This window comes from Schnuerera sp. xch1 (assembly GCF_019931165.1).
GTDB lineage: Bacteria > Bacillota > Clostridia > Tissierellales > Tepidimicrobiaceae > JAIOUP01.
The window spans coordinates 1-44137 of sequence record NZ_JAIOUP010000018.1; the positions used below are offsets into that span (position 1 = coordinate 1).

Sequence of the window (44137 nt, forward strand, 5' to 3'; positions counted from 1 at the left end):
GCCTCCCTATATAATTGTGAAGCATTGGATTAATTATACTTCATATCTATTGACATTTCAATAAAAAGCGATATAATTATGAAGTGTAAATGTATTTACACTTCATAATTATATTATTAAGGAGATACTAAAATGATTATCACTGCCTATATCTTGTCTGTACTATGTGTCGGTTTATTTGCCGGCTTAATGATGACGCTTGTGGTCATTATGCAAAAGCACTGGTCCAAACTGGAATGTAAAGAATATGTATTTTATTTCAAAGGTTTTTTGATGATTGCAAAAGGCAATCCGATCATAAGCTTTCTAACATTTGCTTCCTTTCTTATCCCATTTACTTTAGGCGTGGTTTGTATAATGCTCAACAATACTCTTCCCGGGATTCTTTTCTTATCCGCTGGATCTATATTTTTCTTAAGTTGTTTTCTCGTGACGATGAAGCTCAATTTTCCTATCTATAATAAAGTAATTGGATGGACTGGAACCGACGATGCAACAGATTGGAAAAATGTACGATATAAATTTTTCATACTAAATATAATCAGAATGTCCGGAGCTATTTTGAGTTTTGCTCTCCTATCGATAATCGGTATTATTTTATGAATAATTGTACTTATTTTAAAGTCATATGAATCAGGGTGCCAGCACAAGTAAAATTTTTTGATGTCATTAAAACAGTCTCACCTTTTAGAATACTGATTTTGGTATTAGTTTTTTTACACGACATAATCGTGCATAAATATATTCTACAGGAAAAATCCTCAGATGACTCTCAATTTCAGGAATCATGGCTCCCGAAATCCGGATGGGAGGCTCTCTCATTCCGGAACCGTGGCTCATTTTACCCCAGAATATTCAGTTGGCGGAACTTAACACGCTTTAACATTTGTGATGATTGCAAACTATTATTGATCCCAGCTCTGTAATTCAAGAATGTTTCCCTCAATGTCTGTGGCATACACAAAGGTTGCTTTGCGACCATCCCCATATTCTGCATGGACCAGTTCGCCAACTATTCCGCCACCTTTCGCAAGAACCTTTTCAAGAGTTTCAGCAACGTTATCCACTTCAAAAGCAAGGTGCCCAATGCCATATGTGTTAATTCGATGAGTAAAATCACCTTCCATTTGATCATAGGAGAAGATTTCAATTGTCGGGTGATTAGTATCATATCCAGGCATAACCAAGTGTTCGCCAACAATATGGGCATTGAGAATCCCGGTCATCTTATCAAGCCACGCACCGTGCAGGTCCCGTTTTTCACCAATGCTTCGGCATCCGAATACCTCCTTATAAAATTCAATCAGCTTTTCACAGTCTTTGGCAATAATATTTGTATGTACGTAACGAATCACGTTGTTTCCTCCTTTCTACACTGTTTCTTCTGATATTTTTGCAGGCGAAAAATTTAAATCTAAACCATGGATATCCAGAATACATGTGTATGCTATACACCATTTCAGCATAATTGCGTAATATCATCAATTTGACCCGGGGATGTATTTCAATCTGACCCACCCGCGTATTCCAAATTGAGCCAAATAATAACTGTCTTATTTATATTTCGACAAAAAGCTTTTCATCCTGTCGCAGTATTCCGGATTATAATCTGTCCATATCTCACAATGTAGGCTGTCATCAACAGTCCAGATTTCTTTATTCTCTCCCTGGATAGCATCATATATATCATTTCCCATAAAACAAGGTGTCAGTGAGTCCAGTTTACTATTGATAATCAGAACAGGGGTTTTCACATTTTTCATTGCATTGGCTACATCGGCATCCTGATAGTTAAAGTCTAGTTTCAGCTTGTTTATGATGTTCCCGCACCATTTCATATAGGATACCGGAATACCAACATCCATGTTCCTCATTTCCTGCTCTACCATCCATTCCATACTACTCACCGGACAGTCCAGGATTAGAAAATCAACCTTTTCATCCACACCTTCATATCCTGATGCCAGCCCTGTGGTTGCTCCGCCAAAAGAAGCACCCCATATTCCTATTTTTTGTCCCGGGGCCTGCTCCTCCACATAATTCACCCAATCGATAAGATCATATTTCTCCCAATATCCGAAGGTTGTATACCTGGCAGTATTTTCATTTGAACTTCGCTGATCATAAGTGATAACATTATACCCTTCTTTCAGAAAAAATTCTGCCAGCGGATAATTTGAATACCGATTACCCCCTAAGCCATGAACCAATACAACTGTCTGATAATCTTTACTATTTTGTGATTCTATCGCATAGATATAATCCGCAGGTATTATATGGTCATCAAAAGAGGAGGCAATTTGCAGCTCTTCCACCTTGTAAGCACTGCAAAAGCTTTCGTAATTCATATTATTTTCTATCCAAAAAACATCTGAGACCTCTTTTGTTTCTTTGTTAGTTACAAGCTGAGTGGAACCCACAAATACCTGTAAACCTATAAAGGCAGATGCTCCCATAAATAAAACTACCAATACTACAAAAATTGTCATTATTACTTTTAGCCATTTTCTCATGGTTTCACCTTCTTTTCTTATTTTTTTCTTTTTACAGTTCAATATTACGGGCCTTTAGGGTTAACAGCGAAAATTATGGCAATTTCTGCGTTTCTTTATAACAAAAACCGATATTGCCATTATAACAATATATACTGCTGCTAAAACAAAGCCGGAAGTTATATCTGTTGGATACGGAGCAGCACCTCGCTTAAATATAAATGAAATTATCAGGGAAATTGGCATAAACAACGCAATTATTATATTAAGCAAATTAATAATATAAGATGCCTTTGATTGAGAGATGAGTTTACCTGTAAAGTAGGCTGCGGCACCAACTACCTGAATTATCATTGATCCCCAGATACCTTCTGCCGATTGTTCCGCATACCAGCTGCTAAAAGCACATAACAGCCCGATAATTAAAAATGCAGTTGATGCAATATACAATATTTGACTGGTAATAAAGTTTTTGTTCTCCAATTGCTGCGGAGCTTCCATCCCCTTTAGAATATAATCCGTTGTAACATCAAAGTATTCACTCATAATAATAATTTTATCTATATCGGGTGTACTTTGTTCGCTTTCCCATTTGGATACCGCCTGGCGTGAAACGCCTATCCTATCGGCAAGTTCCTCTTGCGAAATACCCTTTATTTTTCTTAAGCCCTGTATTCTGTCTGATATATTCATAGCGAAACCTCTTTTCTTTTTGATAATTTCATAATAACATTTTGCTGGTTACATAGCTACAATGTACGCTTGGCTTCTTGTCAACCGGCAGTTGCAGGTCTTATTTTACAGTCGATATTTAGTTTTTTCAGTTATCTGTCATAAGGGAAGCCGCTGAGGATATCCCAATATTCGGCAGGCCGGGCGCTGAATATACTGTTTCATTTCTTTGAGAGAGCATTAGAAGTTTGCACGGACATAAAAAACAAGGCTTTTCTGACACCCGCTTCCCCTGTATAAAGAAAGCCCAAACTGAAAACCCCTTATTTCGTTACCCTTCCACTGCCTTAACCCTGAACCCGTGACATCAAGACAACTGTCTTCACACGTCTTGAGTGGGCAAAAAAGATGCCTCTTGAAGATTGTGGGGCCTTGGCGGCAGGGTTCTATAGCTTATACAAAGATTTATTAGGTTAAAACTGGTTTATTTTATAAGATTTTACTGCTTTCAAAAAGTTTATAGGTGCTTCTGCAAATTGTAGCTTTTCAAAATCTTCTTGCGGCATACGTGCTTTTAGAATGGGTAAACATTCCTCCAAATCATTTTTTCTATATCCGATTATTTGGTATGACAAAAAAGCAAATCCAAAATCGGAATACAATTTTATTGTCCGAAAGCTTGAAGGTTGTGTATGGAGAAAAACCGGATAGTCATTCTCTTTGATACTGCTCATAACAATGGAAAGTAATGCTCTATCAATGCCTAATTCTTCATAGTTTTCCGGACTTTAAACCAATGTATTCTAGTGATTTTTTCATATGTCTTCTACGCAAAGCACATCCCTATAGGAGTATCATTTTTATAGCAAACAAATAAACACTTCTGAAAAAATAAATCCTCTTTACTTCCGTAAACATCATTAAAGTATTTTGTCATAAACCCATTATATTCTTTGGCAGATTTCACATCATCAAATGGCATCTGTTTTATTTACCATGCAATCCCTCCGTTCAAATTTCTGTTTGTCGGATTGTTTATAAATAATCCTAACATCGTAAAAGAATTACGTGTCTTTATTTTGAATACAGATTATGCTTACTTTGTACGCTATATCTTTCCCATATATCTTAAAGTGTAGGCATAGGCAATAAATCGAGGGGTCTCATTCGCTATATCTTCTTCACTAACCCCCCCTGCCATATAGATAAAACATCAGCTACCTCTTTAGGCGTATTTGAAATACGCATATATTCACTCGTCATTTCCAATTCAACGATTGCTTCCCGCCGACCATCTATCGCAAGAGGCAGTTTATAGGCTTTCATAATCAATCCTAGTTTTTCAGTCGGATAGTTTCTTGCTTGCTCAAAGGAGGTATCATTTTGCGCATATTCAAGGAGCTGCTTTTTTGTAGGATTTTCTCCAAGGAATTCTGGTAAAATCAATACTTCTCTAAACCTGTTCATAATAACATTTGCTTTTAGCATCTCTAATTTTCTTTCTGAAAGCTGATATGGAACGGCATTATAGTCATTTATAAGATGATTTTCTAATTCATAAATGGAACGATAGTTTGCCTCAATTTTTGTCTTTGCATATTTAAGAAATGTTTGACGGTCAAAGTTATCTGATATTTTTTTGCCTGCAATAAAAACACCAGTCGGACCGTCAGCCCCGCCAATAATACCAATAGCGCTTGCGCCATTTTCGTTTTTAAAAGATTCCTTTAATAATGTTCATTTTAACCACCCTTAACAAGAAGACTCGAATTAGCTCAACTTCGCATTTAGGACATTTCATGTTTAGGCCTCCCCCATAATATAATTTATCTTCTCTGTATATATAAGTAATCTACAATACGGATCATTCTACTGTTCAGCACCAGGGATCCTCTGCTTCAGGATATAAGAAAGATACGAATTAATTTAACTCTTTATTACGCTTTTATAAGTTAAATAAGTTTGAATTTTCAAACCCCTTTATTGATTGCTACTGGAACCAACTCTCCTCTTTACTTGTGGAAAACAAATCAAGTACTGGGAATACAATTATACCGTCAGAATCAAACCGCAAAACGAAGATACTGTCGTTATATCCCCTGATAATATCGTCACTTTTAAACGAACCCTCATATATCGATTTAACTTTCCCTTGCTCGTCAATAGTTACTAATGTCTCCTGTGGTGTATTTCCATCCGCCAGAAATTCATATATTCTTGCAAAATATCCGCCACTTTGTGTTACTCCATATATCCTCAAACCAGCAATAAAATTGTTTGTCGTATGGACTTCAAATTTGTTCTTTTCTATACCATTTTTATAAATCGTTACAGAGATGCCATCAGTTAATCCTCCGTCCTCATTTCTAATTAATTCATTCTTGTATGATAGTCCGTTCCCTAGCGGTATTCCCACCTGAGGTCCCGTGGTGGAAATAGCATTGTCCTCCGAAACATCTAATTCATAAGTGTAAGTGAGATAATCATCTGGTGATATAGCTTCAATAATAAGTATGTTTTCCTCTGAAGCCGAAATGCTTTTTATTAGCCCTGGTTCGGTAATGATAGACTTTTCTCCAAAAGAGGCTGTATTTAATATTCCATTTTTATCTGCTTTGGTAATCAGACAATTATGCCCATCAACAAAATAGAAATTTCCCTGATTATCACAAGTCAACATATACGCTGTGAGCCCCTTCTCGTCAAAACCAAAATCGTAACTTTCTAACAGTTCACCCATTGGAGAACACTCATATACTTTACCGGATAGTTCAAGCAGTAGCAAATTTTCATCTTCCATTATTGCAAAATCTCTGATTGTCTTTTGACCATCATGTTGAGATATTCCAAAATCAAGTTCAGGATGTTCTGTCTTCAATAAACTAAGCGACTCAAAGGAAACCTTGGATGGTTCATTGGGATTAGTATCCTGAGTTTGGTTACAGCCACTAAATAATAGTAATAATATTATTGACAGTGATATAAGCATTCTTTTTTCAAAATTCATCTCCTTCTCGTAATAACTAATTCACTCTCCAACATAGCAACATAGTATGTGACGGGGATTATTTTAATAATATTAACAACTCTGCGTCGTAATCTTCTACTGTTTCGACGTAATATAAGGATATCATAATATTTCATGTCACATAGAGTTTTTGGGTATTTTCTTTGAAAAATCCAAATGTCATCTATAAAAACCCCTAAAAAAGCGGGCCGAAAAATGCACTTCTTGAGCCCGTTTTTTGACCTTTTTTTGCTCCGAAACCACTATTTGTCATCAGAATTATACTCTCAACATGGGTTTTGATAGAATGATGATACTAATACGCAGAAATATTTATTTTGAGTAAAGATATACCCCCTAATATAGGGGGTGTGTGATTTTATTGATTTATCTATTGTGCAATACAATATGCACTTTATAATTTTTTATTTTTTCTTTGCGATATAAAATACATAACTGTAATAATCCTTAAAACGATTATACAAATCAGCCTCAACCTTACCTGCTTCAACGAATTCTTTAACCTCATCAGCATAATTATACTTTTTAAGGAACGCTTCGGAGTTATCTATAAGCGGTTGATAATAATTATCGATCCAGCACTTATCATCCAGTGCAAAATGGGAAACAATCTCATATCCGCATTTCTCAATTACTGCAAGCTTGTTTTCAATTGTATCAATCTCCTGATATGCATTCACCCAATACTGCTCGATTTCGTCCGGTCTTGTACCGGTCAGCCATGAAATTTCAGAAACAGCGATATATCCGTTATCTTTTAAATATTTTCTCCACAGGGACAGTCCTTTTTCAAAACCTATGTTGTAGATAGCTCCCTCCGACCATATTACATCAAAAGAGTGTTCCTTAAAGGTTAAGCTTTCCATCAGCATTTCTTCAGCTACAATACGGTCAATAAGGTTATACTCTTTAGATTTTTTCATAAGCATTTCTAAAAACTGCGGAAACATATCGACCGCTGTGATTTGTGCAGCTGTGTTTTTTGCAAGGGTTATTGTCTGACCTCCTGATCCACAGCCAATATCCAATATTTTAGTTTCTTCATTCAAATAAGGAATATAGCTCAGTGCTTTTAATGTCGCTTCTTCGCTCCCCGGTCCCTGCCGTTCGTTACCCTTGTGGTACTCTAAAATTAATTCTAATAGATCCATTTTAATTCTCCTTTTAAAATATATGTTTCATATATGATACACTACTCTAACTTTCCCAAACGCTTTGCAAGGGCAAGCCTTTTTCCTTCCTTGCCGCATCGATTACCTTTTGAATAAATTCTGTCTTTTCCCGTGTATATGCCTCCATGGTACTGCCATTTTCCATAGCGGCTCTCTCTTTTACTTCTCCATACTCATCAACCAATTTGGGATGCTCTCTTAAATAATCCCTCAACAAAAATTCATTGCGCAGATAAAATTCTTTGTTGTACGGTAAAATATGAAGATTATAGGTCCAAACTTCATTTGTATATTTTGCAAACAAATATCTGCCTATCATATCTGTTAGTGTGTAGCGATACTCTTTAGCGTTAAAAATATGCTGATAATAGGATAATTCCTCAAAAGGCGAAACGCCGATAAATATATCTATAACCGGTTTCGCCCGTTGATTGGGTATTGCCGTGCTTCCAATATGTTCAATGGCTACGGCATGAGAACCGAGAAAATGAAGTAAGTTTATTTTCTCTTCTTCAAAGTCCTTTGTCCAATTTGGATTATAATCCACAATCTCAATTTTCATGATAGATGCATCCTTTCCTTCCATTCTATCAAAAACTATTGTATACCTATACGTCTTTCCTTACAAATTGAAAAGTACCGATTAATGAAGTTATACCTATCCACATAAATATTAAAAGAATACTTGCACCAATACCTAATATTTCGTATGATCCTTTCGATGCTATACCCGATAAACTATGCAAGGATGCCTGCGGTAACAGGGGTAATATTATTTTTTGAATACTTTGGGAGAACATTTTTACTAAAGCTGGAACAAACATAATACCTAATGAAAAAGTGATTGCCCCTCCACCACTTCTAAAAACAAATATTGCTGCTACAGTTAATAGACAGTAAAACACTGGCATAAAGAGAGTGCCTAATATAAACTGTCTAAAGAAAGGATCTGCTAAAGAAACCATTGGTCTTCCGTTGGCCAAAAGAATCAGCTGTCCGGCAAGAAAAGTTAAAGCCGTTACAATTAAGCTTATGACTGTACCTAGCAAAAAGTAGGTGATTAATTTACTTAAAAATAATCTTTTTCGATTTGGAGTTACAGCCAATGTAACATGAATCAATTTTGTGGAAAACTCCTTAGCATTTGAAATAGCTGCAAATATAATTAACATGATTGCTGTTACGTCAACTCCTAGCATGCATGCAGAAATCACATCAATAGGTGGTATTTCACTAATAGCCTTCCCTTGTGTTACGTTGGTTGTTAAAGCAAAAATCAACCCCAGCATTAAACTTGCTACAATTAGAGCTATCAAAAATATTTTTGAAGACTTAAGAAACGCAATTTTTTGGTACTCTGCTTTAATCAAATTTCTTAATGAACTTTTTCTATTATTAATTGTCATTATCTAACTTCCTTTCTCTCAATTGATTCCTACTTAGATTTATAATCAACTTTACCCTCTGTAAGCTCTAAAAATAACTGCTCTAAGGAAGGTTGAACCTTTGTAAGCTCGAAGATTGCAATATAATTTTCTTTAGCTAAAATGCCTATTTTTTCACTCTGTACATTTCTAACTTGCAATGAAGCTTCTTCGCCTTTGCTTATATAGGCTCCATTTTTCTTCAATAAATCTTCTAGCTTAGAATTATTTTCGCTCTTTATTCTTAAATATCCACTGTAGCTTTTTTGAGATATTTCTTCCACTGACATATCAGCTAGCAGCTTTCCTTGTGCTAAAACTATAATTCTTTCCGCTATAGCTTGCATCTCACTCATTAGATGGCTAGATACTAAAACAGCTTCTCCCTCTTTTGCCAAATCTTTAGCCAAGTCTCTCAGCCACTTAATACCATCCACATCTAAACCATTAAACGGTTCATCCAATATAATAGTCTCGGGATTCCCAAGCAATGCTGCAGCGATACCTAAACGCTGCTTCATTCCCAAGGAATATTCTCCAATTTGCTTATTTCTTACTTTCTCCAGCCCAGTTTTTTCAAGCATTTCAATTACTCGGCTACTTGTTATTCCACTTGCTGTAGCTATCAATTGCAAATGTTGAAGGGCAGTCAACTTTGGATTAAGGGCATCAGCATCAATTAATGCACCTATTTTTGAAATTGGCTGATCCAAATCTATATAGTGCTTTCCATCAATAATTACTTCTCCTTTAGATGGTTTAACTAGATTTAGAATCATTCGCATGGTAGTTGATTTTCCTGCACCATTTGGCCCTAAAAAGCCTGTAACTATACCAGGCTTAATATCTAAAGACAAATGATCCACTACAACTTTGTCTTTATAAACTTTTGTTAAATTTTTCAATTCAATCATATTATATCTCCTTTTCGACATTTAAATAGCTTTCCACAGACTTATCGATAAACTCATCAGAAAAATCCATTAGTCTTCTATCTTCTTCAGGCCATTGATTACGATTTTCATAGGCTGCTTTATGGGCTTCAATTAATTCATGCCTTCCTTCTGTCACCTGTGACACCATTTCCAACCACCTTTTAGCAAAATCCTGTCCTTGACTACTTTTTGGATCAACACTATTAATAATGTGTGTAACAGCTTCTACTACAAGAGCCTTCCACTTCCAATAAGTTTCTATTACTTCCTCTGTTTTTTCATAATGATGTATAAATACATCTTCAGTTTTACCATCATAATGAACATCTTTATATTCAAAGATTAAATCCTTATTTAAGGTACTCATTAACTGAACTAATTCTCCTGATATGAGTCCTTGGTTTATTTCTAAGTTTTTTAGACTTGTATCAATTATAGATATACTCATTTTCATATCATTTAACTTTTGATAAAAAATCTGCTTCTGCTTTTGAAGTACATCAGTAACTTGCTCCACAGTAACAGCTTCAACCACAAGTTCTTTGATCTCCTTTATAGGAAACCCTAATGATTTGTAAAATAGAACTTGCTGTAGCTTTGTAATATCTCTTTCTTCGTAGTATCTACGGCCATTAGTCAATTCCTTATTTAATGGAACTAATCCAATATTATCGTAATATTGCAAAGTTCTTATAGTAACCCCTGTTAAATTTGCAATCTCACCTATAGAAAAACGCCTCCTTTTATTCATCACAGCTCCTCCACAGTATTAATTAAATCATATTACGTAACGTAACATGCAATAGTTATTTTTCATATATTTTTTGAAATTGTGACTAAAATAAATGAATCCAGCATAGCTGCCCCTCCTAAAAAAAATTCCCCAAAACTATCAGCCTGAGGGAACTTATTTAAAACCCTATTTCTTCTCTATAAATAATACTGTCTCAGCCGTAGCTTGCAACCAATCAGTCTCGCTACACTTGGATTCTTAGGCAACTCTGACATAAGGCGTACATCTACTACAACTCCCTTCACTCTTTGAGTGTTACGACTTCAACGTGGCTCGAGTTGCCATTATTGATGCCGGCGTCCATGGGAACATGTCAACCGTTTTTTATCGTTTTCGAGGGTTGAGGAAACATATCAACGGTTTTTATGTTCTAGGGAACATATCAATGACTACATCACACCACTTATGAACCATACACTTCCAATGCTTTCTTCGCCATCTGAACATACTCCTCGACACCAGATACTATTGCAAACTCCGCAATAGAAACTGGATACGCAGCAACTAGTTCAATAATATGCTCTTTCATCTTAGGCCAATAATATCCACCAGCTTCTTTATAAGCAAGTATTAAATCTTCTAATCCTTCTTTTCCAAAGGCCTTATATTGAAAAACAAAGTCATTTGAAATATCTGAAATTTTAGCTTCAGTCCAGTCGATTAATCCCGTCACATTAGCCTCTTTATCAATCATAGTGTGCCCCGCATGAACATCTCCATGAATCAGTCCGGTTTTCTTGGGCCACATTTCATCATCATTAATCCACGACTGCCATCTGTTCCATAGTTTCTCACCTACACCGAATTTTGTTTTTACATCATCCATACGCTGCTTCATTGACATTCTTGCCTCATCTGCAGATTGCACTATTAAACCAAACTCAGTAGCTTTATCTATAGGTATGCTATGAAGCTCTGCTAACACTCTTCCAAGAGACCTGTGAAAAGATTGCGGAATATTGTTAATATCTATTTCCCAAACATAGTTTCCTATATTATGATTTATAGTTCCTGCCGGTACACCGTCTAACCTTTTATAAGCTATTAGCTCATCTGTGTAAATGATCCAGTTAGGCACCTGAAAACATTTTGCATACTGATTAACCAAATCTAATGCTTGTTTTTCCATCCCTGTTCTAGGCATAACATCTTCACGCCTAGGCAATCTAAGAACCCATTCCGTTTCACTTTCATCTTGTGCAAAAACAACTTGAAAATCAAGCCCAGATTCATTAATCTGCATTGTTTCTTCCTTTAGAATAAGATTATGTTTTTTACCTGTTTCCATAACTTGTTTTATATCTATACTCATTCAAATCGCTCCCATCATTCAATTTTAATCTATAAACTTACTGCATGCTTTGATAAAGCATCAATAATATTATCCCAATCATTATTGTGAAGCTCATGTCCAGCACCATCTAAGGTAACTAATACAGCATTTGATATAATTTTAGTAAGATGTACTCCATGTTCATACGGTATAATAGGGTCATCGGTTCCATGAATCACCAAAGTAGGTACATTGATTTCACAAGTTCTTGACAAATACAAACCCCAACCTCTTATAAATCCGTGATTTTCTCTACTCTGTAAATTACTAGCTCTATCAAATTCTTCTTCATTTAGTCTTCTTATTTTTTCTTCAGCGAATACACGTTTCGAACCTGTAAGAACTTTACTTTTTTTCATAAAGGACTCTATCACTTCATCTCTATTTTGCCAATTTGTGATTTTAAGCTCACCCAAGGCTTCTGTTACTTTACTATCTTTTCTAGGAAGGCTAGAATCAAAATTTGATGTCATAATTAATGAAATAGTGAGAGCCCTGCTTGGATGTTTAAGTGCTATTATCTGAGTAATTATTCCACCCATAGACATACCGACTATGTGGGCCTTATCAACCTTATAGGCATCTAGTACTTGGATGGCATCATCAGCCAAATCCTCAAAGGTATACTCTGGATGGCCATATTTATAAGTAATTGACTTGCCTACATCTCTATTGTCATAACGTATAACATGAAACCCTTGGTCACTTAATCTCTTACAGAACTCTTCTTCCCAATAAATCATTGATGCAGTAGCACCCATAATCAACAGGATAGTTGGATTATTAATATCTCCAAAACTCTCAGTACAGATATGAATATCATTAAAACTAATTATTTTTTCTGTCATAATATATCACCACTTTTCTACTTTCATCTGATAATACTTAGGATAAATTAAGTTCTAGTGATTCGATCAGCAACAGCTTCGAATAATAACTCTCTAATCCTTTCATAGTTGTATTGCTGTAAATCTCCCTTTTGAGAACCTATTAACCAAGCTGCTCTTAAAACTCCAGCTATAATGCCTGGCTCTTCATCGATAATCTCCTTAGAGTCTTGACGTGACTTTATAAACTCCATAAGAGGGACTATGCTTCTTAGATGCTCTGAGCCAACATAATCTGTGCTTAGCTTTCTAGATACAATCTTGTACTCCTCAAGGTCGTAAACCAACCTTTGAGTTAAAATCCTATCTTCTAGTTCCAAAGCCATCTCATTTAAGTATATCTTTATAGCTGAACGTATATCCTCAGCAGCTATAACCTTTGGCCAAACCTGCTTTTCAATTTGCTCTCCCTCATATGCTAACAATTCCATATATAGTATTTCTTTTGATTCGAAAAATATATAAAAAGAACTCTTTGCAATGCCAACTGATGAAGTAATATCCTCAAGAGAAGTGCTTTTAAAGCCTTTATCTATAAAAAAACGATAGGCAACATCAAGTAATTCTTCTCTAATTTTTTCTTTTTCTAACTCTGTAAATTTAGCCACAACATAAAACACCTCCACAAAAACATAAAAACAAATTAAATATTTGTTTTTATGTTAGCATAAAATATCTTAAAAGTCAAATACATTTATTTGTCATCCACCCTATCTCCCCAACCCTACAATTTTATCTATTCTGTCCACTCAACCCCACCGAATTTTTTATCCCAAAAATTAACCCTCGATATGTTCCTATGAAACATATTGAGGGTATAGGTCGAGCTAACAGATTTACTTTCATTTTATGAAACTCAGTATTTTCAAGGCTTTTCGCAATTTACTTTCTAGACATCAGACAAACTGTTTCCACATGGCTGGAGAGGATAAAACAAATGTCTTTTTAATCTGCTGGTTCTCGGAAACATATCTACGACATTTTAAGTACTGTCGGTAGATGGGAACATATCAATATATGTTTAGCTTTTTGGAAGCCGACTTGCTTTCCTTAGAACTTTTCCATATGGATGTGAAGGGTCCTTATCTTTGACAACAATTAGCTTGTTTTCTTCAATCATTTTCTCAATACGTAAAGCATACCAGCAATCGCTAATACCCAGCCTATATTCTCCTAAGAGCTTTCCGATGAATCTCGCCATAATAAAATCATTATCAGGCAGATTCTTCATAATAATGAAATCATAAATGTTTTCCGGTACAGAAGTTAACTTTCCATTTAAAACTGCACGCAATGGCGCATTTTCTTCCATTAAGCCGTTCCAATGGTTACTAATAGTTTTCTTTTCTATCTTAGTTAATTGTTTTTCAAGAGATAAAAATTGATAAAACTTACCTGCATGAACTTCTCCCCAGTGACTATACTCGGCTATTTCATTCTCAGATATTGGTTTATATTCAGGTAAAGAAACAACTCTTATATCGCAGTCAATATTTTCTAATAAGTGGCATACGAAGTGAAATCCACAAGCAGAATAAGGGGCGTTACTTTTCCATATTCGTATTGGTATACCATCTTTTGCGGCAGACAACAGCTTCTCTATATCCTTGCGTTGATTTTGGAAAAATTGTTCTTGCTCCTTCTTATCAAAAACAAATCTTCCCCATAACTTTCGGAAAATATCTTGCCGCTCATTTCCATCAATTTCACCGGAAATACCTCCAATGTCAAGAAAAAAGCCTATATTAACAACATCTTGAGAATTCCCTCCAACTGATTGCCCTTCAAAATGTTTCTCTAATTCTGCTTTGGTTGGCTTTTTTCCAATATAACCGTTCGCTCCACCAAGCATAGTTTTTGCATTATAATTTTTTGCCACTTTCATAGAACCTTTTTCACTATCACTAAATACAACTTCGAGCATTGTTTCACCTCATATTGAAAATACCTGCATATATTCTATCTCCGCAATACTACTGCTTTTATCTTATCTATCCACCCAACCCTAAATTATTAAAAATATGATTTGCCGTCTGCTCATATTTGAACATCCTGTTTCTGACATGAATGATATCTATGTTTGGTCCAACTTGATAAAATCTATTTCATATCTCCTATACTTCCGATTTGTTGCTCTAATCACGATATATATTTACCCTTGACATCAAAACCACACTTTCACAGTGGCACGAGCCGCTTGGATTGATGTCTTGGGCTGATTTTTTGAACCTTTCGTTTATGGGAACATATCAATGGATTTTTAGCATTTTTTCTGAAAACCGACGTTCAAGGGAACACATCAACCTATACTAAAAATATTATACACTTTATGCTGGAATTTTACGCAGGCCACATCAGACTCCGTATTACTTAACTTAATTAACCTATCAAACTGCTCTAATAATTGCTTGACGATAAAAAGCCCCAAGCTGGAATGTCCGTCTTTGCTTCTACGAACTTCATCCCCTCGATAGAATTTATCAAAAGCCTTTTCCAAATCTTTTTTGCTGAAACAACTACCGGAGTCGCATATTTCGTAAAATATGTTTTTCTTTTCAGTTTTTACAGATATGTCAACCCTTCCACCTGTTGGAGTATTTGGAGACTATTGGATACGATATTGCCAAGAATACGTTCCTGCTTATCTTTACCAGAGGTTTTAAATTTGGATGATGACATTTACAATTTGAAACATCGCAAAAACATTTTTAGCAATAAATTAGATGTAATTTGTTATTGACCGAAAATTGCAAAAAGATAATTGACATTCACACGTAGTAAACTCAACCTTCAGGTTAATGTCTTTTATGGGCTTTGGATATGCCAAAAATCAGAAGACCAATAGCCACTGTCAGAAGAATAATATTAGTTACAATACTTATTGGCTGGCGCCATATTCTTTCTCCATATCTAATCAGTTGGAATATAATAAAGGCAATAGGAATTCCCCACAACATATTATATCGTTGAGCCAAAAATCCAACTATGCTTCCTATAGCCCCTCCGACAGCAGAAACTACGATCCAAATCAAAAAAACAACCCAATTGAAAACTGGTTGAACATCCATAGTCATTAAATAACTGAAAACGAAATACAGAATAATAGCATACACTGCAAAGTACCCACCATTAATAACCGAACACTTAAGGGAGTTACAAAATTTATAACCTAAAATCATAGATAACAAAAACCAAATTGCTAAATTGTTCATTAATCCACCTAAAATGAATAGAATCATCTCGAATATACTTTCATCCTTTAGTTGATATGGAATAATATCTGAAAAAATCGACATAACTCCTAAAATTGTACCAACTGTAAAAATATATATTATTATACTTTTTTTCTTGATTATTTCGTACCTCATATTAACACTTTCCTTCTAACAACAATCTTTTGTCAAATCTAAACACAAAATATGACACTCACCATAAAGCCCTTATATCCAACATGAACACGCAACCTCAGAAATTTCCGAAAAAAGCATCTAACTCTACAAATCACGAGTCTATAACATCTAACCTGATTCAAAGGGTTTCATATCTATATGTGCTAAAAACCTTGGTATATAAGGGTTTTCAGCATGTTCACTCTTTTACCCTTGACATCAAAACCACACTTTCACAGTGCGGTGTTCTTGGGAACATATCTATAAGTTTGACCTTTTCTATATCGTATCCTCTCTCTCTAAATACTTTCAAATCCCTTACTAATGTGATAGGGTTACATGATACATATACAAAAGTCTGAGGGCGAAAATCTATTATTTTATTTATAGCTTTAGGATGAATACCATCTCTTGGAGGGTCTATTACTATTAAATCTGGTCTTTCTTTTAGATTTTCAACTTCCTTTAATACATCTCCTACAATGAACTCTATATTATTTAGCCCATTTAGTTTAGCATTTTCACGAGCCTTCTCTACAGCTTCTTCTACTATTTCAATACCTATGACCTTCTTAGCTACAGGTGCCATAATCTGTGCAATTGTTCCTGTTCCTGAATACAGGTCAAATACTATTTTATCGTCAATATCTCCAGCAAATTCTCTTGCTATAGAATATAGCTTTTTGGCACCAAATGTATTGGTTTGGAAAAAGGAAAATGGAGATATTTTAAACTTTAATCCTAGTATTTCTTCTACAATATAATCCCTTCCATATATTAAATTGAGTTCATCTACTTTAACAGCATCAGCCAGGTTATCGTCTATGGTATTTAAGATCCCTACTATTTTACCTTCAATACCCTTACTATTTAATAATCTATCCTTAAATTCATTCAAATCTATCTCTCCTTGAGAGCTAGTCACCAAATTCACCAATATCTCTCCAGTGGATAATGCTTTCCTTACTATTAGAAATCTCAATACACCTTCATGGCTTCTTTTATGATAATATGGTATTTTCTTTTCTCTAAAATAATTTAGCACTTCTTTCAGTATGTTTACGAAGTCCTTTTCTACAATATTACAGCCGGTAACCTCAACTACTTCATAAAATCTACCTCTTTTGTGAAGTCCTAAGGATAGAGGCCCACCTTTTTCTTCATCCCCAAAGGTATATTCCATCTTATTTCTATATGCTTCAACACGTGGGCTTTTTTCTATGCCTAAAAAGTGAAAATCTCTTATATCTTCAGCTTCAAATAAAGCTAATACCTTATCTTTCTTTAGCTTCAATTCTTCTTCGTATGTTAGTCTCTGATAAGTACATCCTCCACAATTTCCATAATGAATACAACCCTCCATTGTCTCTAAAGGTGAGCTTTCTAATACTTCCAGAAGCTTTCCCTCTGTATAATCCTTCTTTTTCTTTCCAAGAAGAACTCTAACCTTCTGTCCTTTAATCCCACCTTTAAAGATTATAGTCCTATCTTCATGTTTTGCTACCGATTTATTTGGAAAAATGCTATCTACAATTTTTGCTTCAATTATTTTTCTTTTTCTTGCCACACTCTTCAACTCCTTTCAAACTATTATACCAGTATTGTGAAAAAAAAATAAGAGAATAAAAATTTTCTATATATTAGAATCTGATAAAAATTTCTTTTTAAACAAACTTGATAATAAAGGAAATGATATTCGAACTTATACTCAAGATAAAATAGAAAAAACAGGTAAAATTTACTCTCTTGATGAATGATTTAATCGGAAAATAAATTAAAAATATATTCAAAAAAAGCTTTACAATTTTATTTGTTTAATGTATAATAATTTTTAATTTAAAAAATATAAACAATACTTTGATGAGGAGAGTAACTTTAAGAAATCTTCTAAAGCGAGTTCTGGTTGGTGAAAGGGAACGAAGAACTGTTAAAGTGAAGAGGGCCTCTGAGTAGTGCACCGAGATATTTATCGAGGCTGCATCGGGTTCACCCGTTATAATAGTGATAGGGTATATTATTTAATGTACCTGATGAGGCATATATTGTGAAATATATGCAAATTAGGATGGCAACGCGAAGTATAACTCTCGTTCCTAAGAAGTGATTCTTAGGAATGGGAGTTTTTTATTCTAGAAAAGGGAGGTGTATTATGTCAAATGTAAATGTTCAAGACAAAAGATAGTTCCCTTTGGGAACAAATTTTACTGAAGAAATTAAAGAATACTCGGAAGATTAGTATTTTGATTCAATGGAGTATTCGATTGTGTATGTACCATGTGAGTCGATAGACATAATTCATGTGGGGATACCATATGCTCATGCACATGTAGATGTACTAATGAATTTTGTTGATAAAAAGAAGGTAAACATATTTCCATGGTAAGTACCATATGATGTAGTAAAACCTCGCTCGTGAATTCTTAAGTAAGGTTTTAAATTATTAATAGGAGGGACGCGTATGAATAAAAAAAATATAATTATAATAGGTGCGGCTGGTCGTGATTTTCATAATTTCAATACTTACTATCGTAACAATGAGAATTACAATGTAGTAGCATTTACCGCTGCTCAAATACCAGATATAGATGATAGAAAATATCCTGCAGAGTTAGCTGGGAGCTTATACCCAGATGGGATTAGTATATATCCACAGGATAAATTACCTCAGTTAATCAAAGAACTAGATGTGGATGAATGTGTATTTGCTTATAGCGATGTAAAATATGAAAATGTAATGGCTATTTCTGCTATCGTTAACACTGCAGGGGCAAATTTTACACTTCTTGGACCTAAAAACACTTCATTAAAAAGTACAAAACCAGTAATTTCAGTATGCGCTATTAGAACAGGCTCTGGAAAAAGTCAAACATCACGAAAAATCATTGAAATCCTAATGGAAAACAATCTAAAAGTTATTGCAGTAAGACACCCTATGCCTTATGGAAATTTAGTTGCTCAAAAGGTACAGCGTTTTGCCACAATAGATGATTTAAAGAAACATAATTGTACAATAGAGGAAATGGAAGAATATGAACCTCATGTAGAACGTGGTAATATTATATATGCCGGTGTAGATTATGAGGAAATATTACGCGCAGCTGAGAATGATCCAGATGGTTGTGATGTGATTATTTGGGATGGAGGAAATAATGACTTTTCATTCTATGAAGCTGATCTTACAGTTACAATAGTAGACCCTCATCGCCCAGGTCATGAACTTAGTTATTATCCTGGAGAGGTTAATTTACGATTGGCTGATATAGCTGTAATTAATAAAATAGACAGTGCCAGTCCAGAGAATATTGATATTGTAGTAAAAAATATTAAGACAGTCAATCCGAATGCAACAATCATTAAAGCAGAATCTAAAATAACAGTAGATAATCCAGATATTATCACAGGCAAAAGAGTTTTAGTTGTAGAAGATGGTCCTACTTTAACTCATGGTGAAATGAAATTAGGTGCTGGAACAGTTGCTGCAGAAAGATTAGGAGCTGGAGAACTCGTGGACCCACGTCCTTATACTGTGGGAAAATTAAAAGACACTTTCAAGACTTATCCTAATATTGGTACTTTATTACCAGCTATGGGATATGGGGAACAACAATTAAAAGACCTTGAAGAAACTATAAATAACACCGATTGTGATTCTGTAATTATAGGTACTCCTATTGATTTAACAAGAATTATCAATATCAATAAGCCTTGTACTCGTGTATATTATGATTTGGAGGAAATTAGCAGTCCAAATCTAAATGAAATATTACAAAATTTCATTAAAGAACATAAATTAGAAAAATGATATGTCGTAATCATTTGATTCGTATTTGAATTTAAATCTTTATTCACTCATCTAGATTTAAATTCCTAAATACTCCATATTGAAATTGTGCGACATAATAAATCGGGCAGACACGTGAGTCTGCCCTTAAGTTTTTGATACTTACAATGTTGCAATCGATAATATTGACCCTAATTCACCATCCAATTAATAAATTAAAACATCCTCTATATATCATCCACCCATAGCTAAATCGGGGGTTTAATTCTTCTTGACTATTTGAAATTATCTGAAATGCATCTGTGGCAGCTCAGTTTAGCCCAGCAATAGTATCCGCATCTAATTTGCTAGCATCAGAGTCGTACGTAAGATCAATACTAATATGCTCAAATTGTTTTTCAACTACTCCATAATTAGTAGTAGGATTTAAAATCATTAAGTCTGTCATAGTTTTAAAGAAATCCATAGCACATAGGTCTTCAACCTTATTTTCTAAAAGTAATTTATTTACAGGCTTTATCACATATGGGCTCTTATTTTCATCCAGCGATGTCAGTGTAAATTACTTTAGTATTTTTAAAGCATTATCCATATCACCCTCACCTTTTGCCAGGACACAGCCTATAATCCATGCAGTGTTTACGTGGGATTTAATCGCTTTTAACTCTGAAGACAGAACACCTTCCCAATCCGATCCCACGATGGCAAACTTTCCGGCATCCGTTCCTGTAGTACGACGCCCTATACTAGAAAAGGTATTTGTATACGCATCCATAATTCGCATTACATAGTATCTGTCATTAGTATCCGAAACATTAAGAACTACAGGGTATCGAGTGAGGTCCAGCCAAGCAGTGCAATAAACGGTATCAACATTGGGTGAAACTACATCTTCGAAATCCGGTGTAATTAATTCGCGAAAGAACACATTTAACGTAGTAAATGCCTGGTCGGATGAAATTTCTAATATAGATTGTAGCTACCTTATCCTTTCCATTGTAACAAGGGGGTATCCATATATATAGGCTTGTATGCCTAAACTGTACGCATAATTTTCACGATATGAGCTTAAAGAACATTTCTCCTGTATAAGAATCACTCTTAAAATAATATATAATATTATATGCAGGTAGATTTACTGACATGATTTTGCTTGTAATTATCTGAACGTGCTTAGCAATCTACATAGCCACTGTCAATTCAACTTTATTTGGAAAAATGCTATCCACAATTTTTGTTTCAATTGTTTTCCTTTTTCTTGACACACTCCTCAACTCCTTTCAAAATATTATACCAATATTGTAGGAAAAATAAGAGAATAAAAATCTTCTATATATTAGAATCTGATAAAAATTTCTTTTTAAACAAACTTGATAATAAAAGGAATGATATTAGAGGTATCCTAAGGTGTTTAGGATGAGATGAAGTAAAAAGGATGAAAGATAGCTTGATATTTTTCTTCGCTCTAATAATTCTTCATGTATGGATTATAATAGCACTACTTCATTATACACTATACACTAATTTTTTTATTGCTAAAATACTTTTATCATAAATTTCTTGTCTTCTAACATTTTCTGAACTAATGTCGCTATTTTTATTTTAAAATACGTTTCAAAAATTCTCTTGTACGTTCCTGTGTTGGATTATTAAAAATTTGTTCTGGACATCCTTCTTCCACTATAACTCCACCATCCATAAATACAACACGATCAGCTACGTCCTTCGCAAATTCCATTTCATGAGTCACTATTAACATAGTAAGCCCAATTTCAGCAAGCTGTTTCATTACTTTAAGAACTTCTTCTACCATTTCCGGGTCAAGAGCTGATGTTGGTTCATCAAACAACATAACATCTGGCTCCATAGATAGAGCTCTAGCAATAGCTACTCGCTGTTTTTGTCCACCTGATAGTTGTTTTGGTTTAGCATTAATATATTGCTCCATTCCAACAACCTTTAAATATTTCATAGCCACCTTTTTAGCATCTTCTCTGGAATGTTTTAATACTTTTGTTTGCCCCACGATGCAATTATCTAAAACATTGTGATTATTGAATAAGTTAAATTGTTGAAATACCATACCTAACTTAGTTCTATATGCATAGACATCATGATTATCGTCTAAGATGTTTACTCCCTTATAAATAATTCGACCACCACTAGGGTTTTCCAAAAGATTTACACAGCGAAGAAGAGTTGATTTCCCAGATCCAGATGAACCGATTATACAAACCACTTCTCCCTTATCCACTGAAAAATCAATATCTTTTAATACTTCATGAGCTCCAAAAGATTTACTTAAATGTTGAATATCAATTACATGTTCCATGTTTCCTCCCCCATATCTAATATTTATTAAATATCATTCGTTGTTCTATTCATCATATTCTCAGGCCTATCCACTTGCATTTGATTAGCATACATAACGTAGTTATCCGGACCATCTATTTTTCTCTCAATAGAACGTAAAATTCTTGTTACAGTAAAGGTCATTATAAAATAAATAATGCAAGTAATAAAAAATGATTCGAAATATCTGAAATTATTTCCTGCAACCGACTTAGTTTGAAAATATAATTCTGTTACAGAAATTACATTAAGTACTGAAGTATCCTTTATATTAATTACGAATTCATTCCCCGTTGCTGGTAGAATATTACGAATCACCTGTGGCAATATAACATTAACCATTGTCTGTATGTGATTCATACCTATAGCATGAGCTGCTTCGAATTGTCCTTTATCTATAGAAACAATTCCACCACGAACTATTTCTGACATGTATGCTCCAGTATTGATAGATACTATAAAAAGTGCTGCAGATAATCGATTCATATCTATATCAAATGCTAAAGCAGCACCATAATAGATAACCATAGCTTGTACAATCATAGGCGTACCACGGAATATTTCTATATAAACGGAAAGAATAAAATTAATAATTTTTAAAATAACTTTTTTGACCCCTCGTTCAGGTATTGGAATAGTACGTATAACCCCTACTAGTAATCCTATTATAAATCCTAAAATAGTACCTATTATTGAAATATAAAGAGTTATACCTGCTCCACGGATGAACATCAGCCAATTTTCTGACATAATTTTTACTATCCAATCAAAACTCATTTTCCCTCTCCTTTTTTAAAACATCGTAAATCGAACGCATATAAAATCCGCCCGATTTGCAATATATATTATTCTGATGCTGGTTGATTCATAATAGCTTCGTCCATAATACTTGTACGTTCTTCTTCTGAAATACCTTTTAAAACTTCATTAATCCTATCAGTCAAGTCGCTTCCTTTTTTAACACCTACAGCAATCGCTGTATCATCATCTGATGTAACAAATCCATCTGTAAATTCTACCATTTTAAAATTTTCATTAGCTGATTCAGCACTAACACCTTCTGGACGTTCTGAAACATATCCATCAATCATTCCTGATTCAAGAGCAACTCTCATTGCTGTAAAATTATCCATAGCAGGTTCTTTAACCACTCCGTCAATTTGATCAATTACTGAATAATGGAATGTATTTAACTGTGCAGTTACTTTTGCACCTTCAAAATCTTGTATAGAGGTAGCATCTTCATATTTTCCACCTTTTTTAACAACCATAACTAGATCTGATTTATAATAGTTGTCAGAGAAATCTATAGTTTCCTTACGTTCTTCTGTTGGTGACATACCTGCAATAATGGCATCAATTTTTTCAGAAGTCAATGCTGGCACAAGACCATCCCATTCAGTTTTAACAACAACCAATTTCTTTCCTAAACCATCAGCAATCCTTTTGGCAATTTCTATATCATATCCTCCTGCATATTCTGCATTGCCGTCAATTTTCACTGCACCATTAGAATCATCCACTTGAGTCCAATTAAATGGTGCATATCCACATTCAAGGCCTACTCTAAATGTCTCTTTATCTGAGCCTGTTGTCCCTTCTACATCTGCTGAACTGCTACCTGAATTACATCCTGTCAATAATGCAATCACTAAAAGTGAAATTGCCATCAAAAATGATAACTTCTTTGTCATATTGATCTCTCCTCCTATAAATTAATTTTTTATATATAGTATTGTAAAACTAAAATACCACTCTGTTATCAGAGTGGTCTATCTCATTTCGAAACATTTTACCGAACAGAAAAGACCTGAGATGAACTCAGGTCTTTATGTATAATTGCCCGTAATCCTCTCTTTTCCCAAATGAGATAGCACACTCAATAAACTTGGGGGTGTTTATTGAGACAGTCCTACAGCTCTTAACTGCAGGCCCAGCAAATAATACTGAGAATATTATAAGCTTCGGCGATATTTCCTTCTCCCTAGTATCATCGCTCCTCAAACTCCACTAAAGACTGTTAAATATCGCGCCTCTACCTCACCTGTAAAAGTGAGGTCTTATAAAATTTTTATTGTCTAGTAGTATACAATAATATATTATATCTGTCAAATTATCTTCCCTATATATCACAGATTTATTAAAAAATCTGCATATTTCTTTTGAATAAACTCTATTCTTTTGGCTATCCTAACCTATATGAAAAGTAGAATAACAAGGAGGTAAAATCATGATAAATCTTGAAGAAGCAATTGATAGAATAAAAATACTCGAATGTCCAACTGGAGAATTAGAAGATCGTGTTGTAAACATATTTGAGGAATACAACATTGCAAATAAGAATGAAATAACCATAAATAGAGATGAACAATTGGATAAAGATGGAGCCCAAGGCTATAGAGCTAAAATTGCAAATGATACAGATCAGTCTGTTACCATACTTGCAACGTCAGGTCTCGATGATTACGTAGCTAAAGTGGTCGATGCATACATTGAAAAATAAAAACAGATTGATTCATGCTTTAATTTCACCAAAATCGATTTAAACACAATCCTATCGATTTAGAATTGCGAACCCTCTTATAATGCATCCATTCTCTTGGAAAAAGTCTTCTATATTTATTAGTTGCAAACCTTTCATCTATAAGTAGTATAGCTCCTCGATCCTTTTCACTCCTAATAACCCTACCTGCCGCTTGCAATACTTTGTTCATTCCAGGATACATGTAAGCATATTCAAATCCTAATCCATTTTCGGGATTAAAATATTCTCTTATTATATCTCGCTGAAAACAAATCTTAGGTAATCCTACTCCTACTATAACAGCACCGATTAATTTATTCCCTATTAGGTCTATCCCTTCAGAAAATATTCCTCCTAATACAGCAAAAGCTATCATGGATTCCTGTTGATTGGGCTTAAACTCAACCAAAAAATCTTCTCGCTCATTTTCCTTCATTAATCCTTGCTGAATAATTGTATTAGCAGTTGGATTTCTCTCAGTAAAATGAACATATACATTTTCCATATATACATAAGATGGAAAAAACACAAGATAATTTCCATTTTTCTGTGAAACAAATTCTTCAATATATTCTACTACATTTAAATAAGTTTTATCCCTATCCTTATATTTAGTAGATATATTATCCCCTATTAAAAGACACAGATTATCTGTTGGAAAAGGCGATGAGAAACTAATAATATAATCATCTTCATCTCCTCCTAGTGTATCCCTATAATAATCTAAAGGCGCCAAGGTGGCTGAAAAAAATATTGCAGCTTTTCCTCTTTTTAAAGCCTGCCTCAATAGATAGGAAGTATCTACACAATACAGCTTTATAACTATATCATTGTCCAACTTTTCAATATAGGTAACATATCTTTCATCATAGAGTTCAGATATATTGATAAACCTGAATAAGTCAAAGTATAGTTCTATCAATTCTTCATAGTATTCATTAGCTTTCTCTTTTAAAAGCCATTTTTCCAAGTCTTTAATGAGTTTTCTTATAGGAGGATAAATATCTGCTATCTCCTCTTTCTGATAATAAAAATTATTCTTCAAGTATTCTCTTTTGACTTTGTTAACCATATTATTGCATCTATTAAAACTTTTAGACAGCTTAGGATAGCTATCCTTTAATAATTTCTTATACTTTAAAAAAGGAGCTTTATTAATTTCAACAGAATACATATCTCTAGAACGGTCTACTAAATTATGAGCTTCATCTATTAAGAAAACATAATCATTACCGCTTCTTTCAAAAAATCTTCTCAAGTATACACTTGGATCAAAAACATAATTGTAATCACAAATTATTGCATCGCTCCATAGACTTAAATCCAAAGAAAACTCAAAAGGACATACATTGTGGCTTTTAGCATACTTTAATACAATATCCCTTGTTATTAAATCTTCATTGTTTAATACATCCATTATTGCAGTATTTACTCTATCATAATGACCTTTAGCATAGGAACAGTCTTCAGGGTTGCACTTTACCTCTTCATTTATACATATCTTATCCTTAGCAGTAATCACTATTGATTTAAGCCTAAGACCCTTAGCTGCCATAATATCAACTGCATTTAATGCAGCCTCTCTAGTAATAGTCTTAGCTGTTAAATAAAATATTTTAGAAGTAATTCCTTCTCCTATAGCTTTAATTGCAGGAAATATAGTCGATATAGTCTTGCCTATACCTGTAGGGGCTTGTGCAAATAAATTTTTCTTGTCCAATATAGTTTGATAGACTGACACCGCTAGTTTCCTTTGCCCTTTTCTATAATTTTTAAATGGAAAGGCCAATTCTTTAATCGATTCATCTCTAACTATTCCCCAATAATAAGTTAAATTAGCCCATTCCATATATTCTTCAATTAAGGAAAAGAAAAATTTCTCCAATTCTTCAAAGGTGTATTTACGGACAAATTTCTTCATCTCCTCAGTTTCGATATTGAAATAGGTTAGTTGTACTTCTAATTCGTCTATATGATTGTCCTTTGCATATATGTATCCATAGCATTTTCCTTGAGACCAGTGAAATTTATTATAATCCTTTTCAATTTCATCTAAAGGTTTTGTAGTGCTTTTGATTTCATCAATGATTATATTCCCATCTATATTTAAAATACCATCAGCCCTACCTTCTACTTCTATGGTAAAATCTTCATAGTCCAATTCATGTTTCAATCTTACTTCTGCTTGATACTCTTTGCCATATGATCTTTGTATCTTTTGATGAGCCCTTGTACCTTCAACAGCTCTAGCACTACTCATAAACCTACTATCTATATCTCCTGAACGCAAAATAAACTCAATTAAATTTCTTATGGATACCCTTATATGTCTAGACATGAAATCATCCTTTAATTTTATTGGTGATTATATTATATAATATATAGTTGTGAACTTCCATATACAACTAATTGTTGAACTTTATATTTTAGGGTATTATAGTTATAAGTCTTTAAGAAAGGAGTCGTCTAAATGAAAAAAACTAAAATTGAAGCTAGTCTGAAAGGAAATATGGGATTTGAAATGGATTTGGATGGTCACAATTTTATTACCGATGCTTCAGAAAAAATTGGTGGTAATAATCTAGGCCCTCGCCCTAAAAAACTACTTTTAGCAGGTTTAATTGGTTGCACCGGTATTGATATAATGTCCATATTAAAAAAGATGAAAGTGGAGCTAGAAGACTTTAAAATACAAGTAGAAGCTAACAATACTGAGGAACATCCAAAGGTTTATGAAAATATCCATTTATTCTATAAATTTAAAGGAAAAGATTTACCTAGAAAAAAAATAGAAAAAGCCGTACATCTTTCTCAAGAAAGATATTGCGGTGTTACTGCAATGCTTAAAAAGCCACATCGGTTACCTATGATATAATCATTGAAGACTAAAAGGCAACAAATGTTGCTTTTTAGTTCTTTATTGGAATTTGAATCTCTGTTATAAACCCTTTCTCTTTAGATGTACCATGTATATCTAAACAATAGATTCTCATTGGTATTCCATTAAATGTATATCCATTCTCCTTTATATAATTCATCATCTTTTCAAAATATCTTTGACTTTTTTATAAGAGCCACGGTATACCATCGTTATAAAAAGGCCAGAAGGCAAAATCATATTTGACATAAAAATTCTTTTTTCTATTTGAATCTTATTTTAATTCCTGTTAGAAAAGAGAATTTCTTATATCTTTTTAACCTCTTATTATATTACTCCTTATACAATATCGAAAGTTGTTTTGCTAATTTACTAGCTACTTCTGTATTATTATATATTAAGTGCATCTTAAAAAAGGGCTACAAATAAATTATATTTATCTGTAGCCCTTTTATGTTACTATAAACTTCTAATATCTTATTATATCGTCCATTGATTATTTATAATACCTACTAATTTCCAACTATCTTCATATTGTTCAAATACTAGTCGAATACTTTTCCAATCCATACCTGCATAATCACCTGCATAATCAGGGTTAAATCCTGAGAAGTAATATTCTACTACAATAGGATTTTCATAAACTTCAAATTGATTTTCAATCATATTTCCACTACTTAATACTTCATTATATCCAACCTTCTCAGCATTAATAAAATCTTCGGTGTATATAAATTCCTCATAGTATTTACTTGGAGTTAATCTAATTTCATCACCTTTACCATCATAATATCCCCATAGATAAGTATCTTTGTCTTTGAAAAAATTCTTCATCTCTTCTTTGTTAAAGACAACATCACTATCTAATGAAACATGTGTATAAGGGGTAAACCTTACTCCTTTACCAGGATAAACAAAATCTGATATTGTTTCTGAATCCTTATCCTTAATAGCATGAATCACTTTATCTGCAGTCTCTTTAATGATTTCTTCAGCAAATTCAGGTTTTATAATACCTTCTTGTGTTAATTCGTATTCGTTGGCATCATTGATTATTCCTGCATTATTTCCAATCTCAACAAACCTATTTCTTATACTTTCCTCATCTATAAGCATTTTCTCATACTTTTCAAGATTATCATCGGAAAGATTGTTATTTTTTATAAATTCAACTGCCAACATATTTTTATCATTTTCACCTAATAAAACATAGGATTGATTATTATCTTCAAATTCCTGTTGTTTATCCAACCAGTTCTCCTTTGGTATGTGGTGCAATACTAATAACTCAGCTTTCTCATCCTTTTCACCCAAATATATAAAACTAACAGACTCTACTCCAAAATTCTCATCTCTTTTTCTATCAATTGTATATTTACCATGCCAATTATTTGGAATGATGAATTGATAACCTTCACTATAATTAGAGTATTCTTCCATTACCTGTGTTAACCCTTCTTTTCCATCCCATTGATACCAGCTGTTTATCCATGGAATACCTGCCATAGGCAAGTGGTCTGTTTCAGGAGGAGCATACTGTATGCCAACTTCTATAATACCATCGTTATTTATATCCTCACTGTAAAGAGGATAAGGTTTAAAGGTTTGTGGAAAATTAGATTCACTATTATAATCTAGTATGTTTTTATATTCCCCATTTTCTTTAATAAGTATCTCTGTCACTGCTGAATGCGCACCCACTCCTATATCCACAAATATTCCTTGTCGATTATTACTTGCTGCTCCAATAGCAACTTTATTTGGATATCCTGCATATTGGAATTCTGTTTCATACTCTTTTTCATAAGTATTGTCAGTCAAAGTATATACTTGTAGTTTCACTGAAGGCTTTTGTTTATTAGTTTTTACTATTGATGCTATCTCTAAAGTACCATCACCTTCCAAGTCCCCTACTGAAAAATAAGCATAATCCAGTCTAGTAAGTTCCTCATATTTTTCTCCGTCAAATTCATATACAATTAGTTTATTATCACGATTATTATTCGATCCACCAATAAGTATTTCCTCTTGTTTATCACCATTTAAATCATAGAATTCAACATCATCTAAAGTATTTCCATAGCCAATAATTTGATCTTTTAACTTCCATCCGAGTCCTTCCTGTTCCAGTAAAAGAATCCCAGTATTGCTCTTTCCTTTATAAAAAACCGCAATTTCATCAATGCCATCATTGTCTAAATCAATTTGTAAAATATCATCGCTCTGTTCCAAGTTCTTAGGAATACTGAACTCAGCATCATCTGGTATAAATTGTTTCGCTATTTGTTTTATTTCCCTGTGATCTATTTCCATTAGATTAAAATCTATTACGGATACTAATTGATTTTCATCAATTTTTTCATCGTTCTCTTCTGATATAGCCATGATTTTGATTTCAGCCTTATATTTACCTGACGTTAATTTTTCTCCATCCTTATTGGTCATGTCCCATTCATCATGCCATTTTAAAGATTCTCCTGGATTAATTGTTTTAAATACTAATGCTTGTGTAAAAAACTTATCATCAGAATATCTATATACTTCTTCAGCTTCTTCATTAGTTATAATCACTTCAAACTGTTGACCCGAACCAAATTTAAGCTCCTTTGCTTCAGAATGATCATTTACTAATTCAAAGTCGAATATTACTGTATCATCTTCTATCTTATAACTTCCTATGGTCTCAAATTTTTGCTTCAATTTATTAGCCTGATTATCAAATTTATAGCTTGCAGGAATATCATTTTTATCTTTAGCTGAAATAGGTTGTACATCTGTGCCGTGTACAAATGATGGAATTATTAATGCCATAGATAAGACTCCTACAATAGCTATTTTTCTAAAAAATTTGCTTCTCATATAACCACACCCCTTCTTTATTCGTTATAACAACTCTATAAGACTATCTATATTATTAGTATATCCATTTTTTGGCGTGGTTTAGTTACAATATAGTTAAATAAAGGTTACAGATCAATAAATTAAAGGACCAGCATCTCTTATTTTCACCTTAACTGCTTTGATCTTTCTTGTTCTTGTCCAAATCTTGCTAATAACAATCCAATATGAACTTTTGTTTAATATGCCTCATATAGCTTATCTGTTAATTCAGTTAATAGTTTTTGATGAGTACTATAATCCAGTGTAGCCCAATTATTATTCAAAAATTCAACTACACTCCAAAGCTTAGCTAGTTTTATTTGTCGCAATAACTTCTGTTCTGAAAATGGAAAATCAAGTGATGCCTTTGCCCACATTTTTAAATATTTCTTAGCAATTAACAATTCTAAAGAATCATCCATTGTACCTAATCCAGGCATAGTTATGGAAAGGTCTATTGCCGGTGAACTACAACTTATTCTTTCCCAGTCAAAAAGAACTACTGAACCGTCCTTTCTAATGCCCCAATTTGTCGGGTTTGTATCAGCATTTATCCAGCAATATGGTATAAATAATTGCTGCGATTCTTCTTGAACTTCAAATAACAGAGACTGTACTTGATTTCTCATTTTATCAGGGAATAATTCTAAAACAGCTTCTGTTAATTCATTATCCCATTTGGGTATGTAAAAATTTTCGATAGGCAATCTTTTCTCCCACGCTTCACTATGAAAATGAAACAATGCTTCAAGCACCTGTTCATCAGCCTGCCACCTTTCCCTTGGAAGAGCATAAGGTATATCTTCAATCACAATCCAATAACTGTTTTCATCATTACAAGACCAGTATAAGACCGGAATATTCTTACAAAATTTCTGTAAAAATTGTCTACATTTAACATAAAATAAGTATTCCTGTGGTTTTACCATCTGTTTTACTATTACAGAGAAACTTGAAAAAGCAATACGGTAACATCCACCGTCAGCTTTTATTCCGCTAAGCTTATTAACATATACGGGATTTCCATATGATTCTATTAAGAATTGTTGCATATTATCAGGAAATTGTTTCAGCAAATTCATTTCCACTCTCCTTTACATTTGGAAAAACATCAAATAAAAATAGATCACATATTCATAAATATTAGTTTTAATTCCTTATAGATAGTTTAATAACAGAACCTTTTTGCTAGCTCTCCTTCTATTTCCCACACGTTTCAATTCCTTATAGGTAATCTAATAACTAGCAGTTCAAACAGGAAAGCCTGACACGTTTAGCTAATTTCAATTCCTTATAGGTAATCTAATAACTGCCAATATTCCCCCATAGTTCAGCTTCTCTTATTCTATTTCAATTCCTTATAGGTAATCTAATAACATAGAAGCAGGAATCTATCATAGCAATCTTGTTTTCGATTTCAATTCCTTATAGGTAATCTAATAACCTTTGGGATAGGTACACCCATTACTCCGGCGTTCTCTAATTTCAATTCCTTATAGGTAATCTAATAACCCATCTTATGCATTGATATTACTACGTTTTTAAATATTTGTCAAACAATAAGATGCTTGGTTTCTAGGCTTTTCTTTTCTTGTCTTTTTCTTTTAACCCTCACCATTAACGCATTTCATTCAAATAATTAAATGTCGTCGACCCCCAGAGGTTTTTACACTATTGGGGGTCGATGATAACATGAATATGTCATTTTCCTTATTTGTTTTTCTTGTCCCAATCTGAAAGATCGATACTAACTCCAAAAGTTTTTCTTTTTTTGTTGTTGCTTTGTTTTCTATTATTAACCTTTGCTCTTATATTTTTATTATTTCTATATTTTTTGAAATTCTGTTCTTTATTTTTGTGAGTCTTTCCGAGAGTTCTAACAACTTTATCGTAACTCAATATGTCAGGAAGAACTTTCATTTCCTTAAACTCATTAAGGTCCATATATCTGTAATAATTTGCATCTTCCCTTTTTACTATTCTTGATTTAATCTCTAATAATTCTTTTATAGGTTTCTGAGTATCTATTTCGTTCCCATTTAAATACTCTTTAGAAAATCTTTCTTTAAAGATGTCTATAAATCTATTTTCATCTTCTTTTAACATATAGTCAAAACAAAAACTGCTATATTTTTTATCTATATCTTCTATATATAATTGAAGTTCTTCTACTTTTACTCTTCCAAATCCATAAGGCTTAGCTAGTCCTATATTTTGATATGAATTATCATTTAATCTTAGTGCCCACAACAATAATCCTAATTCATCATCTTCTAGGTTATTAAAGTATATCCTTCCATTAAAAATAGTTCCTTCTTTCAATGGAAAAATTTTAGATGTCATATTGCCCTTTTTAACATCTGGATCTTCTACATAATCTTTTAACCAATACTGCTTAAATCCTCTTATAGTAAAGTCATCTTCATAAATTTCTAAATTTTTCGCATCATGCCTTAGATCCTGTTCTAAATACAGATTAAAACTTGTAGGTTTAGGTTCTGCTAATAACATCTCTATAATACTTTCACTATCTATGATAGCATTCCCTACAGCTTCCGCATCCTCAAAGCTAACTCTAGATTTGTAGCTATATCTATCCCTTCCACTGCTACTTTCAATGGTTTTATTAATAAATCCAAATATACTTTCTGTATAACTTATTCCATTTGTGTCATTATAATGCTCTGGTATTCCGTCTAATATGGATTTTTCATACATTATTCTTAAATAAGGCGTAAAACCAAAGTGCAATTTATCTCCTAATACAATATAAAATATAGGTTTTTTTTCTTTTTCTTCAGGTAACCCATAGAATATATACTCAGGTTTTACCACAATATCTCCATTATAATTATCTGCCTTTTTTGTTGCAATTAAATCATCTATATAAGCTTCTATTGAATTTTCTGGTACCTCTAGCTTCGGAATATTTTTGTCCTCTTCTGGTATAACATAATGACTCATTTTCCCATTGATATGATTACTAGTCAGTAGATATCCTTTATTGTTATATTCCCCCAACTCTCCTATCCTTGTTATTCGTTTTTTATCATCATAATCAAAAGTTATCTCTATTTGGTATGGTTTAAAATTGTCATTTCTATACTTGTTTACTAGTCTATCTCTTTCACTCCTTTTCTTAAACTTATTCAATTTTTTAATTTCATTTTCTTTTTTAATTAAATTTTCATTATACATATATTTAATACCTTTTACATTTTTAGCTATTTTCCTAAGCCTTATTTCACTTATTTTAAAATAAGGATTCTCCATTTTCATATCTATTGATGGATAAATATAGTATCTATTACCTTCCCTTTTTATGTAGCCTACTTTCAAATTCCTTGCAATACCGTCTCTGCCTTTAATACCTAATACTCTTTTATATTGCTTTGTCAATACATTGTTACTTGCTATATCTCTATATAGGAATCTAGAGTTTTCTATTTCACTACTTTGAAACTTGCCATTTTCATCTTTCTCGCCTATAATATTACTAAAGCTGAGAATCTGAGAATTAGTTCTTACCATGCCTCTAATAGTGCTTCCTGGAATTGCATAATTTCCACTTGCATTCCTAAAGAATTTTTTATTAGTACCTTCATCTTCCCCTTTACAGACTATTATTGGGGTTTCTGCTTTTAGTGTATATTCTATATAACCGCTTAACAAATCGTCTCCATCTATATTCTTAAAACTCTTATGAGCCGGAAGTTCATGAACGTTCTTATATCTAGATATGGTGAACTTAGGCAAACTTACGAAATTATAAGGGGCAACACTATATTTTCCTAAATTCTTATTATCTAATTCTAACGGCTTCATCTATTTCCCCTCCTTGAAATATAGTTTTGAAGGTTTTGTATATCTTATATATGCTTGATTGTCTTCATCATAATCAATATACTTTTTTAAGTCTAATTTATAAGCACAGCTTTGTTTTTGATATAAAGAAGACAAAAGGACAGTTCTCTCAATATATGGTGAATCGCTTTTTTCTATAAATATAGTACCATCAATCTCTTTTTCATCTCTAAAAATTCTAATCTCTTTTTCTTTGTTAAAAAATCTAGCTTCAATTATATTTTCTATATCTATTTCAACATTTTCTATTCTATCTGATACAACAGAATCATAATTATAAATTATAGTCTCTTCTAGCCCTATATCTATGAGGGTTTCCCTTTTTAATAACTTATCTAGTGTAAACTTATCTGGAATTTCATATCCTAGCAATTCTAAAATATTTTCTTTGTTTAATACCTTAAGTTTATATTTTTTCTTCATTTTCCCCCTCCTCATATCTAAAAGTCTTTACCGATTTAATATAGTCATCAAGCTTTTCTTCATTAGTTACAGTCTTATTTCTAAAATCTACTTTTATTTTTTCATCACCTATTGTAATAATCATGCTATGACCTTTATATCTTCCTCTTCCTATGCTATAACCTCCACCAAGACTTAAATTTTCTGTTCCTAAATCTCTTAATGCTAACGCAATAATACCTATGGCATAGGAATCCTTCTCTTCATCATTTTGTGTTTTATATATTACTTTAAACTCAACAGCGCCTTGAACTGGTCCATCATCCATTAGCCCAGTTTTTCTAACCCCTCCAGTAAACTTGTCCACTTTTATCCTGTTGTAATCTATCTGGTCGAAATTTTCAATATTTATAATTGATTCATTAACAAATACTCTACTTAACATATTCTCTTTGCTCAAATCTCCAAAAATCTCTTTTGCTAAGCGTATACTATTAAAATAGTTACCAATACATTCTATACGAGATCTTAAAACACCTTTAAAACTACTTCCTGGAATAATATAATTATCTCCTGACTTCAAACTTCTTTTGTCTACATCCTCTGGATCAAAGGTTTCAGGAGCACCTACTAATATTGGAGTAGTTAACACTCCATTCAGTGTAAACTCTACGAACTTATCATTTTTGTTTTCATTTAATACTCTATCTGTTATGTCTTGTATATTTGAATAATCTTTCTTTATATAATCTACCCACTGCTTTCTATTATTGAAATTAATTTCCTTTACTCTATTAACCTTAAATATCCCTAGGCCGTTGCTTTTGTTCCCGCCTAATCTAATAAAAGAATTATTCAAACCTTGTAAACATTTATATAATAGATGTCGCTTGGTCTCAATGTCTTTATCTTGACCTTCAATTTCAAAATTTAGAGTAAATCTAATAGCTTTTTTTAAATAGAATCGTTCAATCTTACTCCCGTCTTCACTACTACCTGTTATCCCTTCTATCTTGATTCCATTTCTTATCTCGAATCCTTCATTTTTGCTATAGCTATCGCTAATATAAACACTACTTTTTATTGATTTTTCCCCTGAACTTCCAAATAAAACGTCCGACTCTTCCCCTATAAAATCTAGATATCCCCTAAACGAACCTGCTATTGTAGTAGCAGGTATATACGCCATGCCACTTTCTTCATCTAGTAAAATGTCTTCACCATCACTGATAAATAAAGGAGATGTACTTTCTATTTCAGCTTTTATTATTGAAATATACTGCATTACCATTCCCCCTTTCTAATCTGAAATCTACATAATTCAACTAAAATTCTCATATTATATTTATATAGAAATTCTCTATCTGTACTAGACTCCAATCCCTTCAATTTCACCCTTTTTACCCTAGTATTTCTATTCTGTAAATCCAAGTTCATACTATTCTCTATAAAATCGTTAAAGAAATCAATTAATTTCTTATTCTCATACCATACTTGGTTAATCTGAGTAAAAGAAGTGCTTCTTTTGCTATTAATATTTTCTACATATTTATTGTACTTATTTATGCCAGCCTTAGGTTCTTCATAGATTAATGAAGTAAACAAATCCTTGAAGTTACCCCATTGACTTTTGCTCATCCTTTCTGTATTTCTTAATTTCTCATCTAACTCTAATACTCTCAAGCTTATATCATTTTCTAACCTTTTTTCGTAAATCAAATTTATTATATTGTTAACTTGTTCTTTTTCTTTTTTAAAGAGATCAATAGACTCTTTATCTAGATTTAAATTACTATTTAATCCTTTATTCTCTCTTAAATATGTATCTTCTATTGAATTCAAAATAATGAATCTACCAAATCCATCTAACCTTCTTTCTCCAATTCCTTTGTTTAGAAAACTATTAAAAATTTCTTTGTCTATATTCCCAGAAATCTTATACTTGAAAACAGAACCTGCTTTAATACTTTTTATAATAGGAGTAGAGCATTTCCACTTATTATTAAAATTTGTTATACTTTTAACCTCTATACAGCTATCAACAAACTCAACACTATCTAACTCTAATTCTTTAGCAATGTATTTTTCATCAATAAATGTTTTGTATTCTCCTACTTCATTTCTAAAGATAATATCCGATAAAGCTAATAGATATATGTATTCTCCAAATTCTTTATTTGTTTTAAAACCCTCATATTCAGGGTTTTCTTCAAAAACCTTAAACCCTTTTATCTTACATTTACCATATCCACTACCCTTTGATCCTCCCAAATAGACAATTTCATCTTTAAATAGTTCTTCAATCTCTTCTAAGTATGAATCATCTTCTACCTTTATTATCCCTTGAAATAATTGTCCCTTCTTGATAAATTCATATCTAAATAGTTTATTGTTTTTTTTACCTCTCATCTTATTGATATGGAGATTAGATGTTTTCTCTACATCTGTCTTATAGTATTCTCCATCTATAAATGCGACAAATTCACAGGTTCTAACCTTTTCATAACCTGAATCCAGCTTTATGTCTAAACCTGACTTCATTTTCAAACTCGTATTGTAAGCTTTGATTTTTTCCTTAGGAGCAAAATAGGATTTTGGTAAAGGAATACTTCTCTTATCTTTATATTTGGGATATGCATTTAAAAACTTTATCTTGCCATTCAACAGCTTATCCCTATGGATGCCTTCGTTGATATTCTTTATTCCTTTCTGAATTATGTATTTATATATATAAGCTCCTCTAATTGCAGTTCCTGGGATATATTCCATAGTTTCTTCCGAATCAGATTGCATATTAGACTTAGCAAATTTTAAATTCTCACAAGCTTCAATATCATAAACTATGTAACTATTCACCAAAATTCACCCCTTTTAAAAACCTGTCAACATAATAATCTGTTATGTCCTTATATTCATTGTCTTCCAATATATGAAGAGTACATTCCACTTCACCTTTCCCTCTAGTTCTCATACTCCCTATATGCCTTAAGGATTTTAATCCTATAGCTAAAAGTCCTAACTCTTCTTCTCTTAATTCCCGTTCACAACTTATTTGTACTTCAAACTCTAACCCTCTTTTTATAACCCTTATTTGCCTTAAGGTACCTTTAGCAGCAGAGCCATTTTCATCAATACTAGTGAACTTTCTTATATCAGTTAATGCACCTTTTATCTCCCAAGGATGAATCTCTCCACTATTTACAGCATATTCCAAAACTTTTCTTGTTCCTTCTCTTAATCTACAATCAGAAAACTTAAGGTTTCGCCACATATTATCTCCTTGGTTTTCTTCACCTAATAATTCACATATAATTGGTTTATATTCTTCTCCTAGTACTTGAATAGTTTTTTCTACTTCTTCCCTTAAATTCCCTTTAAAAGTTTTGGCTTTCATATATGGGAACCCATACTCATCACATACTATTTCTAAATCTACGGAACCAGGAATTGAATATCCACTGCCAAATATAGCCTCTGTAAGCAATCTTACAACCACCACATAATTATTCATTTTCCCCCTCCTCTCCAGCTAGCTCTATATATAAATCCATAATCTCAATTGCATCATAGTACATACACCCATCTTTAGTAAAGCAATAATCTCCATCTGTGTTTTTGAATCTACTGAAATAATTAGATATGTTGTTCAATTTTAAGAATAACTCTGTTTCTGCTTCACCTTTCTTTAGGATTTCACGAAGTTCCTTTATTTTGTTTCTTGCTATTTTCTTATTATTTATTTTTCGATTAGTTAAGTTATTATAAGCTTCTTTAAAATTGCTATAGGTTCTCCATATCTTTTTATCCTCATTGTTTAAATATAAAGGTCTCATAAAAAGATCTTTATTATCATCTATAGTCTTATAATTTTTATCTCTTATTTCTCTAATTGTTCCTAGCAAATCTCCTTGCTCCACATGCCAATCAATAAGAGAATAATCATCATTTGGGTATTCCTCTCTAAGTTTTCTCTTTCCATTTTCACATAGATCTTCTGCAAGTTCATATGCCTTAATAAAAGGATAGCTTGTCCTTACTATTGCAACTCCTGCACAAGCGTTCAATCTTACCGTTTTCTCATTATGTATTTCTATTTTATTCTCATATAAATGTTCTAAAAATACTCTTGCTGTCTCTATACCTACCTTCCCATTAGTTACATAAGTAATATCATCACCTGCTACAATAATTGGTATTATAGGAAATATATCTTTGCCTATATTCGTATCATCTTTTAACTTGTCCTTATTTTTACATACAGCCTTACTCATAGCAATAAAAGCCTCTTCATAGGCAGATTTTATGTTGTCACTAAATTTTTTCAAGGCTTTTATATAGGCATCATTTGTTTTTTCATATTCTCCTTCTTTATATGTAAATTCCTTTCTTAAAGCATCAAATTTTTGGCCCATTCCATTGCCATCAATATGAACTACCGCCATATAATTTTTTTCATCTTTAGCCACATCTCTAAACGCTTTTGTCATTTCCTTATTAAGTATAAGTTTGCTAAATTTCTCATTACGATCATTGCAATGGTAAAGCTTAACTGCTATATCTTCGCTAACAAATCTTGCTTCATCATTTTCTAAGTCTTTCTCTATAGTAGTTGCCGGAAGTCCTGTTGAATCACAGAGCCTTTCTATTCCAAAAGATAGCTGTTCCCCACTATTTAATCTTCTATTCTTCTTTACTCCTAGCTTCCTATAAGCTTTTCCTATTACATCAATAATCTTATCCCTATTATTATCGTAATTAACCATTACCATAAATACCTCTACTCCAGGATAATCCCTCAATATTCTTTCGCTTATAGCCTTAATAAACTCCCTTGCCTCTTCATCGGTGTCAAATCTATACAGGCTACTTCCTCCACCATTGTATACTACGTTTTTACTATACTCTGAGTTTACATCTATAGGTAGTTTTTCAACAACCTTCTCTACTATTATGGACCCTCCTATGCTCTCCTTCAATCTATTGCTTGAGAAAATATAATTTTGCTTTCTAGATACCTCCCATAAAACTAAAGTTGTCATTTTTAACCCCTCCTTTAAAAATCTATTTCTTCATAGTTTCGATATCTTAACTTGTCCATAATGATCCTTTTAATTTCTTCTTCTCTCTTATCAAATGCTAAAGCTATATATTTTAGTACAGCTACTTCATATCTTTGCTCTGGTGCAACTGTTGGTTTAAATCCATGATTCAGGTTCAAACTATTTCTATATCTCCTTAGACCATGTAAATCTTTCTTAAGTTTTTCATCTTCTATTTTATTAATTTTATCAATAGTTTTTCTCTTTACTCCTTTGGTCAACATTATTCCTGCAAGCTCTATTGCACTAAGCAAACGTATTATATAGCTCTGAAGATCTACATATCTCATAATTAATGCTCCATTATACCTCTCTAAAGCCATATATAATATTTCATCAGTTCCTTTAAATTCTTCATATATTCTTTTATCATTAATTTGAGAGCTCACATTTCCTAAACTGTTTATTCTTTCTAAAAAATTTGATACCATCTTTATTCCATGAACTTCATCTGCATTTAAATATTTCTCCTGAATTACAATGTCCTTATAATTGAAATCATTTCTAAGCTCATATAGTTTAGAAAAGTAATATATTCTTTCTATTTCATCTAATTGATTATCTATTTTATATTGAGACAATTTTTTGGCTGATCTTTTTAGCCTTTTCCTAATCTCATTAGATAATCTTCTAGCCCCTTTGAAATTTTTAGATAAATACATCTCTTCTAGGGCTCTTCGCTCTATAGTGTTAAATATATCATTTGGATTTAATAGTATACTTAAATATTCTGTACCATATTTAGGCCTGTCATCTTCATATTCGAGAAAGTCTAAATATAGTATATCTATGTTATGTAAATCGTTATATAGCGATGCAGCAAGATATCCTGCTGCAATAGTAGGTTTTTTCCCACCTGTAATATCTACTGCTAGTTTTTTAAAAGGATATTGTTTTACTTCTTCAGAAATAATATTGAAAACTTCTGCTGTATCACTATTAGAATTGGTTTCTCTAAATATTACCTCAGATTTAATTTCAGCGATTTTCAGATACTCCATAAATATTTTTTTAAAGCTTAAACTCTCTTTTGTGAATATAAACACTATTCTTCCCTTAGGCTGTAATACTGATAAACTGAGAATTGTGGTATATGGCGAGAACCCAATGGTATAAATAACTAAGTCATATGATTTATCACTTACTTTTTTATTTTCCTTCTTATTAGCAAACTCATCAATATATTTAAAGAAATCCTTGTCCCTATTTTGAAGAAACTCTAATATCTTTTCATTATCACTTCTTGCTTGTGCAAGCTTATCACTATTAAACTTCATTTTGACACCTAATATCTTCTGAATCTAACATGGTCGAATACATGAGTAATTTCAATTTTCCCATCGTCTCTTATTACTTCTTTCACTTGCCTCTTAGTTGTTGAATAAATGGGCTTTAATCCTATCTCTTTGCAGTATTCTACCATTTTATAGATAGCACCATACTCACCTTGAACAAGGACATAATCATCTTCTTGACTAATATTATCAATCCAATCCTTAATATCATCCAATATAGAATTAAGATTATCTACATAAGGGGGAATAGAACTCCATTCATTTTGTAGATTATCTGGAAGGTATATGAACTCTTGAATATTTAAGTTTTCCTTTGCATCTTGTATTTGTTTATCTGTTAATTTATGTGAGAAGATCAATATCATTTTAGAGCTAGGTTTATAATCAGTATTTGATTTTTTCAAAGTTAAAGTGTCCATATCTATTACTTTTTCAAATCTTTGAATAAACTTATCTAATTTCTTTTTAAATTTATCAGGTTTACTAGCATTTCTTCTAAAACCTGCATGGTTGAGGTCATTTCTTAAATCTCCAATTTCTTTATATAAATACGTTAAATCTTTGGTTAAAAGGCAGTCAATTTCCTTTCGTATTACTAGTTTTTCAACATAAGGTGAACCTTTAAAATAATTATCATATTTTGACATAATAAGTCCTGATATATGAATTCTCACATTGGCATCATTTAAAGGTATATTGCTTGATAAACATATGAAGTTAACTATATTCTCTTGTATAAAAGTATACGCCTGCTGAACTAAATTTAAATCATTACATAACTTTACAGTATAATGAATGTCCTTTAGTATATTCCCTGAGTAAAAATAAACCTTATCATATATTTTGTCTAATATTTCTCCAAATGGTTTTAATTCATTAATATTTACCACTCTAAAATTATCTAATTCATCCTTAAGTTTACAGCCATACTCCGATATCATATGACCTCTTACTGTATATACCCCTCCAACAAAATTTTCTAGTGCTTTATTTATACTTCTTAAAGAATCTGCTTCTTCATCACTTCTTCTTATTATACTTTTATAATTATCAATTGCTTTCTTTACATGTGAAACTAATAATCTTGCATCACCTGAATTGATAAATTTTTCTGCACCTATGGTCCAATCTGAAATGGCATTAAATAATGATAAGTCAAAAATAGGAGCTATTCCATCCTTATCTTTAGCGTCAAAGGCGCCATAGTATATTCCTTCTATGGATATATTTTTTATAAACTTAGCATAATTTATTATGGACATAATAATGATTGGTAATGATCTAAAGGAATGAGTTATGTCAATATATACCTCATCTTCGTAATCTAAAAGATTAAAAACAATGTCAAAATTTTCCCATATTTCTTCTTCATTTGCTCCAGCCCTTAATTCAAAATCTCTGTATTTTATCCTTCTATTATCTAGAATTTCCTTAAGCCCTGCTTGGTATACCGTTTTCTTTTCACATGTATTCCAGTCTATAATCTCTTTGTTTCCACTTTCCCAATTTGTCTTTCTAGACCCTTTTTCTCCACCAGTCAACCCGATATATAATTCAGCATCCTTCCCAACTAATGAAGAAATAGCTTCCTGAATAAAACTGGTCTCAACTACCTTTTTCATTCCATTTTGATCAGTAAATCCATATTTTGTTTTTTTATAATTACCATTACCTAAAAAACTAATAATCTTTTTACTCAATCTAATCCCCCTCCTCTTTATAAGTACACTCTCGAAAAATACAATAATCGTACTCTAACTTATTTTTAGAGCAAGTTATAAAACTACACCCTTTTTTTAAATATCAATATCATCTGAAGGCATTCTAAATATTGATATAATTCTCATCTCTCGTATTACACCTCTAATTTTTCAAAACACAAAGAAACATGCTAATTTATTTAGATAATTCTATTTTCATGCTTGTTCTATAGGAGTATTCTATTGTATTTGGGTCATAAAGATTAGATATGATTCACAATTATAAGTCAAAATCATAAAAAATAGCTATTGGTAACGAAGCAAACGAACGCATGATGAAAATAATTGGCATGTTCCAATTCCTTATAGGTAGTCTAGATATCGGTTGAAAAATATATTAAATTAGCAGGACTTGATAAGTTTCAATTCCTTATAGGTAGTCTAGATATCTGCTAACTTCTTCGGATGTAGTGTTTCTCATGATTCCGGTTTCAATTCCTTATAGGTAGTCTAGATATCACAAAATGGGTAGATGCCACTGGCGCGGATGTATAAAGTTTCAATTCCTTATAGGTAGTCTAGATATCCATTGAAACCAAACCCTCTTGATGTGCTAGGTCTAGGTTTCAATTCCTTATAGGTAGTCTAGATATTAAGCATAATAAAAACTTAACAGAGTATGTAATAGAAAGTTTCAATTCCTTATAGGTAGTCTAGATATGAGGGAAAATAAATTTAAATGTAGGCTAAGGACTGCAAAGTTTCAATTCCTTATAGGTAGTCTAGATATTTTAATTGAATATTAGGAGGTGAGAAAGTGTATCCAGGTTTCAATTCCTTATAGGTAGTCTAGATATTTTACAATTTGTACGGCGAAGATGGTTATACTATATAGTTTCAATTCCTTATAGGTAGTCTAGATATCAAAACCAAAGCAAGTCAGTTGATTAGCCTAAGTATGTTTCAATTCCTTATAGGTAGTCTAGATATTTTATTGTTATTCCGCTACTGTATTAGTTATAGTCACGTTTCAATTCCTTATAGGTAGTCTAGATATTGTAATACTAGAAGCAAGCAACGCAAACTACCGACCGAGTTTCAATTCCTTATAGGTAGTCTAGATATTTATGTATTTCGGATACCTATGATATGGATATATTGAGTTTCAATTCCTTATAGGTAGTCTAGATATATGTCGGCATGACAGCCTTAGAGGAATTAGGAGACGAGTTTCAAT

General features: G+C 32.5%; 36 protein-coding genes, 1 pseudogene, 2 CRISPR repeat arrays, 1 riboswitch and 1 other annotated feature. Of the genes and pseudogenes, 3 read left to right on the top strand and 34 right to left on the bottom strand.

Annotated features, from left to right (window positions below; genetic code table 11):
• Nucleotides 1-905: 905 nt before the first annotated feature.
• From K8M07_RS10910 to rlmD, 18 genes and pseudogenes are all read right to left on the bottom strand, one after another.
• Complete coding sequence (locus tag K8M07_RS10910; RefSeq protein ID WP_223378804.1) at nt 906-1355, bottom strand: VOC family protein; 450 nt, start codon at nt 1353-1355, stop codon at nt 906-908.
• Nucleotides 1356-1553: 198 nt separating this feature from the next.
• Nucleotides 1554-2513: an alpha/beta hydrolase gene (locus tag K8M07_RS10915; protein WP_223378806.1), complete on the bottom strand. Its 960-nt coding sequence runs from the start codon at nt 2511-2513 to the stop codon at nt 1554-1556.
• A gap of 60 nt (nt 2514-2573) precedes the next feature.
• Entirely contained in the window at nt 2574-3185 is a 612-nt protein-coding gene (locus tag K8M07_RS10920) for a helix-turn-helix domain-containing protein (protein ID WP_223378808.1), read from the bottom strand.
• Between the two features lie 452 nt (nt 3186-3637).
• Entirely contained in the window at nt 3638-3799 is a 162-nt protein-coding gene (locus tag K8M07_RS10925) for a hypothetical protein (protein ID WP_223378810.1), read from the bottom strand.
• Between the two features lie 535 nt (nt 3800-4334).
• Nucleotides 4335-4631 carry a hypothetical protein gene (locus K8M07_RS10930; RefSeq protein WP_223378812.1) on the bottom strand — a complete coding sequence of 99 codons (297 nt, stop codon included), beginning with the start codon at nt 4629-4631 and terminating at the stop codon, nt 4335-4337.
• A gap of 523 nt (nt 4632-5154) precedes the next feature.
• Nucleotides 5155-6153 carry a hypothetical protein gene (locus tag K8M07_RS10935; RefSeq protein ID WP_223378814.1) on the bottom strand — a complete coding sequence of 333 codons (999 nt, stop codon included), beginning with the start codon at nt 6151-6153 and terminating at the stop codon, nt 5155-5157.
• Between the two features lie 443 nt (nt 6154-6596).
• On the bottom strand, nt 6597-7343 hold the full coding sequence (locus K8M07_RS10940) for a class I SAM-dependent methyltransferase (RefSeq protein WP_223378816.1): 747 nt from the start codon (nt 7341-7343) through the stop codon (nt 6597-6599).
• Between the two features lie 46 nt (nt 7344-7389).
• Complete coding sequence (locus K8M07_RS10945) at nt 7390-7926, bottom strand: GrpB family protein (RefSeq protein ID WP_223378818.1); 537 nt, start codon at nt 7924-7926, stop codon at nt 7390-7392.
• A 46-nt stretch (nt 7927-7972) separates the two neighbouring features.
• On the bottom strand, nt 7973-8770 hold the full coding sequence (locus K8M07_RS10950) for an ABC transporter permease (RefSeq protein WP_223378820.1): 798 nt from the start codon (nt 8768-8770) through the stop codon (nt 7973-7975).
• Between the two features lie 29 nt (nt 8771-8799).
• Nucleotides 8800-9702, bottom strand: a complete 903-nt coding sequence (locus K8M07_RS10955) for an ABC transporter ATP-binding protein (protein ID WP_223378821.1) — start codon at nt 9700-9702, stop codon at nt 8800-8802.
• Nucleotide 9703: 1 nt separating this feature from the next.
• Entirely contained in the window at nt 9704-10474 is a 771-nt protein-coding gene (locus tag K8M07_RS10960) for a MerR family transcriptional regulator (RefSeq protein WP_223378823.1), read from the bottom strand.
• Between the two features lie 445 nt (nt 10475-10919).
• Nucleotides 10920-11828 (bottom strand): Mph(B) family macrolide 2'-phosphotransferase, encoded by a 909-nt coding sequence (locus tag K8M07_RS10965; protein WP_223378825.1) that lies wholly within the window; start codon nt 11826-11828, stop codon nt 10920-10922.
• A gap of 29 nt (nt 11829-11857) precedes the next feature.
• On the bottom strand, nt 11858-12697 hold the full coding sequence (locus K8M07_RS10970) for an alpha/beta fold hydrolase (RefSeq protein WP_223378827.1): 840 nt from the start codon (nt 12695-12697) through the stop codon (nt 11858-11860).
• A 47-nt stretch (nt 12698-12744) separates the two neighbouring features.
• Entirely contained in the window at nt 12745-13344 is a 600-nt protein-coding gene (locus tag K8M07_RS10975; RefSeq protein ID WP_223378829.1) for a TetR/AcrR family transcriptional regulator, read from the bottom strand.
• Nucleotides 13345-13757: 413 nt separating this feature from the next.
• Entirely contained in the window at nt 13758-14660 is a 903-nt protein-coding gene (locus K8M07_RS10980) for a DUF3658 domain-containing protein (RefSeq protein WP_223378831.1), read from the bottom strand.
• A 375-nt stretch (nt 14661-15035) separates the two neighbouring features.
• Nucleotides 15036-15317, bottom strand: a pseudogene (locus tag K8M07_RS12875) (ATP-binding protein); the annotation flags it as partial.
• 214 nt (nt 15318-15531) lie between these two features.
• Nucleotides 15532-16104 (bottom strand): hypothetical protein, encoded by a 573-nt coding sequence (locus tag K8M07_RS10990; protein ID WP_223378833.1) that lies wholly within the window; start codon nt 16102-16104, stop codon nt 15532-15534.
• Between the two features lie 220 nt (nt 16105-16324).
• The gene (gene rlmD, locus K8M07_RS10995) at nt 16325-17692 is read right to left on the bottom strand and encodes a 23S rRNA (uracil(1939)-C(5))-methyltransferase RlmD (protein WP_223378834.1); all 1368 of its coding nucleotides are present in this window, start codon (nt 17690-17692) and stop codon (nt 16325-16327) included.
• A 281-nt stretch (nt 17693-17973) separates the two neighbouring features.
• Nucleotides 17974-18223: a binding site (T-box leader), on the top strand.
• Between the two features lie 360 nt (nt 18224-18583).
• On the opposite strand from rlmD, the gene K8M07_RS11000 reads away from it, so the two are divergent.
• Nucleotides 18584-19927, top strand: coding sequence for a cyclic 2,3-diphosphoglycerate synthase (locus tag K8M07_RS11000; protein ID WP_223378836.1), 1344 nt, complete (start codon nt 18584-18586; stop codon nt 19925-19927).
• 289 nt (nt 19928-20216) lie between these two features.
• Here the strand turns inward: K8M07_RS11000 and K8M07_RS11005 are convergent, their stop codons facing one another.
• The 5 genes from K8M07_RS11005 to K8M07_RS11025 all read right to left on the bottom strand — a co-directional run bounded on the left by K8M07_RS11005 (nt 20217) and on the right by K8M07_RS11025 (nt 23952).
• Nucleotides 20217-20429: a hypothetical protein gene (locus K8M07_RS11005; protein WP_223378838.1), complete on the bottom strand. Its 213-nt coding sequence runs from the start codon at nt 20427-20429 to the stop codon at nt 20217-20219.
• Between the two features lie 39 nt (nt 20430-20468).
• Nucleotides 20469-20834 carry a DUF1254 domain-containing protein gene (locus K8M07_RS12880; RefSeq protein ID WP_223378840.1) on the bottom strand — a complete coding sequence of 122 codons (366 nt, stop codon included), beginning with the start codon at nt 20832-20834 and terminating at the stop codon, nt 20469-20471.
• Between the two features lie 669 nt (nt 20835-21503).
• Nucleotides 21504-22238, bottom strand: a complete 735-nt coding sequence (locus tag K8M07_RS11015; RefSeq protein ID WP_223378842.1) for an amino acid ABC transporter ATP-binding protein — start codon at nt 22236-22238, stop codon at nt 21504-21506.
• 26 nt (nt 22239-22264) lie between these two features.
• On the bottom strand, nt 22265-23035 hold the full coding sequence (locus K8M07_RS11020) for an amino acid ABC transporter permease (protein WP_223378844.1): 771 nt from the start codon (nt 23033-23035) through the stop codon (nt 22265-22267).
• 68 nt (nt 23036-23103) lie between these two features.
• Nucleotides 23104-23952, bottom strand: coding sequence for a transporter substrate-binding domain-containing protein (locus K8M07_RS11025; RefSeq protein WP_223378846.1), 849 nt, complete (start codon nt 23950-23952; stop codon nt 23104-23106).
• Between the two features lie 169 nt (nt 23953-24121).
• Nucleotides 24122-24304, bottom strand: a riboswitch (Lysine riboswitch).
• A 184-nt stretch (nt 24305-24488) separates the two neighbouring features.
• On the opposite strand from K8M07_RS11025, the gene K8M07_RS11030 reads away from it, so the two are divergent.
• On the top strand, nt 24489-24761 hold the full coding sequence (locus K8M07_RS11030) for a hypothetical protein (protein ID WP_223378848.1): 273 nt from the start codon (nt 24489-24491) through the stop codon (nt 24759-24761).
• Nucleotides 24762-24786: 25 nt separating this feature from the next.
• Here the strand turns inward: K8M07_RS11030 and K8M07_RS11035 are convergent, their stop codons facing one another.
• Nucleotides 24787-27120 carry an ATP-dependent DNA helicase gene (locus K8M07_RS11035; protein WP_223378850.1) on the bottom strand — a complete coding sequence of 778 codons (2334 nt, stop codon included), beginning with the start codon at nt 27118-27120 and terminating at the stop codon, nt 24787-24789.
• Between the two features lie 132 nt (nt 27121-27252).
• Here K8M07_RS11035 and K8M07_RS11040 point away from each other — a divergent pair, with 132 nt between their 5' ends.
• Nucleotides 27253-27657: an OsmC family protein gene (locus K8M07_RS11040; protein WP_223378852.1), complete on the top strand. Its 405-nt coding sequence runs from the start codon at nt 27253-27255 to the stop codon at nt 27655-27657.
• Between the two features lie 483 nt (nt 27658-28140).
• Here the strand turns inward: K8M07_RS11040 and K8M07_RS11045 are convergent, their stop codons facing one another.
• The 10 genes from K8M07_RS11045 to csx20 form a co-directional block, all read right to left on the bottom strand.
• Complete coding sequence (locus tag K8M07_RS11045) at nt 28141-30519, bottom strand: BsuPI-related putative proteinase inhibitor (RefSeq protein ID WP_223378853.1); 2379 nt, start codon at nt 30517-30519, stop codon at nt 28141-28143.
• 218 nt (nt 30520-30737) lie between these two features.
• Nucleotides 30738-31622 carry a phosphotransferase gene (locus K8M07_RS11050; protein ID WP_223378855.1) on the bottom strand — a complete coding sequence of 295 codons (885 nt, stop codon included), beginning with the start codon at nt 31620-31622 and terminating at the stop codon, nt 30738-30740.
• A 64-nt stretch (nt 31623-31686) separates the two neighbouring features.
• A CRISPR array of direct repeats spans nt 31687-32052; the repeat unit is 30 nt; unit sequence ATTTCAATTCCTTATAGGTAATCTAATAAC.
• A 198-nt stretch (nt 32053-32250) separates the two neighbouring features.
• Nucleotides 32251-34365 carry a TIGR03986 family CRISPR-associated RAMP protein gene (locus K8M07_RS11055; protein WP_223378857.1) on the bottom strand — a complete coding sequence of 705 codons (2115 nt, stop codon included), beginning with the start codon at nt 34363-34365 and terminating at the stop codon, nt 32251-32253.
• Nucleotides 34366-34827: a hypothetical protein gene (locus tag K8M07_RS11060; RefSeq protein ID WP_223378859.1), complete on the bottom strand. Its 462-nt coding sequence runs from the start codon at nt 34825-34827 to the stop codon at nt 34366-34368.
• On the bottom strand, nt 34811-36091 hold the full coding sequence (locus K8M07_RS11065) for an RAMP superfamily CRISPR-associated protein (RefSeq protein WP_223378861.1): 1281 nt from the start codon (nt 36089-36091) through the stop codon (nt 34811-34813). The genes K8M07_RS11060 and K8M07_RS11065 overlap by 17 nt, the downstream gene beginning before the upstream one ends.
• Nucleotides 36091-37662, bottom strand: a complete 1572-nt coding sequence (locus K8M07_RS11070; RefSeq protein WP_223378863.1) for an RAMP superfamily CRISPR-associated protein — start codon at nt 37660-37662, stop codon at nt 36091-36093. Before K8M07_RS11070 ends, K8M07_RS11065 begins: the two co-directional genes overlap by 1 nt.
• Nucleotides 37655-38317, bottom strand: coding sequence for an RAMP superfamily CRISPR-associated protein (locus K8M07_RS11075; protein WP_223378865.1), 663 nt, complete (start codon nt 38315-38317; stop codon nt 37655-37657). Before K8M07_RS11075 ends, K8M07_RS11070 begins: the two co-directional genes overlap by 8 nt.
• Complete coding sequence (locus K8M07_RS11080; protein ID WP_223378867.1) at nt 38310-39845, bottom strand: hypothetical protein; 1536 nt, start codon at nt 39843-39845, stop codon at nt 38310-38312. The genes K8M07_RS11075 and K8M07_RS11080 overlap by 8 nt, the downstream gene beginning before the upstream one ends.
• Before the next feature lie 14 nt (nt 39846-39859).
• Entirely contained in the window at nt 39860-41182 is a 1323-nt protein-coding gene (locus K8M07_RS11085; protein ID WP_223378869.1) for a hypothetical protein, read from the bottom strand.
• Nucleotides 41183-41190: 8 nt separating this feature from the next.
• The gene (csx20, locus tag K8M07_RS11090) at nt 41191-42900 is read right to left on the bottom strand and encodes a CRISPR-associated protein Csx20 (RefSeq protein ID WP_223378871.1); all 1710 of its coding nucleotides are present in this window, start codon (nt 42898-42900) and stop codon (nt 41191-41193) included.
• A gap of 352 nt (nt 42901-43252) precedes the next feature.
• A CRISPR array of direct repeats spans nt 43253-44092; the repeat unit is 30 nt; unit sequence GTTTCAATTCCTTATAGGTAGTCTAGATAT.
• Nucleotides 44093-44137 lie beyond the last annotated feature (45 nt).

Coding starts and splice junctions, on each gene's coding strand:
- K8M07_RS10915 (WP_223378806.1), bottom strand. CDS start 2,513: ATGAGAAAATGGCTAAAAGTAATAATGACAATTTTTGTAGTATTGGTA.
- K8M07_RS10920 (WP_223378808.1), bottom strand. CDS start 3,185: ATGAATATATCAGACAGAATACAGGGCTTAAGAAAAATAAAGGGTATT.
- K8M07_RS10930 (WP_223378812.1), bottom strand. CDS start 4,631: ATGAACAGGTTTAGAGAAGTATTGATTTTACCAGAATTCCTTGGAGAA.
- K8M07_RS10935 (WP_223378814.1), bottom strand. CDS start 6,153: ATGCTTATATCACTGTCAATAATATTATTACTATTATTTAGTGGCTGT.
- K8M07_RS10940 (WP_223378816.1), bottom strand. CDS start 7,343: ATGGATCTATTAGAATTAATTTTAGAGTACCACAAGGGTAACGAACGG.
- K8M07_RS10945 (WP_223378818.1), bottom strand. CDS start 7,926: ATGAAAATTGAGATTGTGGATTATAATCCAAATTGGACAAAGGACTTT.
- K8M07_RS10950 (WP_223378820.1), bottom strand. CDS start 8,770: ATGACAATTAATAATAGAAAAAGTTCATTAAGAAATTTGATTAAAGCA.
- K8M07_RS10955 (WP_223378821.1), bottom strand. CDS start 9,702: ATGATTGAATTGAAAAATTTAACAAAAGTTTATAAAGACAAAGTTGTA.
- K8M07_RS10960 (WP_223378823.1), bottom strand. CDS start 10,474: ATGAATAAAAGGAGGCGTTTTTCTATAGGTGAGATTGCAAATTTAACA.
- K8M07_RS10965 (WP_223378825.1), bottom strand. CDS start 11,828: ATGAGTATAGATATAAAACAAGTTATGGAAACAGGTAAAAAACATAAT.
- K8M07_RS10970 (WP_223378827.1), bottom strand. CDS start 12,697: ATGACAGAAAAAATAATTAGTTTTAATGATATTCATATCTGTACTGAG.
- K8M07_RS10980 (WP_223378831.1), bottom strand. CDS start 14,660: ATGCTCGAAGTTGTATTTAGTGATAGTGAAAAAGGTTCTATGAAAGTG.
- K8M07_RS10990 (WP_223378833.1), bottom strand. CDS start 16,104: ATGAGGTACGAAATAATCAAGAAAAAAAGTATAATAATATATATTTTT.
- K8M07_RS11000 (WP_223378836.1), top strand. CDS start 18,584: ATGAATAAAAAAAATATAATTATAATAGGTGCGGCTGGTCGTGATTTT.
- K8M07_RS11015 (WP_223378842.1), bottom strand. CDS start 22,238: ATGGAACATGTAATTGATATTCAACATTTAAGTAAATCTTTTGGAGCT.
- K8M07_RS11020 (WP_223378844.1), bottom strand. CDS start 23,035: ATGAGTTTTGATTGGATAGTAAAAATTATGTCAGAAAATTGGCTGATG.
- K8M07_RS11025 (WP_223378846.1), bottom strand. CDS start 23,952: ATGACAAAGAAGTTATCATTTTTGATGGCAATTTCACTTTTAGTGATT.
- K8M07_RS11030 (WP_223378848.1), top strand. CDS start 24,489: ATGATAAATCTTGAAGAAGCAATTGATAGAATAAAAATACTCGAATGT.
- K8M07_RS11035 (WP_223378850.1), bottom strand. CDS start 27,120: ATGTCTAGACATATAAGGGTATCCATAAGAAATTTAATTGAGTTTATT.
- K8M07_RS11040 (WP_223378852.1), top strand. CDS start 27,253: ATGAAAAAAACTAAAATTGAAGCTAGTCTGAAAGGAAATATGGGATTT.
- K8M07_RS11045 (WP_223378853.1), bottom strand. CDS start 30,519: ATGAGAAGCAAATTTTTTAGAAAAATAGCTATTGTAGGAGTCTTATCT.
- K8M07_RS11050 (WP_223378855.1), bottom strand. CDS start 31,622: ATGAATTTGCTGAAACAATTTCCTGATAATATGCAACAATTCTTAATA.
- K8M07_RS11055 (WP_223378857.1), bottom strand. CDS start 34,365: ATGAAGCCGTTAGAATTAGATAATAAGAATTTAGGAAAATATAGTGTT.
- K8M07_RS11060 (WP_223378859.1), bottom strand. CDS start 34,827: ATGAAGAAAAAATATAAACTTAAGGTATTAAACAAAGAAAATATTTTA.
- K8M07_RS11065 (WP_223378861.1), bottom strand. CDS start 36,091: ATGCAGTATATTTCAATAATAAAAGCTGAAATAGAAAGTACATCTCCT.
- K8M07_RS11075 (WP_223378865.1), bottom strand. CDS start 38,317: ATGAATAATTATGTGGTGGTTGTAAGATTGCTTACAGAGGCTATATTT.
- K8M07_RS11080 (WP_223378867.1), bottom strand. CDS start 39,845: ATGACAACTTTAGTTTTATGGGAGGTATCTAGAAAGCAAAATTATATT.
- K8M07_RS11085 (WP_223378869.1), bottom strand. CDS start 41,182: ATGAAGTTTAATAGTGATAAGCTTGCACAAGCAAGAAGTGATAATGAA.